The following is a 57671-nucleotide window of genomic DNA, read 5'->3' as shown; positions in this document are numbered from 1 at the left end:
GCCGTCATCGTGGCGTTCTGCTTCGGCGCGCTGCTCGAGGCCCTGGCCGGCTTCGGCACGCCGGTCGCGGTCACCGTGGTCATGCTGATCGCGCTCGGCTTCAGCCCGATCCGAGCGGCGTCGGTGGCGTTGATCGCCAACACGGCGCCGGTCGCGTTCGGGGCGCTGGCGACGCCGATCGTCACGCTCGGCACGGTGGCCGCCGGCGCCGGTGACGATCCGCGGTTGAACAGCGACACGCTCGGTGCCATGGTCGGCCGGCAGACGCCGATACTCGCGGTGATCGTGCCGCTGGTCCTGGTCTTCGTCATCGACGGGAAGCGGGGCTTCCGGCAGACGTGGCCGGTCGCCCTGACCGCCGGGCTGGTGTTCGGGGTCGCGCAGTTCGCCGCGTCGAACTACCTGTCGGTGCCGTTGACCGACATCGTGGCGGCGCTGTTGTCGGCGGCGGCGGTGATCGGCTTCCTGCGCCTCTGGAAGCCCGCGCACGAGCCGTCGATGGTCACCTCCGGCGCGGCCCCACCCGGGGCGGTGTCCACTCTCGCGGCGTCTTCGGCCACTTCCGGCGCCTCGTCCGGCAGCGGCTCCCTCGCCGCCGGCTCCTCGGCCGGCTCCGGCCCGACCGGCTCCGGCTCGTCGGCCGGCTCGGGGTCCGACTCGGCGGCCGAGACCGACGCACCGGACGACGGGGACGCCGACGGGACGGCCCGCGGTGGCGAGGACGCGCCGACTCCCGAGTTCGCCCGGTCCGGCGCGACCGCTCGGGCCGGCGCGACCGCCCGGTCCGCCGAAGCCGGCCCGACCGGCGGAGCGTCGCCGTCTACCTCCACATTGGACAAGCGGGACAGTCCGGCCGAGATCGCGCGGGCCTACGCGCCCTACCTGATCATCATCGCGATCTTCTCGATCATCAGCATCGGGCCGATCAAGGCGGCGCTGGCCAAGTCGCCGTGGACGGTCAGCTTCGCCTGGCCCGGCCTGCACGTGCTGGGCGCCAACGGCAAGCCGCTCTCGTCGGTCACGTTCGCGTTCGGCTGGCTGCCGGCGGCCGGCACGATGATGATCGTCGCGGGCATCCTCACCGCGATCGTCCTGCGGATCGCTCCGGGCAAGGCGCTGCGGGCGTACGGGCTGACCTATGCCACCCTCCGGCACGCCATCGTGACCGTGATGGCGGTGCTGGCCCTGGCGTACGTCATGAACCAGAGCGGGCAGACGAACACCCTGGGTGGGGCGCTGGCCGCGACCGGCGGTGTCTTTGTTGTGCTCTCGCCGATCCTCGGCTGGATCGGCACCGCGGTCACCGGGTCGGATACCTCGGCCAACGCGCTCTTCGGGGCGCTGCAGGTGCAGACCGCCGCCAAGGCCGGACTCGATCCGGTGCTGCTCGCGGCGGCCAACTCGTCCGGTGGCGTACTCGGCAAGATGATCAGCCCGCAGAACCTGGCGATCGCCGCCTCGGCGGTCGGCATGGCCGGCCGGGAGGGCGACATCTTCCGCAAGGTGGTGCTGTGGAGCGTCGTGCTGCTGCTGATCATGTGCCTGATCGTCTGGCTGCAGCGCACGGCCGTGCTGGGCTGGATGATTCCTAATTGACACTGATCAATATGGATGTCAGGGTACGGGCAACCTGTTCGGCGTTAGCGTGCCGCCGACCCGTCACGCGCCGCGCCGCCTCACCGTGCGGCGGGCTGCCCTACCCTGGCGTCCGCCGCGCTTGAAGAAGGGAATCCTTCATGCGCGTTCGACGGGCGCTCGCACTGGCCGCGGCCGGCCTGGCCGCCGCGACCGGTGTCCTCATCGGCGGAGCACCGGCCCAGGCCGCCACGGCGGTCACCCTCGCCAACACCATCTCGCTGAGCAACTGCTCGGCGTCGCTGGTCCGCTTCCCCACCTCGGTCAGCAGCGACCGGGCCATGATGCTCACCAACGGGCACTGCTACGAGGGCGGCTTCATCAACGCCGGCGTGGTCCTGCAGAACCGCACCAGCAGCCGGTCGGGCACGCTGCTCAACAGCAGCGGCCGCGCGCTGGCCACGGTCCGGGCCGACCGCGTCATCTACGCCACGATGACCGGCACCGACGTCACGCTCTACCGGCTGACCAGCACGTTCGCCACGCTTTCGAGCCGCTACGGGGCGACCGCGCTGACCATCTCGAGCGCCCACCCGGCCGCCGGCTCGTCGGTCGCGATCCCGTCCAGCTATTGGAAGGAGATCTGGAACTGCCAGATCTCCAGCTTCGTGCCGACGCTCCGCGAGGACCAGTGGACCTGGCACGACTCGCTGCGCTACGACCCGAACTGCGACACCATCCACGGCACGTCGGGCTCGCCGATCGTCAACGCCTCGAACGGCCAGATCGTCGGCATCAACAACACCGGGAACGACGACGGCGAGATGTGCACCCTGAACAACCCGTGCGAGGTCGACGCCAACGGCACCACGCACGCCTATCAGGGGCAGAGCTACGGCGAGGAGACGTACTGGTTCACCACGTGCGTCAACGCGAGCCACACGATCGACCTGACCGTCGCGGGCTGTCTGCTCACCAAGCCGTAGGCCGGCCACGGCTATGGATTGCGGCCGTGGATTTGTCATACCCGGCGCCTACTCCCGCCCCCACCCAGAACAGGGGTGGGGGCGGGAGTGGGACCAGGGAGTAGGACCGGGGAGTAGGGCACCAAGGCACCCGGGAACAGGGCATTAGGAGCGGGGAACTCGGCTCATTCGGTCGGGTCGGGGGCCGGCGGGGCGGGCGGAGCGGGCGGGGCGGCCGAGTCCTGCGGCTGGGCCGAATCGGAAGGGCTGGGGCTGTCGCTCACGCTGATGCCCGGGGACGGCGATGATCCGTCGGACGGCGCTGAGGGCGTACCGCTGGAAGCCGGCGCCGACGGCGGCGCCGGGGCGTGGGCAGCGACCGTGGTCTGCGGGAAGTCGAAGGTCCACCCCTCGTCGAGCAGCCTCGGGATCAGGATCTTCAGGGCGTCGATGGTCTGCTGGCGGTTGCCGCCGCCGTCGTGGACCAGGACGACCGCCCGCGGTGTCAGCTGCTGCTCGATGCGCTGGGCGATCACGGTGGCGCCCGGCAGCTTCCAGTCGTCGGGGTCGACCAGCCAGCCCAGCGGGGTGTGGCCGAGCTGGGCCGCGACCTTGGCCGTCGGGCCGAAGTCGCCGTAGGGAGCGCGGTAGTAGGTGACCACCGAGCCCGGCGCCGCCTTCTCGATCCGCGCGTCGTCGCCCTGGATGTCGGCCCGGCCGGCGGCCGGCGGGAGCAGGCCCAGGTCGTCGTGGTGCATCGAGTGGTTGCAGAGCCGGTGACCGTCGGCGACGATGCGCTTGACCGTGTCGGGGTACCAGCTGACGTTCTCGCCGACCATGCAGAACGTGGCCTTGATGTGGTATCTCGCGAGCAGGTCGAGCACCTGCGGGGTGTACTCGGAGGGGCCGTCGTCGAAGGTCAGGGCCAGCCGCTTCCCGGAGTGCGCCGTGTGCACGACCGGTTCGTAGCCGCTGTCGGCCGCGTGCAGGGTGGAGACCTCGTCCGGGTTCTTGCCGCCGCTGTTCTCGCCGTCGCCGTCGTGGGTGTGGCCGGCGTCGCCGACGTCGCTGCGGCCGACGTGGGCCGGGGGCGGCAGCGGCAGCGGCGGAAGGCCGCTGAGCGCCTGCCGGGTGAAGGCGCTCCACATTTTCGCCGGCACCCCGTCGCCCTCGATCGGCTGACCCTGCTTGTCGCGCAGCGGGGCCGGCTTGGCGTGCCCGAGCCAGACCGCGGTGGCCAGGTCGGGGGTGTAGCCGGCCATCCAGGCGTCCTGGTCGTCGTCGGTGTTCAGGTACTGCTGGGTGCCGGTCTTGCCGGCCGCCGGACGCCCGGGCACGACCTTGTCGCCCTTCACGACCGCCTGCAGCACGGTCGAGACGTCGGCCGCGATGCTCGGGGCCAGCACCGCCTCGTTCTTCGGTGCCGGGGCTTTCCAGCCGGTCACCGACTGCACGAAGTGGCGCTCCTGGCGGACGCCACCGGCCGCGAACGTGGCATAGACCGTGGCCAGATCGCCCGGGGTCACCGCGTAGCGGCCGATCGCGATGTCGGGGCGGGTCTTGCCCGGACTCGGGTCGCCCTTCACGTCGACCATCGACTTCTGGCCGGCGTACTGGTCGGAGATGCCGAGCCGGACCGCCATCGAACGCACCTTGTCGGCGCCGATCCGCTCGGTGACCGCGTAGAACGGCGTGTTCAGCGAGACGACCATCGACTGCTCGAGCGTGCAGTTCGGGCACTGCAGGTTGTCGTGGTTGCGTAACGGCACGCCGTTACGCCCCGGAAAGACTCTCGGCGAGCTGCCGTCCCAGCGTGACTGGTAGCCGATACCCTCCGTGAGCGCGCCGGCCAGCACGATCGGTTTGAACGTCGACGCCGCCGGATGCAGAGCGGACGCGTAGTCGTAGTAGCCGCTGCCCTTGTCACCGCCGTAGTAGGCGCGCACCCCGCCGTCGGCTGGGTCGATCGCGACGAGCGCCGCCTCCACTCCCTTCGGCTCCTGGCCGAGCTGGGTGCTGACGGTCCGCAGAGCGGACTTCTGGGCCTGCTGGTCGACCGTGGTGACCACGGACAGGCCCCGCGTGTGCAGCTGCTGCGAACTGATGCCGTGCCCGGCCAGTTCCTGCTCGACCTGGTCGACGATCAAACCGTTCGGTCCGGCGACGGCCGACTGCGGCGGCTGCGCTTTCGGGTACGCGACGTCGCCCGCCGGAGCCCAGCCGAGGCCGCGCGCCGACATCACGATCCAGTCCCAGCGGTACCTGGCGTCCTTGGCATCGTTGTCGGGGTCGTACCGCCACGGGTCCTTGATCACCGCGGCGAGCACCGCCCCCTGCGCGAACGTGAGCCGATCCGGGGTGACACCGAAGTAGGCGTGGGCGGCGGCCGCGATCCCGTACGCCTCGCGCCCGAAGTAGATCGTGTTGAGGTATTTCTCGAGGATCTGATCCTTCGAGTACTGCCGCTCCAGGTTCACGGCCAGCGCGAACTCGCGGGTCTTCCGTTCGAAGCTGACGTCCTGGGTGAGGAAGGCGTTCCGGGCGTACTGCTGGGTGATCGTCGACGCGCCCTCGCGGCCGCCCTGGACATCGGCGACGGCGGCCCGCAGGACACCACGCAGCGAAACCCCGGGATGGTTGTAGAAGTCCCGGTCCTCGGCGGTCAGGACCGCTTGGCGTACGGGAACGGGGACGTCGGAGAGCGGGACGTCGCTGTGATCGGTGACGCCGACCCGGGCGAGGATCGTGTGCGCGTCCCGGTAGTACAGGACGGACGCCTGGGGCTGGGGCGGGACGGCCGGGATGGGGACGGATTCGACGTAGGCCTCGGCGGCACCACCGGCCACGGCGGTCCAGAAGACGGCGAGGACCAGGCTCGGGGTCAGGAGGCGGCGCCAGCGACGGCGCGGGCGCCTCGACGGAGGGGACAGGTCCGACGGAGGGGCCAGGTCCGACGGAGGGGCCAGGTCGTCGGGGTCGCTGGCGCCCGACTGGTTCGCGAGCGCGGCGGTCGGCGGGGCGGGAGCGGGCTGGAGCGGGGCCGGGTCGAGCGGGGATGGATCTGAGGGGGCCGCGGCCGGGGAGGGGGTCTCGTCCACATGGAGAGAAGAGGGGCTGGGGGGATAGTTCTGTTGCACCTAACTTTGTGTGCCTGGTGCGTTACCTGTCGATTTGACCCGATTGACCAGGCACTTAAGGTTCGTTGCATCGATCTGCTGTGATTTTTGGCTCTGTTCAGGGGCTCAACAGATGGACCGGCGTCTTCCGGGTCGCCGCGGCACCGCCGACAAGATCGCGAACCGATTTCGAGCCGTCCACCCTGGACCGCGGCGGGTCCGGCCGGGCCGGACGGCGGCCGGGGCGGCGCAGCTCAGGGCCGCATTTCAAATGCGATATGTGAATGTGCGGCCGGACCGAAACAAACAAACTGTTGATCATGCCTGAAACAGTCGGTCTATTCGCTCACTTTGCCGCCGGAAGTCACCTTATCGTGTACGCGTCGCTGCCGGCCCGAATGCCGAACGGATCATATGATCAGCACACACACCCCCGATCTTTGATTTAGAAACGAAGGTGATTCCCATGAATAAGGCAACCCGCCTGCTGGCGATGACTGGAATGGCTGTTGTCGCGGGCCTGACCATGGGCGCCGGGCCGGCGTCGGCCTCGACGACCACCGCCGCCAAGGCTCCGGGCCACGACCGCGTCGAGGGCTACTTCCACAGCCGGATGCAGTGCGAGCGGTCCGGTCGCTTCGGCGAGATGCGCGACCGCTGGGACTCGCACGGCTGTGACCTGGTCCGCTTCGGCCGCCACCACGGCCAATGGCAGCTCTCAGTCAGCTCGCACCGGGGCCCGTTCGGCCACCACCGGCCGACGCACCGCCCGCCGTTCCACCACTGATCGAACAATGAACACTAACGGCCGAGGGGTGCACACCTCGGCCGTTAGTGCCATTTCTGAATTTCCAATCACTGGACGTCAAGAAATGGGACGGCCGTACGTTTCGAGAAGCCGCAGCCACACCTCGCTGACGGTCGGATAAGCGGGCACGGCGTGCCAGAGCCGGTCGAGCGGAATCTCGCCCACGACCACGAAACTGGCCGCCTGCAACATCTCCCCCACATCCGGGCCCGCCATCGTCACCCCGAGCAGCACCTTGTGTTTCTCGTCGACCACCATCCGGGCCGTGCCCTGATAGCCGTCGGCGTGCAGGTGGGCGCCGGAGACGTCGCCGATCTCGTAGTCGACGACCCGGATCTCGTACCCCTGGGCGCGCGCCGCCGCGGCGGTGAGCCCGACCGTCGCCACCTCCGGATCGGTGAAGATCACCTGCGGAATCGCGCGGTGGTCGGCCGTGGCGACGTGGGTGCCCCACGGCGCATCCGAGACCGGCCGGCCGAGCGCCCGCGCCGCGATCACGTCACCACACGCCCGCGCCTGGTATTTACCCTGGTGGGTGAGGAGAGCGCGGCCGTTGACGTCGCCGCACGCGTAGAGCCAGTCGAAGCCCTCGACGCGCATCGTGTCGTCGGTCGCCAGCCACTCGCCCGGGGTCAGCCCGATCGTCTCGACGCCGATGTCGCTGCTGCGCGGGGTGCGGCCGGTCGCGACCAGCACCTCCTCCGCCCGGATCGTCTGGCCGTCGCTCAGCGCCAGGGTGACCCCGCCGGCGTCCCGCGTCACCGACACGGCGTGGGTCTTGAGCAGCACCTTCACGCCGCGGGCGGACAGCGCCCGGGCGACGATCTCGCCGGCGAACGGCTCGGTGCCGGTGAGCAGCCCGGCCCGGGCGATCAGCGTCACCTCGGACCCGAGATCGCAGTATGCGGTCGCCATCTCGGTCGCCACCACGCCGCCCCCGATGATCGCCAGGCTGGCCGGCACCTCCTGGGCGCTGGTCGCCTCGCGACTGGTCCACGGGTCGGCCTCGGCCAGCCCGTCGATGTCGGGCACCAGCGCGTCGGAGCCGGTGGAGACGGCCACCGCGTGCCGGGCGGTCAGGACCGTCTCGGTGCCGTCGGCGTCGGTCACGGTCACCTGCTTCGGTGCGGACAGGCGGGCGTGACCGCGTACGAGAGAAATGCCCGCTCCCTCGACCCATTGCACCTGGCCCTCGTCGTTCCAATTCGACGCGAAAGCGTCGCGGCGCTTCAGGACCGCGCGCACGTCGACGCCGCCCCGCGTCACCTCGGCCGCGCCGGGCACCGCCCGGGCCGCCCGCAGCACCTGGCCCGATCGGAGCAGCGCCTTGGACGGCATGCAGGCCCAGTACGAACATTCGCCGCCGACCAGCTCGTGCTCGACCAGCGCGGCGGTGAGCCCGCCCTTGACCGCGCGGTCGGCGATGTTCTCGCCGACCGGACCGGCACCCAGCACGATCAGGTCGTATTCCGTGGATTCCATGCCCCCATTCTGGCCGCTATCGGTCAGCACCCGGGTGCGATGATCGGTTACCGTGCGCCGGTGGCATGGTTCAAGTCGCATCTGCGACCCTCGCGCCAGCGGTTCGCCGCTCAGGCGCTGCGGATCGTGCGCCGGATGCCCGGCGTGCGCAGCGCGACCTACCACCCGGACAAGTTCGCGATCGCGCTCTATCGCGAAGATGGTGGCACGGCGGCCTGGCTCTACCTGTCGAACATCTATCAGGAAGCGGCCGACGTGCCGGCCGCCCGCCGCAAGGAGCGCCTGGAGCAGCTGGTCCGGATCATGACGGCGCCCCGGTCGGAGGACAACTGGGAGGCCGTCCGCGAGCGGCTGCGGCCGGTGCTGCGCGGGCAGACGTTCGGGCAGGCCGGGCCGCCCGGGATGCAGCCGCCGCTGTCCCGCCCGGCGTTTCCGTTCCTGCACGAACTGGTGGTGGTCGACCACAAGGAGGCCATGGCGTACGTGACCGCGGCCCGCCTGCCGGAGTGGGAGGTGACCGCCGACGAGGTGTTCGCCGCCGCCCGGGAGAACCTGGCCGGGATCGCCGCGCGGTCGCTCGACGGGCCGTGGGAGAACGACGGCGGCTCCGCGATGATCACGATGATCGACGACGGGGACGCGTACTTCACCTCGCTGCTGCTCGCGCCGGGCTGGCTGGCCGGGGTGAGCGAACGGCTCGGCGCGCCGGTCATGGCCTTCGCCCCGGACAATCACACGCTGGTGCTCTGCTCCCCGCCGGACGACCTGGGCCCGCTCTACGAACTGGTCGAGAAGCACTTCACCGAGGCGACCCGCAGCGTCTCCCCGGTCGGCTACGTGGCCGGCCCGGACGGGCGTACGGTGCCCTACTCGCCGCCGCCCGGGCACCCGCACGAGATCGCGGTGCGGCGGGCCCAGGCGATCCTCGCGGCGAGCGAGTACGGCGCCCAGACCGCGTGGCTGACCAGCCAGTACCGGGAGGCCGGCATCGACGTGCACGTCGGTGAGCTGCTCGCGGTGGCCCCGCCCGACGGGCCGGCCGAGACCGTGGCGACCTGGGTCGACGGGATCGCCACGCTGCTGCCGGCCGCACGGTCGATCGTCTTCGCCCGCAACGGCGCGGTCGAGCTGCAGGTGCCCTGGCCGGTGGTCGCGGAGGAGGTCGACCTCCAGCCGGAGCCGCTGCTCGCCCCGCCCCGCTACCGGGTCGAGGGCTGGCCGTCGCCGGACGTGATGGAAAGGCTCCGCAACAGGACCTGAACGGCGCCTCGAACCCCGCGGCCCGCAGCGACGCCGCCAGATCGTCGACCGTCAGGTCGGCCGGGACCAGCCACACGTGCGGGCGCCGCCGCGGATGGACCGCGCCGCGGAGCAGGCGTTGCTTGGCTTGCTGGGTGGCGGGCATGCTCCCCCGCGTCCCGCATAAATACTGCCAATTGCCGCATTAGCCCTCGATCGAGCTACCCCCGTCTTATCCCGGTTGTAGTAATGGCGATTTAAAGCGCACCTTCGCGCGACTCATGATCGTTCAGCCGCTGGACGATTCAGCGAATTCGTCGTCCATTCATCGAGTTGAGAAGAGTCGCAGCATGTCGTCAAAGTTGTTCAAGACCGTCTTCGCCGGCGTCGTGGCCGCCGGTGCGCTTCTCCTGTCGGGATCCGCCGCGCAGGCGGCAACGAACCACCGCCCCTGCGACGGGCCCGGCTTCGGCGACCGCGGGTTCTTCGGCGACCACTTCGGCAACCGTTTCGGTGACCGCTTCGGCGACCGTTTCGGCTTCCGCGATGACAGTTTCGGGTTCTTCGGCGACGACTTCGGCTTCCGCCGGCACGACCGCCAGGACCGCCCGACGGTCATCGTCGTCAACGTCGTCAACAAGAACAAGACCAAGACCAGGACGCACCACAAGCCGGCCGTCACCCCGCCGCCGGCCGTCACCGGCAACTCGGCCGGCGCGGGCTACCCCACGCCGGGCGCCGCCGGCAACGGGAGCGGTTACCACAAGCGCTGACCGGGCGCCCGGCAAATGCGATTTCTGCATTCCGCCGGAATCAATTCGGACGGCCGCCGCCCTTTTCGGGCGACGGCCGTCCCTTTGCTCAGTGGCTCAGCTGTTCCAGACGGCTCAGCTGTTCCAGACCTGGAAGCCCGAGATCTGGCCGGCCGGCCATCCGCTGTTGGCGGTGACGTTGAGCCGGAAGAAGCGCTGCGTCGTAGCCGGGAACGTGATGGTGACGATGTTGTTGGCGGACGGGTTGAAGGCGTAGCTCGCACTCGCCTTCACCGTGCTGAAGTTGCTGCCGTCCGTGCTGCCCTGCAGCGACAGCGTCTCGTTGCGGGCACCCCAGCCGGCGGGCAGGGTCAGCACGACCCGGCTCGCGCTCTGGGCCGAGCCGAGGTCGACCTGGACCCACTGCGGGAAGGCGCTGTTGGCGCTCTCCCAGTAGGTGTTCTGGTCGGCGTCGGTCACGTTCGACGACGGGTAGACGTCGTTGTGGCTGGACTCGCTGGTCGGCTTGCCGGCGGCGAGGTTGGTGTTCGTGGTGCCTCCGGCACCGGTGCCGGTGAGGCTGACGGTCACCGGCGCGCTGCCGGCGATCGAGACACTTCCCGTACGCGTTCCGGAAGCGGCCGGCCGGAAGCTGACGTTGACCGTGCAGGACGCCCCGGCCGCGATCGACGTGCCACAGGTGTTGGTCTGCGAGAAGTCCCCGCTGACCGAGACGCCCACGCCGGTGGCGGCCGCGGTGCCCGAGTTGTGGACGGTGACCGCCTGCGCCGAGCTGGTGGTGTTCAGCGCCTGGCTGGCGAAGGTGAGCGAGGCCGGGCTGGCGCTCAGCGACGCCGTCGGGTCGGTCGTGCCGCCACCACTCGGGTAGACCTCGAACTCGCCGATCTGACCGGCCGCCCAGCCCGAGTTGGCGGTGATGTTGACCCGCACGTAGCGGGCGCTGGTGCCGGGCACCGTGATGTTGACGGTGTTGGCCGACGCCGGGTTGAAGGTGTAGGTGGCCGAGCCGACCGCGTCGCTGAACGAGGAGCCGTTGGTGCTGGCCTGCACGGACAGGGTCTGGGTGCGGGTGGCCCACGCGGTCGACGGCGGCAGCTTCAGGGTGACCTTACCGATCGCGTACGTGGCGCCGAGGTCGACCTGCAGCCACTGCGGGAACGCGCCGTTCGTGCTCTCCCAGTAGGTGTTGGCGTCGCCGTCGGTCGCCGTGGTCGCGGCCTGGGTGGCGTTGACCTGGCTGCTCGCGGTGGCCGGGCGGCCGGCCGCGATGTTGGTGGTGCTGCCGATGCCGCTGCCGGTCAGGGCGATCGCGGTCGGGCTGTTGTTGGCGTTGCTGGCGATCGAGACGGAGCCGGTCCGCGTACCGCCGGTGGTCGGCTTGAAGGAGACGGTGACCGTGCAGGAGGCACCGACCGCGAGGGTGCCGCAGTTGTTGGTCTGCGAGAAGTCACCACTCGCGGTCACGCCCGAGACAGTGGCGCTCGTCGTGCCGGAGTTGGTCACCGTGACCGTCTGGGCGGCCGCCGTGTTGCCGACGATCGTGCCGGCGAAGCTCAGGCTGCTCGGGTTGGGGTTGAGGATCGGGCCCGGGGCGACGCCGGTGCCGGACAGCGGCACGGTGTTGGTGATGCCACTCGCCGTCACCGTGAGGTTGCCGCTGCGCGAGCCGGCCGCGGTCGGGGCGAACTTGACGCTGACCACGCAGGACGAGCCGGCGGCGATGCTGGTGCCGCAGGTGTTGGTCTGCGAGAAGTCACCGGTCGTGCTGACCGCGGTGACCGGCGCCGCGGACGAGCCGCTGTTGGTGATCGTGACCGACTGGGCGGCACTGGTGGCACCGGTCGCGACCGAGCCGAAGCCGACCGCGGTCGGGCTGATCGAGATCAGCGAGCCGTTGTCCGGCAGGTACGGCGGGAACGCCGGGTTGCTGATGTTGGTGCACGCGGTCGGCGAGGTGATGCCGGAGTTGCCGCCGCCGTCGGTGAGCGTGAAGCCGACGCCGCAGTTGTAGACCGCGCCGGGCGCCTGGGTGCCGGTGGCGGTGCTGTTGCTGATCGTCGCCGAGCCGCCGACCTGCTCCTGGATGACCCAGGTGCCGGTGTTCTGGATCGTCGCGTTGTTGATCTTCACGTTGGTGATGCTCGAGCCGGAAACGAACTGGATCGCCTCGAACGGGCTCTGCTGGATCAGGATGTTGTCGACGTTGACCAGGCCGCTCATCGCGGCGTCCCGGGCGTCGAACCACAGCGCGCCGACGCCGAACTGCCAGTTCGGGTCGAGGCTGCCGTCCCGGATCAGCGTGTTGCGCAGCACGTCCGTACGCCCGAGGGTGGTCGAGGCGAAGCGCTGGGCAACGTGAATGCCGCCACCCTGGGTGAGGCCCGAGTCGATCACCCGGTTGTCGGTGACGAAGTTGTCGTGACCGCCGTAGATCGCGATGCCGTTGGCCAGGATCGGGTACTGCACCGTGTTGTGGTCGAACGAGTCGTTCGCGTCGGCCACCGAGTCGGCCCAGGTCGCCAGGCCGTCGTCACCGAGGTTGCGCAGGTCGCTGTTGGTGACCTTGGAGTTGGTCACGCCCTTGTGGAAGTTGATGCCGTCGGCGGTGGTGTTCCGGATCCGCATGCCGGAGAACACCAGGTTGTCCATCGGGCCGTCCATCCAGGCGCCGACCTTGTCGTGCTCGATCCAGAGCCGGTCGACGGTGGAGTTGCTCATCGCGCCGCCGATGCCGTTGACCTGGGCGCCGTCGTTGCGCTCCTGCACGTCGCCGAAGATCGCGAAGTCGGACAGGTGCACGTTGGTGCTCGCGTTGGGCGCGTCGTTGCCGTAGAAGCCGGGGGCCGCACCGGTGACCGTCGAGCGCCACATGCCGGCGCCCTTGATCGTCACGTTGTTGACCGCGATGTGTCCCGGGATCTTGAACGTGCCCTCGGGGATGAAGACCGTGCCGCCGGCGCCCGCGGCCTGAATCGCCGAGTTGAACGCGGCGGTCGAGTCGGCCGCGCCGGTCGGGTCGGCGCCCTTGCTGGTCACGCTGACCGAGCCGCTCGGCTGGGAGAGCGCGCCGGCCACGTTCTCGAAGTCGGCGAAGTCGATCGTGGTGTTCGACGTCGCGGTCAGGCGGAACTTGGTGCCGGCCGGATACGAAGTCGAGAACAGCCGGTGCGTCTCGTCGTAGAAGTGGTGCTGGTTGCTGCCCGGCTGGTTGGTGAACGGGTAGCCGCCGTAGTACCAGCTGTACGCGTTGGTCAGCGTGAACGCCGACGACGCGGCTCCGTTGATCGAGAAGTTGATCGGCGTCGTGTAGACCGAGCCGCCCGAGGTGTCCGGGATGCTGTAGCGGAAGTCGATCGAGTTGGTGGCCACAGGCGTGGTGAACTCGACGTACTGGCCGGAGGAGAGGGTCACCGCCTTGCGGTACGACGCCTCGTCGGCCAGCGTGCCGTAGACGGCGGACGGGCCGATCACCGAGCCCGACGTCGCCGAGTTCTCGGCCTGAACCTCCACGTAGGGCAGGGTGGCGCCCACGCCACCGGTGGCGGCGGCGAGGGCCGGGCTCGCGGCAGCAAGCGCGCCGATCCCGGAGGCGACAAGCGCCGTGCCGAGTACGGCGGCGCCGAGCCTACTTCTGGACATGTGTTGCTCACTTTCGACGGAGCAAACGGGGGATGCCGCGCCGGGTCTGTCTTGGGAGGACGCGGGAGGCGCGGTTGGGGCTAGGGGGACCGTAACCGCTACGACACACGGACGCAATATCGAAACAAGTTATTGCAAGGTTTCGACTGAGGCCCTGTAATAAGGGGACCTATTCGCCGGGCTCGGTCGGGAGCACGATGTGGAACCTCGCCCCGCCGAGCGGGTTGTCATCGACGCTGATGGTTCCCCCGTGCCGGTCCACCACGCGGCGACAGATCGCCAGGCCCAGACCGGTGCCCGCATAGGACTGCCCGCGGTGCGCCCGCGAGAACGACTCGAAGATCGACGTACGCTGATCACTCGGGATGCCGATGCCCCGGTCCGACACCTGGATCTCGGCCCACGCGTCGTCCAGCCGGTCGGCGGTGATCCGCACCTGGGCCGGCTCGCTGTCCCGGGTGTACTTGATCGCGTTGCCGATCAGGTTGTCCATCATCTGGCGGATCATCGCCGGGTCGGCGCGCACGGTCGGCAGCGGACCGGCCTCGATGCGCGGCGCCCGATCCTTCCTGAGGTGCGCGGTACGTTCGTGCACGACCTCGTCGACGACCTCACTCAGGTCGACCGGCTCCAGGCGCAACGGCGCGTCCCGGGCCGTGGCATAGGCGAGAAGGTCGTCGATCAGCCGGCACATCCGGTCGGCGCTGTTGCGTACGCGATCGAGCGTGTAACGGAACTCGTCCAGCTCGTCCATCGCGTCCAGATCCTGCTCGAGCAGCTCGATGTGCCCGGCGATCGCGGCCAGCGGCGCCCGCAGGTCGTGCGCGACGACCCCGGCGAACGCGGTCAGCTCGGCCTCCCGCTCCCGCAGCGCCGTGATGTCGTACCGGGAGGCGACCGCGCCGATGATCTCCCCCCGCTCGTCGCGCAGCGGCCCGGCGTCGACCATCACCTCGATCGGCGGACGCCCCGGCGGCACATAGGTCATCTCGCGCCCCCGAATCGAGTGACCGGCCAGCGCCACCCGCAGCGGATGCCCCTCGGCGGGCTGGGCACCGGTCCGCTCCAGCGCCCGGTCGAACTCGTCGACATGGCTCGGCAGCATCTGCTCGATCCCGTCCCGCGCCGCCCGGTTGATCCACACGATCGAGCCGTCGGCCGCCGCCGCCACGACACCGATCGTCAGCGTGTCGAGCACCTCACCCAGGTAGCGCCGCTGCTCCTCGCGCAGGCGCTGCGTGCGTACGCCCAAGCGCACGGTGACCAGCACCGCGACCAGCGTCAACCCGGCCAGCGCACCCTGCGTCGCCGTGCTCGACACCCGGAAGGACCGCGCCGCCTGGCGGCGACTCGCGGTGAGCGCCGCGCTCGCGGCGGCGTGCCGTTCCCGGTACGCGTCGAAAAGCGCCTTCCCCTGCCCGACATCCGCATAGCGGGCCGAGGTGGCGACGGTCGGGGCTGCGAAGTCGTTCAGCCACTCGTCGGCCGCGGACTCCTCCGCGTCGACCAGGGTCCGCAGCTCGGGATCGCCGACGTCGGTCAGCACCTGGCGGGCGGCGGCCGGAAAATTCTGCACGCCGGCCTGGTAAGGCTCGAGGTAGAGCTGCTCGCCGGTCAGCTGCCAGCCGCGCAGACCGGTCTCGGCGTCGGTCATCGACTGCAGCATGACCATGTGGGCGCTCTCGGCCCGGTCGAACCGCCCCACCTGCCGGTCGAACCGGGCCAGCAGCACGAGGCCCCCGGCCAGCTGGGCCGCGCCGGCGACGATCAGCACGCAGAGCAGCCACACGTAATGGCGGCGCACCACCGCCGACGCCGGCGTTCCCACTCCCGCGACCCCCGTCTCGCTGCGATCCGACGTTACCGCTTTGAGCTGGGCTTTTAGGTACGCTTGCGGTTGCTGAGCACATAGTTTCCGATGCGGGCCGCGGTGTCCGGCCTCACGCACCAGCAAAAAAGCTGAGCGCCCCGCAGGGCGCTCAGCTTCACTTCCAACTTGGGGTGACCGACGGGACTCGAACCCGCGACCCCCGGGACCACAACCCGGTGCTCTACCAACTGAGCTACGACCACCATGTGCACCTTGCGGTGCTGGACCATCATAGCGGGATCTCGCGCCGGGTCGTCGAGCGGGTTACCGGCGCGCCCGGATGACCCTCAGCGGCCTTTACTCCCCCCGCTCCCCTACTCCCCTTACTCCCCGATCAGCTCGGCTTACTCCCCGATCAGCTCGGCGGCGATCGCCTTCGCCGCCTCGACGTCCGGGCCGGGCAGCGGCACGAAGATCGCCCGGCGGTAATATTCCAGCTCACGGATGCTCTCGCGGATGTCGGCGAGCGCCCGGTGGGCGAGCCCCTTGGCCGGCTGACCGAAGTAGACCCGCGGGTACCACCGGCGGCACAACTCCTTGATCGACGACACGTCGATCATGCGGTAGTGCAGGAACGAGTCGAGCGCCGGCATGTCCCGGGCCAGGAAGCCCCGGTCGGTGGCGATCGAGTTGCCGCAGAGCGGGGCCGTGCGCGGGTTGGGCACGAACTCCTTGACATAGGCCAGCACGATCTCCTCGGCCTCGGTCATCGTGACCGTCGACCGCCGGACCTCCTCGGTCAGACCGGACTTGGCGTGCATGTCGCGCACCACCGGCGGCATCGCGTCGAGCGCGGCGTCATCGGCGTGGATGACCAGGTCGACGCCCTCGCCCAGAATGTTCAGGTCGGGATCGGTGACCAGCGCCGCGACCTCGATCAGCTTGTCTTTGCCGAGGTCGAGACCGGTCATCTCACAGTCGATCCACACCAAATGATCAGCCACGCCGACAGCCTACGCCGGAGCAGGCGGGAACGGCGTCACCTCCCTCCGCGGGCAGGATCCGGACGCCGGTGCGATTTGTCGGCTTTGAGGAGGGGACTTCCCTGTTCCGGCGATCATTGGCTAAACTGGAGATAACGGACGAAGCCCCCCTTCGGTTACTCCGTTTCCCCCGGTAAAGGGCCCTCCACGTCGGCAGCGTGGAGGGCCCTTTCATGCTTCCGCTTCCGCAGGTCAGCCTGGCAAAGGGCCCCCGCCGCGGCGACGTAGCTTCTCGGCCGCCGCCTCCGCCTCGGCCGCGGTCCGCCGCCGGCGCCGCGGCGTAGTCCCGGACAGCAACTCGGCCGCCTCATCGCGGTAACTCGCCCGGGTGCCCTTACTCGCGGCCTCGCCACTTGGCTTGCCGGCGGCCGAGGTGCCTTGCGCGGAACGGCCCGGCGTCGCATTCCCGGCCGCGGACCGGGCGGGCGTGGCGGCCCGGACGCTTCCGGCCGCGGGCTTGGCCGGCACCGCCGCGGGCTTGGCCGGCACCGCCGCGGGCTTGGCCGGCGTCGCCGTGGGCTTGGCCGGCGTCGACCGGGTGGTGGCGGGCTTTGCGGCGGGCGTCGGTTTTGTCCCGGCCGCGGGCTTGGCCACGGTCGCCGGCTTGGCCACGGCCCCGGGCTTGGCCACGGCCGCCGGCTTAGCCCCGACCGTGCGGGCACCGTAGGCCTCGCCCGCATCGACGTCCGCTTTCGCGGACGACCGGCGTTTGGTCACGCTCTCGGCGTCCGCTTTCGCTTTGGAGGTACGCGCGGCGTGCTCGACCACCGCCTCAGCGTCCGCCTTCTTCGTGGCGCGAGCAGCGCGAGTCTTGGCAGTCGTCGACTTGCCAGCCTCAGACGTCTCACCCTCCGACGTCCTACTCTCCGACGTCTTGCTCCCGGGCGTCCTACTCTCCGACGTCCTGCTCTCGGGTGTCCTGCTCTCCGGTGTCCTGCTCTCCGGTGTCCTGCTCTCGGGCGTCCTGCTCTCCGGCCTCTTGCTCTCGGAGGTCCTGCTCTCCGGCCTCTTGCTCTCGGGCGTCTTGCTCTCCGGCGCCGCGAGCCCGGCCGCGCGAGCCGCCATCGACTCGGCCGCCTTCCGCCAGGCGGCCGGCGCCGGCCGCCCCAGCCCCACCCCCACCGGCCGCGCCGTCGTGTGGCTAGGCGTGAACGTCCCGTCCACCCGCCCCTGCGCCTGCGCGAACAGCCGGCTCTCCACTCCCACCGACTCAGCCTTCCCCGGCCGCCCGACCTCGACGTGCCCGGCCGGCCCGGTAAGGTCGCCGATACTCTCCAACGGCTCCGCGGCGACCGTCTCCCCCGTGTCGATGAGCCCGTCGGCCTCGCTGCTCTCGGCCCGAGCCCGGGCCGCCGCCGGATGACCCGGAATAACCAGGTGAATCGCCTGCGTAGGCTCGGCCTGCACCCGCATCCAGTCACTGGCCACCGTCGCCGGCGTCCCCTGCCCCAGAACCCGCGCGATCACCGAAGCGGCCGTAGGCCGAGGCCCATCAACCCGAACCTCCCAGGCCGCGCCATCCCCTCGGCCGCCCAGTTCCTCGACGGCCTCTGCCCCATGTCCAGCCCCGGCGCCCCCGCTGATCGCCCCGGCAACATCGCTGGTCGCCCCGGGCTCAGAACGGTTCGCTCCAGCACCACCTTCAGCCACCCCAGCCTCACCGCTGGCCGCCTCAACGCCACGGCTGGGGGTTCCGGCAACGCCAGGCGCTGCCCCCGCCTGCCCGGCCGTGATCGAACCGCCCGAAGCCCCCTGTCCCGATGCCGGATGCCCCGGCCCCGACTGTCCCAGCGCCGGATTCACGCCTGGCCGGCCCGGCGACTGCACCGGTCCCGACTGACCCGACAGCTCGGTCACGCCTGAGCGCCCCGCCAACTGCGGCGCACCTGCCGGACCTGGCGCCGGAGCCGCTCCCGACCGCTCCGACCCTCGCACCGCGCCGGCCTGGCCCATCGACTGACCTGCACCCACCGGTCCCCCGGCCGGAGCGGCTCCCGGCCGACCCGCACCCGCTTGGTTCGAAGCCTGAGCCGCGCCCGCATGACCCGGTGGCAGGACCGCTCCCGGCCGCCCCGCCGACGCGACCGCGCCCGAGTATCCCGACGACTGACTAGCGCCCACACGACCCGGCGTCCGATCCACACCGATATGACCCGCCGACTGACCGGCGTCCACATGACCCGGCAATTGGTCCGCGCCCGGATGGCCCGGCGACTGACCGGCGCCGACGCGGCCCGGCGACTGAGTCGAGGCCGGGCGCCCGGAAATCTGAGCCGCCCCGAACTGGCTCGGCGCCTGGGACGCGCCCGGGTGACCTGACGGCTGAGCCGTTCCGGTCTGCTCTGGTGAGTGGGCCGGGTCGAGGGGACCTGGCGTCCGGGCGGAGGCCTGTTGGCCCGGCGTCTGCGCCGCCCCGGGCTGGGCCGGGCTCGGGTGGCCCGGGGTCCGGGCCGCACCCGGGTAGCTCGACGGCTGGCCGCCGGCCGGACGCCCGAACGGCTGAGCCGCCCCCAACTGGGCGGTGCCGGGGCGACCCGGCGGCAGGGCCGTTGCCCGATGTCCTTCCGCGCCGGGCTGGCCCGACGGCTGGGGTGAACTCGGCTGCTCCGACGGCATCGGCGCCACGCGCGGCGATGACGGCCGGGCGAAGGCCGGCGTCGCGGATTGCGGCCGAGTCGCATCCGGCTGACCCGACGCAGGCGCGGCACCGGACTGACCCGATGCGGGTGCGGCGCCCGGCAGGCCGGGCGACACGGATGTGGCTCGCGGCTGGTCCGATTCGGGTGCGGCACCCGGCTGGCCCTGGGACAGCGAAGTTACGCCAGGGTGCCCCGACGACGGCCGGACAGCCGCTTGCCGGTCGGGCGAGGGCGGGGTCGTATGGGGCTGTCCGTGACCGGAAACTGAATCGCCGGATGTCGGGCGAGGGCTCGGCCTGCTCGGCCGAGAGACAGAGTTCGGCTGACCCGACGCCGGGCGAATCACGCCCACCCGATCCGACGCACTCTCACCCGAGCCGGGCTGACCCGCCGGGGGTACCAGCGGGCCCGAGGACGACCGCGTGAAACCGGGCTGACCCGAAAGCGGCTGGGCTGATGGGGGCTGATTCGCGGTTGGGCGAGCTGCGCCTGGCTGGCCCGGCTGCGGGGTCGGGCCCGGCTGCGGGCGGGTTGGGGTCGGGGCGCCGGTCGCCGACTGGGTTGAGGCGGGGACGTTGGTGGAGCCCGGTTCGGGGCGGGCCGGTTGGTCGGGGCCGGACGGCCTTGCGGGGGACGGGACCGCCGGGCGTTGGGGGCCGACCGGGTGGGTCGGCGCCGGGCGGGGGACGGCCGGAGCCGTGTCGACCGGGCTGGTCGGCTGGTTGGACGGGGCTGCTCCGGGAGTTCCAGCGATCGAGCTGGAGGTGGAGCGGGCCGGGTTGGTGCCGTTCGCGGGATGGGTGGGGGCAACACCGGACGCCTCGGGCTCCGACTTGAACCCGGGGCTGCGGTCGGTGCTGTGGCGACCGGCGGTGGCGGGCTTGGGCTCCTCGTTATCTGGTGAGGACTCCGGGCGTACCGAAGGGCGCACCGGCGTCCAAGCCGGACCGTGGCTGCCCTGCGCGCCTTCCGGCCGGGTGTCGCCGGCACCTGAGCGTGACTTGTCGGTGGCGGGAGCGGAGGGTTCCGGCATGGGCCGGCCGACCCGCGGTGAATCGGCCCGGGTCAGGCCGGTCGCCGACCAGTCGGTGGCGGCCGGGCCCGTCACTACCGAGACCAGCTGGTGCGACGGGTGCACCGCCTGCCGAGCGCCTGGCCCGGGGGAAGGCCGGCGAGCACCGCTGCCGACCCGCTCTTCCTCCGGCGCCCGGGTGAAGTTGCCCCGCGCGGCGCGCGCATCCGCGGCGCCCGCGGCGTAGGCGGCCGCGAGGCTCTCGGTCTGCAGTCCGCCCGCGCCGCCGCCGGGCGGCGTGGGCCGGCTCCGACGGTCCCGCCGCGAACCGCCGGAACGACCCGGTCCGTCCTCGTCGTCCCGCTGCTTACCGGCCTCGTCGTCATCCGCCCGATGAGCCGCCGCCCGTTCGCCTGCCGCCTTCTCGGCTGCCGCCGCCTCGGCGGCCTTGCGTTCGGCGGGCTGCTTTCCGACGGCCGGGACCTCGGCCGCCTTGGGCTCGGCGGCTTCCTTCTCCGCCACCGGAGTCTGGGCGACCTTGCGCTCGGCGGCGTCTTTCTTGGCCGCACCTTCAACTTCCGTACGCCCGTCGGCTTCCTTCTCGGTCACCGCAGTTTCGATGGCCTTGCGCTCAGCGGTCTCCTTCTCGCCTGCCGTTGACTTAGGTTCAGCGGCTTCCCTATCGGCCACCGCGGATTCGGCGGCCTTGCGCTCGGCAGCCGCCCTTTCGGCGGCCGCGGATTCGGTCGCGGCCCGCTCGGCCGCTGCCGGCGAAGGCGCTGCCGACGAAGGCGCTGCCGGCTCGGTCGCCGAGTCCTTAGTTGTTGCCATTTCGGCCGAGCCGTGGTTGGCGGAATCCTTCTCGGCGCGTTCCTTCTCCCCGGCGGGGGCCGGCACGTTCTCACTTGCCTTGCGCCCAGCAGGTTCCTCAGCGGGCTCTTTCACTGCCGCCGAGCCGCCGGCTGCGTTCTTCTGAGCCGCCGTATTCTCACTTGCCTTGCGCTCAGCCGGCCCGGATTCGGTCGATTCGCTCTCGGCCGGCTCCTTGCCGGCCTCGGCGAGATCGGCTGCGGTTTTCCCGCTCTCGGTTGCCGAACGGGCGGCCCGATCCGCGGTTTCGCTGGCGCCATGACGTCCCGTGGCCTTGGCCGGTTCGGCGGCCTCGGCGGACGGGCGGTCCTGCTTCTTCGGGCGGGACGTCCGGCCGCGTTTGGCCACCTTCTCGTCGGCCGGGGCGGGTTCCTCGGCGGCCGGCCCGCCCGCGCCGGCCGAGGACTTTCCGGCCTCGATCAGGTCCGGGGCCGCCCGCCGCAGACCGGCGGTGACCGGCTGCGACTCAGCGACCGAACCGGACTCGGCCGCATCATCGCCGGTCTGCCCGGTCGCCGTGGCGGTGTCCGCCGCCACGCCGCGTTCGTCCTGCTCAGAGGCTTCGCGCATCGCGGCGGCGGCGTCGAGTGCCCCGGCCGTCGTGGCGCCGGCAACATCGCCCGCGGCGGCCGGGACGGGCGACGGACGGCTGCCCTCGGGTCGTGCGGTCTCCGGTGACGGGGCCGCCGCGGCCCGGTTGCGGGCCGCCTCGGCCAGCCGGGCCGCCGCCGTCGCCTCGGCCTCGCGGGCCCGCTGAGGTGCCGTCTCGGCTACCCAGGCTCCCACCGCCGACGCCTGGAACAGGGGCAGGTCGTCGGGTGCCGGCTCCGGCCGGCGGTTCCGGCGGCCGAAGAGCGGGTCGCCCGCCGGGGCGTTGCCGGGTTCCGCGGCCGGGGCAACGACCGGTGTCCCGAAGAAGCTCAGCGGCTCTCCCGGCGACGGCACGCGTTCGCCGGCCGGGATGGCGGTGGCCGCCGCGTATTCGGCGGGGGTCGGCGGCATCGCCGTGGCCGGGACGGCCGGGGGTGGCCACGGCATCGCCGCGGGCAGGGCCGGGAAGTCGGCCTTCTGGGCTTCGGCCAGGGTGCGGGGGCGGTGGGCGCCGGCCGCGCGGAGCCGGTTGACCGGGATTTGCGCGCTGATGGCCTTCATCAGGGCCGGGACCTGGCTGGGTTCGACGATGTAGACGACCTCGCGGCGGGCGGGCGGCCAGGCCAGCAGGATCAGGCCGACCATGAGCAGCAGGGTGCCGAGGGTGAGCAGGCCCCAGGTGCTGGAGTCGATCCAGCTGGGGCGTAGTTCGGCGACGGCCGCGACCTGGAGGCCGGGTTTCGCGCCGGGGCTCATGATGACCAGGCTGTACGCGTGGCCGCGCAACTCGCCCGGTTCCCACGAGAGCCGGCCCATGCCCGTACGCGTCCAGAAGTTCATGTCGCCCGGGACGGTGACCGGTGCGTGGAGCCCGGCCACCACGGTGGTGGCGACCGGCAGGGCGCCGGTTCCGATGTCGACCGTGTCGACCGTGCTGTGCGGGACTCCGGCCATGTAGCGGGAGACCTGGTCGGCCGGGGCGAGGCCGACGAACGCGGGCCCGTCGGGGGTGCCGGCGGCGATGCCGAGCCGGGAGCTGCCGAGGCGGGTGAAGGGGGCGTCGGACCTCAGGAGGTGGTCCACGTCCTCGACGACGTACGCGTAGCCGGGGGTGGTCATGCGTTGCAACGAGGCACTGTAGGCGCCGCCCGCGTCGCGGTGCTGCATGGCCGCCCACAGTCCGGCCCCGGCGAGCAGCGCCGGCAGGCCGGCGGTCAGCAGCAGCATTCCGAGGATGGTGCGGAGCACCCGCATTGTTCGCCCCCTTCTCAGGCCGTACTGCGGGTGACCATACAGATCCAAATACCCCTAAAGTGGTCAAACTGCTGCTAAATCGCTGATAGATATGACAACGGCCCGGCCTTTCTGCAAGGCCGGGCCGCCGTACGAAATAACGAGTTACGAAACCTGCACCGTCATCGAGAGCGTCTGCTCGTCGATATCGCTGGTCCGGGCGGTGAACTTGAACGTCCACTGACCGGCCTGGGGCAGTGCGATGTCACCGATCGCGTGGAAGTCGGTGATGCGCAGCAGCGGAATCGAAATCGGCTCGATGCCCTTCGACGGCAGCGCCGCGGTCGCCGACCACTCGACCACGGTCAGTGGCTTGTTGTCCGGCGTGTAGGCGTAGAGGTGCAGCGAGTTGTTGCCGACCGTCGCCGGGAACAGGTCGACCTGCAGCGCCATCGTGCTGCTGGTCAGCGTCTTGGTGACGGTGGTCGTGGCGGCCGCTCCGCCCGCCACGGCGCTGGTCCGCGGCGGCGAGATCTGCACCAGCGCCGCCGTCACGCCGAGGATCACGGCGGTGATGCCCAGCTCGACGAAGACCGCCTTGCGCAGCCCGCGCGGCTTCTCCTCGGCCGCCCGCGAGCGCACCAGCCGCCGCGACCACCACGCCACGCCGAGCACGCACGCCGCCAGTGCGACCTTGACCAGGATGAGCTGCCCGTACGTGCTGTGCACCAGGCCGTCGACCGACGACACCTCGATCAGCGCGCTCACCACCCCGGCCAGGATCAGCGCGCCGACCGCGGTGGCCGCCCAGCGCGACCAGATCGGCAGGATCGCCGCCAGCTCGCGCTCGTTGGCCTGCCGCAACAGGAAGCCGACCAGCATGACCAGGCCACCGAGCCACACCGACATGGCCGTGATGTGGATGGCGTCGATCACCACCGAGACACCGGCCACCGGGGAGGCGGTCGGGTGCCCGGTCAGCGGCCACGTGGCGAGCGCGGCGACGCCGAGCACCCCCAGCAGGGCGAGGTCGGCCTTGGATTCGCCGCCGCGCCCGCGCAGCAGCGGGCGGATCAGCAGCGCGGCCGCCGCGAGCACGCCCAGGCGCACCAGCATGACCGCGCCGAGCGTGCTGCCGAGCACGTCCTGCAGGTCGCCGACCCGGACGTCGAACAGCCCGGTGCCGATCGAGTAGGGCACCTGGAGCCAGATCGCCATCAGCGTGCTGAACGTGACCAGCCCGAAGCCGGTCCAGATCACCTTGGCCGGCCCCCGGCGGCTGAGCCGGTGCGGCCACAGCAGCGCGAGCACCAGCGCCGGGCCGACGAGAAGCACCAGACCGGCGTACCCCAGGTATTTCCCGGCCGGGATGAGCGCGCGCACCACCGGGTCGACCTTGGTGTCGTCGATCGTCGCCGAAGGCGGCGTCGACGCCGCACCGACCGAGTACGTGATGCTGCCGCCGACCGGGTGCGTGTCGGCCGAGATGATGCGATAGCTGACCAGGTACGTTCCGCGGCCGCCGCCGGCACGCAGCGGGATCGTCACGTTGGCCCCGTCGACGGTCGGGTCACCCTGGTCGGCGCGCTTCCCGTCCGGGCCCAGCACCTGGATCTTGCCCGGGATGAGCTGGATCGACTCGCTGAAGGTCAGCGTGATCTTGTTGGGCGCGTCGGGCACGATCGAGTCGGCCGCCGGGTCGGTGCCGACCAGCGCGGCGTGCGCGAAGGCCGGGGCGACCGGGCCCATCAGCACCCAGAAGAGGCCGATGAGCAGGCCGCCACCGGTAGCGACCAGGCGGCGCCGATCAAACTTCATGCGAGCCATGCTCCCTGATTGCGCGTGGATCACCCACTCGCGGGGGTCGCGAGGAGTCCCACTGGCGGAGTAGTCGCCCCTCGGGCGCGAATGGTTCCGAACTGTCCGTGGACTTTCGGCCCGCGTAGCATGACCGCTCGTGACCGTGGGTGAGAACGGCCTGGATCCGACCACGCAGCTGGCCCTGGCGGCCCGCGCGGGCGACACCGCCGCGCAGGCCTCGTTCGTGCGGGCGACGCAGACCGACGTGTGGCGGTTCACCGCCGCGCTCGTCGACCCGGGTGCGGCCGACGACCTCACCCAGGAGACCTACCTGCGCGCGTTCAAGGCGCTGCCCACGTTCGAGGGCCGCTCGAGCGTGCGCACGTGGCTGCTCGGCATCGCCCGGCGCACCTGCGCCGACCATCTGCGCGCGGTCGTCCGGCGCCGGCGGCTCGACGCCCGGCTGGCCGCCCAGGCGTGGACCGAGACGCCGTCGCCCGACCCGGCCCACCGGCTGAGCACGGCCGCCCTGCTCGACGGGCTGAGCGCGGAGCGGCGGACGGCGTTCGTGCTGACCCAGGTGCTGGGCCTGTCGTACGCCGAGGCGGCCGACGTCGAGGAGGTCCCGGTCGGCACGATCCGTTCCCGGGTGGCCCGGGCCCGCGACGAACTGGTCGCCGCGGTCACCCAGGCGCGGGCCGTGTAAGAGCCTTCACAGGACTTTCGCCCCTGTTTCCCCGACTTTCTTCAGGTAAGCCTCAGCACAATGAAGGGGAACCGAGAAGCGACGGGTGGCGACTAAGTGGGCGTGACGACCATTGAAACAGGGCGCGCGGCTGCCGTCTGGCCGTGGATCTCCACGGTGGCCCGTCTCGGCCTGGCCGCGGTCTTCCTGATCGCCGGTGGCCTGCACGTCGGCGACCTGGCCGCCTCCGGCCGCGCGGTGAACGCCTACCAGCTGATGTCCTACGACGCGGCGAGACTGGTCGGTGCCATCCAGCCGTTCCTCGAGATCGCGGTCGGCCTCCTGCTGCTGATCGGCCTGGCCACGCGGCTGAGCGCGGCGATCGGGGCGCTGCTCCTGGTCGTCTTCATCGCCGGCATCGTCTCGGCCTGGGCCCGCGGCCTGCAGATCGAGTGCGGCTGCTTCAACAAGGGTGGAGGGCTCGCCGCCGGGAAGACCGCGCAATACCTGCCGGAGATCCTGCGCGACGTCGGTTTCCTCGTCCTCGCCGGAATTCTGCTGGTCAAGCCCCGCTCCCGCCTCTCGGTGGACGGGCTTCTGATGGGAGAGCAATGAGCAAGGGTGACCGCGCCCGGGAACGCAACAACGCCCGGCGCATCGTCGAACAGCAGAGGGCGGCCGAGCGCCGCCGCCGGGTGACGGTCTGGACCTCGGTCGCGGTGGTCGTGGTGCTGGTGGCGGCCGGGCTGATCGGCTGGGCCGTGCTGTCTCATCAGGACAAGACCACCGCGAGCAAGCTGACCGTGCCGGCCGGGGTGGTCGACGACGGCACCGCCTGGAAGATCGGCACCGGGCCGGTGAAGGTCGACCTCTACGAGGACTTCATGTGCCCGATCTGCCACAACTTCGAAAATCAGACCGGCGCGACGATCAAGCAGCTGGTGTCCCAAAACAAGATCACCGTGCAATATCACACGGTCGCGATCCTCGATGACAGCTCGAACGGCACGAAATACTCGACCCGGGCCGCCGGCGCGGCCGCCGCGGCGGCGACCGAGGGCAAATTCGTCGAATACCACGACGCGCTCTACGCCAACCAGCCCGAAGAGGGCAGCAACGGCCTGACCAACGCCAAACTGATCGACATCGGCAAGTCGGCCGGGCTGACCGACGACGCGTTCGTCAACGCGGTCAACAAGCAGACGTACGACGCGTGGGTCGCCAACGTGACCAACCAGTTCACCCAGCGCGGCTTCACCGGCACCCCGACGATCGTGGTCAACGGCAAGGTCCTCCAAGGGCCCAACCAGACCGTTCCCACCACCGAACTGTTCACCCAGACCGTGGACGCGGCCGCCGGGTGAGGCGTCTGACCCTGTTCGCCCTCGTGGCCGGTGCGTTCCTCGCGCCGGCCACGCCCGCGTTCGCGCACGCCGGCGACGCACCGATCGCGACCGTCTACCGCACCACCGTGACCGGCATCAGCACACCCGAGAAAGGGCTGTCGGTGCGCACGGTCGAAGCCGGGGCACGGCTCGAACTGACCAACCACACCGGGCACCCGGTCGAGATCCTCGGCTACTCCGGGGAGCCCTACCTCGACGTCCGCCCCGACGGCACCTACCAGAACGTCAACTCCCCGGCGGCCTACCTCAACGAGACGCTCGCGGGCGACAACCCGGCGCCCGCCACGGCCGACCCCACCGCGATCCCGTCCTGGCGGCGCGTCTCCACCACGACCACGGTGCGCTGGCACGACCAGCGCACCCACTGGCTCAGCCCGGGAGTGCCGCCGGCCGCCAAGAACGATCCCTCCCGCACCCATCGCCTGCGCGACTGGTCGGTTCCCCTGCGCGAGCAGGCCCGCACCTTCGCGATCACCGGCACCCTCGACTGGATCCCGTCGCCGCGGGTCGCCCTCTGGTGGCTCGGCGCCGGCCTCCTCGGCCTGGCGGCCGTTCCGCTGGCACGGCGGTGGCCCGGCCTGGTGCGGCCCCTCGCGCTGCTCGCCGGTGCGGCTCCCATCGCGTACGCGCTCAGCCGTGCCGCCGACGGCGGCAGTCCCCCTCCCGTGCTGTTCCCGGTCGGGTTTCTCGCCCTGGCCGCCGTGTGGCGGCACCCGCCGTTCTACCTCGCACTGACCGGTCTGGTGGTCTTCGTCTTCGGCGGCCTCACCATCGGCTTCGACGGCGCCGTGCTCCCGACCGCCGGCCCGGCCTGGGCCGCCCGCCTGCTGGTGCTCCTGTCAGCCGGCCTCGGCATCACCCTGGCAGTGACCGGTGTGCTCCGCCTCCGCCCGCCGGCCGCCCCGCCCGCACTATCGTCGTCGGCATGACTGACAGACTCTCCCCCGGCGACGCGGCGCCCGAATTCACCCTGCCGACCGACAACGGCGACCAGCTCACGCTGAAGGACCTGCGCGGCCGCAAGGTCATCCTGTACGCCTACCCGGCCGCGATGACCCCCGGCTGCACCACCCAGGCGTGCGACTTCCGCGACTCGCTCGGCTCACTCCAGGCCGCCGGCTTCGAGGTCGTCGGCATCTCCCCCGACACCCCGGCCAAACTGGCCAAGTTCCGTGAACGCGACGCGATCACGTTCCCGCTGGTCAGCGACCAGGACAAGAGCGTCCTGACCGCCTACGGCGCATGGGGCGAAAAGACGATGTACGGCAAAACCGTCACCGGCGTCATCCGCTCCACTTTCGTCATCGACGAAAACGGCGCCATCGAACGCGCTATGTACAACGTGAAGGCCACCGGACACGTCGCCAAGCTCCGCCGAGACCTCGGCCTCGACTGACCGGGGACAGACGCTCCCGGTAGCCAGCGTTTACACTCCATGCAACGCTCCGCCGGTCAGAGCCATGAGGCCGGCGGTCGCGTTCGCTCGCGGGAGTGGCGAAACAGGCAGACGCGCGGGATTTAGGTTCCCGTGCCCGAGAGGGCGTGAGGGTTCAAGTCCCTTCTTCCGCACGAGCCGAGGGCGAAGTGTGTTCACGGAAAGCGTGAACCGTGTCGTCTCGCTATTTCGCTCCGGGGGCCGAGCCCCCGGAGGCCCCGCGGTGCGGTGGTTGCGGTTCAACCATGCGGTGGGCGCGGTCGGCGGGGCGGTGACACGGCGGTGGGCGCGGTCGGCGGGGCGGTGACACGGCGGTGGGCGCGGTCGGCGGGGCGGTGACATAGCGGTGGGCCTGCACTGCGGGGGGCGGTTACTTCTGGTTCTGCTGTCCGCGCTCGACGGCTGACCGGGGCATCGATCACTCTGTGATCCTGTCACCGTCACAGCGAGATCAGGGCGAGCCGATGACCGACTACGTCGCGGGCCCGGCGCGGCGCGTCATTTTTGAACCGACGCCTCCCCGGGAGCTCCCAGACGAATCTGGCCGTTCGTCGTGGCCGTCGCGGGGCTGATCTGACCGCACCGGAGCACCGGCAAGCCGTCTAAGCCAAGTGCTCCAGCGACCTCTGCTGCGGCTGTCACCTTCTCGATCAGCGGCGCGGTCGAGCTTGGAGCGGGCCAGTTCGTCACCGTCGAGGACAACGGCTGCCAGGGTGAGGACGGCTACGACGAGCTCGGCATGGGTGCCTTGGGCGTGATCAGTGACGCGAGCGGCACGGTTGTCGCCGCAGGGGCCGAGGCCGAGCTGAAGAGCGGGTCGGTGGCTGAGCCCGGCGCGTGGTGGCTAGCGGTTGAAGGCCCATGCCGCCATCAGGGGGAATTCGTTTCGCCAGAAGGGGCCGCCGTGTGGTCCGGGCCGCTCGGTCAGGATGGTGTCCGCGCCCGCGTCGCGCAGGGCGGTCGCCCACCTTGCCGCGTTCTCCCGGAAGAACGGCTCCTCGGTGCCGGCGACCAGATAGGTGCGCGGAAGCGGACCCGGCATGGGCACCGGAGGCCGATAGCCGGCGCCGGGGGACGCGGCGAAGACTGTGCCGTAGACGTCAGGGTGCCGGAGCCCGAGTGCGAGCGCCAGCTCTGCGCTCGCGGAGACACCGAACACGGCTGTACGGTCCGCCGGCATCGAAATGCCGAACCGTGACTGTGCCCACCGGCGCACGTCCTCGACGAAGAACGTCTCATGTGCGGCGAACCGGTCCGGCTCGAAGCGCGGAGAATATTCGTGCAGCCGCAACGTCTCGTCGGCCAGCCGGTGGACACCGACGATCATCGTGGGCGGCACGTCGGCCGCCTCGAGGACCTCGCCCCAGGGTGCGATCAACTGGCCGTCGCCGGCGAACACCACGGCCTCCGGCGGCGCCGGCGGGACATAGACCGTGACCTGCCGTCCTCCGGCATAGTCGAGCGTCTCGGTGACGAAGTGTCCCGCGACCGCGCCGACGTTTGCCCGGTCGTCCATGGCCGCACCCTACCGCCGCGAGCCGCAACGCCGGCCCGCCCGGCCGTGGACAGCGGAACCCCCAGGTCAGAATTGGCGACATGACTATCGCGTTCGTGCTCGACCCGCCGATCACCGACGAGTTGCGGGAGCGCATCGTCGAGCTGTGGGTCGAGGTGACCAACGCGGGTGGGGCGGTCGGTTTCGTGCCGACCGTAGGGGCCGAGGATGTCCGGCCTTTGGCCGAGGTGTCGCTGGCCGCGGTCGAGGCCGGGCCCGACCGGCTGCTGGTGCAGACCGACTGCGGTGAACTGACCGGTCTGTTGTTCATTGTCGACAACCGGTTCGGGCTCAAGGAGCACTGGCGGGTGCTCAAGCGGGTCATGGTGACGCCGCGCGGGCAGGGGCGGGGGCTCGGCTCGGCGCTGATGCGGGAGGCCGAGCGGGTCGGGCGGGCGATGGGGCTGGCCGCGTTGCACGTCACGGTTCGGGCCGGTGCGGGCACCGAGAAGTTCTACGAGCGGCTGGGCTACACCGAGGTGGGGCGTCTGCCGGGGGCGCTGCGGGTCGGGCCGGGTGACGACCGCGACGAGATTTATATGTGGATGCCGCTGGCCCGCTGATCCGACAGACTCTTCGCCATGCGCGACATCGACCTGCGAGAAGCCGCCGACCTGATCGACCGGGCCGAGCGGATCGTCATCTTCACCGGGGCCGGTGTGTCGGCCGAAAGTGGCATTCCGACCTTTCGCGACGCGCTGACCGGGCTGTGGGAGCGGTTCGATCCGCGGCGGCTGGCCACGCCGGAGGCGTTCGGCGACGACCCCGCCCTGGTCTGGGGCTGGTATGAGGGGCGCCGCGCGGCCGTCGAGCGGGTCGAGCCCAACGCCGGGCACCGGGCGCTGGCCGCGATCGAGCAGCGGGCGCCGGAATGCGTCGTCGTCACGCAGAACATCGACGACCTGCACGAGCGGGCCGGTTCGAAGGAGCCGATCCACCTGCACGGCAGCCTGTTCGCGCCGCGCTGCTCGGCCTGCGGGCGGCCGGCCGAGGTGGAAGGAACGGCGGAAACCGACGACGGCCGGGTCACCCCGCCGCCGTGCGATCACTGTGGTGCGCCGATCCGGCCCGGGGTGGTGTGGTTCGGCGAGGCGCTGCCGGCCGACGCGTTCGAGGCGGCCGTGGCCGCGGCCGCCAACTGCGACGTGCTGATCACCGTGGGCACCTCGGGCGTGGTCTTCCCGGCGGCCGAGATTCCTCAGGTGACGGCCCGGATGGGCGGCACGGTGATCCAGGTCAATCCCGATCCGACCCCGCTCGACTCGGTGGCCCGCATCAATCTGCGCGGCGCCGCCGCGGAGGTACTTCCGGCGCTCGTTTCCATGTAAAGCTTTTCCGATGCGGATCACGGCGCTCTACACCCACCCGGTCAAGGGCGCCCACCGGCTCGACCACGAGAGCGTGGCGGTCGATCCGTGGGGCCTGGCCGGCGACCGCCGCTGGATGCTGGTCGACGACGACGGCGTCGGCATCACCCAGCGCGACGATCCACGGCTCGCCCGCATACGCGTACGCCCGGAAGCCGGCGGCTTGACGCTCAGCGCGCCCGGTCTCCCCGATCTTCACGTGCGGGAACCGGCCGAGGGCCCGGAGGAGTTCGTGCGGGTGTTCAGCAGCCACGAGAAGGCGCCGACCCGCATCGCCGAGTCGCGCTGGGTCAGCGCGTACCTCGGAAGGCCGGCCAGGCTCGCCTGGCAGGCCGATCCCACCGGGCGCAAGGTGCAGGGGCCGTCTGGGCCGGGCGATGTGACCAGCCTGGCCGACGGCTACCCGGTGCTGCTGGCCAACTCGGCGTCGCTCGGCGCGGTCAACGACTGGCTGGCCGAGGTGGGCGCGGAGCCGGTCCCGATGACCCGGTTCCGGCCCAACCTGGTGGTCAGCGGTGCGCCGGCCTGGGCCGAGGACAAGTGGCTGGGCCGGCGGCTCCGGGTCGGCGACGTGTGGTTCCGGGCCGCCTCGGCGTGCGCCCGGTGCCTGGTCACGACGATCGATCAGGAGACCGGCGAACGTACGGGCCAGCCGCTGAAGGTTCTCGGCCGGCACCGACGGTACGACGAGGGCCTGCTGTTCGCGATCAACCTGATCCCGGATGCGCCGTACGGTGTCGTCCGAGTGGGCGATCCCGTTGTCTTAGGGCTCTCTTAGATTTGTTGCGCCGGTCGATGCGGCCGGCGAAGGATGCCTCATCGTGACCGAAATCCGCCCGCGATCGCACCGCCGGATCGGACCGAACCCCCGGTGGCTCGCCGCGGCCGGGGCGGTCGTGCTCGCCGCCATCGTCGGCGTCGCCCTGATCCTGCAGAACGGCGGCTCGGCCTGCGCCTCCCCACCGGCCACGTCGGGCCACTCGGGCAAGGCGACGTTCTACGACCTCGACGGCGGCACCCCGAACTGCTCGTACCCGTCCGCCCCGGACGACGACCTGTTCGTGGCGCTCGGCCCCTCCGAGTATTCGAACGCGGCCGCCTGCGGCACCTACCTCGACGTCACCGGCCCCGAGGGCAAGGTCCGCGTCAAGGTCGTCGACAAGTGCCCGGAGTGCGACGCCGGCCACCTCGACCTGAGCCGCACCGCGTTCAAGAAGATCGGCGCCGAGTCGGCCGGGGTCATCCCGATCACGTACAAGACGGTGGTCAACCCGGCCACGCCGGGCCCGCTGAGCGTGCGCATGCAGGAGGGCACCTCGCAGTACTACTGGTCGGCGCTGATCGACAACCACGGCAATCAGCTGTCTTCGGTCAAGGTCGCCGGCCCGGGTGGCACCTTCCACACCGCCGAGCGCGCCGACTACAACGACTGGATCATCGACGGCGGCGCCGGGTCCGGCCCTTTCAAGATCAAAATCTCTGACGTGTACGGGCGGACGGCGACGCTCTCGGGCATTTCCCTCTCGCCGGAGAAGACGCAGAAGTCGTCGGCGCGGTTGTCCGGTGGCGGGACCGTCGAGACGCCGCACTCGTCGTCTCCGACACCGGCCAAGAAGAAGTCGCCGTCCCCGGCCAAGTCCTCGGCGGCGCCGACGACAGCGTCTGTCGCCTCCTCGGCCGCCCCGTTGCCGGCTGCCGACACGACGGCACCGGCCGATACGTCGCTGGATCTGGCGGGAGCGGCCGCTACTTCCCGCTGCCACTGACGTCGGCTGCGGGGGCTCAGCGATCGTCGGCGAGGTCCGGACCGAGGTCGAGCAGGTGGACGCAGCGCAGAGTGCGCCGAATCAGGCTGTCGACGGCCTCGGGTCTCAGGCTGCCCTCGAGCGCCTCGAAGGTGAACAGGGACCGGTCGATCGCGGTGAACGGGGGAATCTCGCCGTTCTCGAACGCGTCGTTGAGGGCCGGCAGGTCGAGGCGGTGCGAGGTGCCGATGGTGCGGTGAGGGCGGCGGATCCCCATCGGCTCGGTTTCGACCGGGAGGTGGACGACGACGAAGACGCCCCGGCCCACCCAGCCGTCCACGGCGCCGCCGAGGGCGTTGTCGCTCCAGTGGAGCTCGCCGGCCGTGATCAAGAGGTGGTCGTCGACCATGGACTGCCAGGCCCGGTCGACGACGACCGAGTCGGGAGTTTGCAGCAGAGACGTCCACGGCCACGAGCGGCCGACCGGGACGGAGATCCAGTTGCCGGCGGCGACCCAGGTCTCGATCCGGCGAAACGCGTCACGGCTGCGCATCCGGGGGGTGATGATGAGGCCGGCGAGCAGGACGGCGACGCTGAGGATCGTCTGCAGCGGATAGGCGTCGACCAGGCCGGAAAAGATCACTCGCGGCACCGACAGGACGCACACGAGGCCGCCGAAGAGCGCGAGGGCGGCCAAGACGGCGCCGAGCTTTTCCTTCATCCGCCTCATCGACCGTGATGCTAGCGAGCCACCCTCGCCTGGTCGCCGGTCGGGCGAGAGCCGCTGGCGGGCGATAACGCGACCGACGCGAAATCGGCACGTACGAGCTCGAGGCGAAGCCTGGCGTGTTGAAAGTTTTTATGCATAAATTGCTCCTGTGAATGACGGAGCGGTCAGGCCGGCCGAGCGGGTGCTCGACCTCTTTCACGGTGCGCGGCTGACGCCCACCCAGCGGCGCATCGCGCACTGCCTCATGGAGCACGCGCAGCGGGTGGCCTATCTGTCGGCCGCCGAGGTGGCCGATCTGGCCGGCGTCAGCCAGCCGTCGGTGACCCGGTTCGCGATGGCGCTGGGCTATGAGGGTTATCCGGCGCTCCGCCGCGAGATGCGGTGGCTGACCCCCGGCGAGACCCGGCCGGAGCAGCCGGCCGAGCACAATGCGATGCAGCTCGCCGTGCAGGCCGAGGCCGACCATCTGACCAGGCTCCGCGATCAGCTGGGCCGGCTCGACGACGTCGAGCGGGCGGCCCGGTTCCTGGCCGACTCGCCGGTCCTCCCGGTGATCGGGTTGCGGGCGGCCGCGCCCCTGGCCGGCTATTTCGGATATTTCGCCGCCAAGGTGCGGCCCGACGTGCGAATACTCGACACCGGTGGAACCAATCTTCTCGACCGGCTCGACCAGGCCCGGCACGCGGGCGCGTCGGCGGTGCTGGCGGTCGTGCTCCCCCGCTATCCGAGAGAGTCGCTCGACGCGATCCGCGAGGCCAAGGCGACCGGCCTCGCCGTCGTGGTGATCACCGACTCGGCGGTCAGCCCGGCCGCCCAGGCCGCCGACGTGGCGCTGCCCGCCGCGGTCGGCACCCAGCTCGTCTTCGACCTGCACACCGGTCCGATGGCGATGGCGATGGTGCTGCTGCAGGCGATCTGCGACGCCGATCCGGAGCCGGCGCAACGCCGGCTGGAGGAGTTCGAGGCGACCGCCACCCGACGTCACATTTTCGAAGCCTAGGAGGAGAGCAGTGGAGATCCGGGCACCGCGCGGCAGCACGTACACGGCGCAGGGCTGGCCTCAGGAGGCCGCCAAGCGCATGTTGATGAACAACCTCGATCCCGAGGTCGCCGAGCGGCCGGAAGACCTGGTCGTCTACGGCGGCACCGGCCGGGCTGCCCGCGACTGGCCGTCCTACCACGCGATCGTGCGCGAGCTCGACGAGCTCAAGGGCGACGAGACGCTGCTGGTGCAGTCCGGGCGGCCGGTCGGGGTGTTCCGCACCCACGAGTGGGCGCCACGCGTGCTGATCGCCAACTCCAACCTGGTCGGCGACTGGGCGACCTGGCCCGAGTTCCGCCGGCTGGAAAAGCTCGGCCTGACCATGTATGGCCAGATGACCGCCGGCTCCTGGATCTACATCGGCACCCAGGGCATCCTGCAGGGCACCTACGAGACGTTCGCCGCGGTCGCCGCCAAGCGCTTCCACGGCACCCTGGCCGGCACCCTCACGCTGACCGCGGGCTGCGGCGGCATGGGCGGCGCCCAGCCCTTGGCGGTCACCATGAACGGTGGTGTCTGCCTGATCGTCGACATCGACCGGTCGCGGCTCGAGCGACGCGTGCAAAACCGCTACCTCGACGTCATCGCCGACGATCTCGACGACGCGGTGCGCCGGGCCGAGCAGGCCAAGGCCGACCGGACCCCGATCTCGATCGGTGTCGTCGGCAACGCGGCGGTCGTCTTCCCCGAGCTGCTGGTCAAGGGCGTCGGCATCGACATCGTCACCGACCAGACCAGCGCCCACGACCCGCTCAGCTATATCCCGGTCGGGGTGGAGCTCGCCGACGCCGCCGACTTCGCCCGCGACAAGCCGGAGGAATTCACCGACCGGGCCCGGGCGAGCATGGCCCGTCACGTCGCGGCGATGGTCGGCTTCCTCGACGCCGGCGCCGAGGTCTTCGACTACGGCAACTCGATCCGCGGCGAGGCCAAGCTCGGCGGGTTCGAGCGCGCCTTCGACTTCCCGGGCTTCGTTCCGGCCTACATTCGGCCGCTGTTCGCCGAAGGCAAGGGCCCCTTCCGGTGGGCCGCCCTGTCCGGTGACCCCAAGGACATCGCGGCCACCGACCGCGCGATCCTCGACCTGTTCCCCGACAACGAGCAACTCGCCCGCTGGATCAAGATGGCCGGCGAGCGGGTCGCCTTCCAGGGGCTCCCGGCCCGCATCTGCTGGCTCGGCTACGGCGAGCGCGACAAGGCGGGCGTCCGCTTCAACGACATGGTCGCCCGGGGCGAGATCAGCGCGCCCGTCGTGATCGGCCGCGACCACCTCGACTCGGGCTCGGTCGCCTCGCCCTACCGCGAGACCGAGTCGATGCTCGACGGCTCCGACGCGATCGCCGACTGGCCGCTGCTCAACGCCATGCTCAACACGGCCAGCGGGGCCAGCTGGGTCTCGATCCACCACGGCGGCGGCGTCGGCATCGGCCGCTCGATCCACGCCGGGCAGGTCTGCGTGGCCGACGGCACCGAGCTGGCCGGTCAGAAGATCGAGCGGGTGCTGACCAACGACCCGGGCACCGGCGTGATCCGCCACGTCGACGCGGGCTACGAGTCGGCGGCGGCCGCGGGCGTCCACATCCCGATGAAGCGATGAGCACCGAAGCCTTCACGGCCCTGTGGGCCGAGATCGAGAGCATCGGCCGCGCCGACGGCGGCGGCTACCTGAGGTACGCGCTGACCGAGCCGGAACTGGTCCTGCGCGACTGGTTCCGCAACCAGGCCGACCGCCGCGACCTGCCGGTGACCGAGGACGGCAACGGCAACCTGTTCGCGTGGTGGGGCGAGCCGTGGGGGCGCAACGCGCTCCTCACCGGCTCGCACTTCGACTCGGTTCCGCACGGCGGCGGCTACGACGGCCCGCTCGGCATCGTCAGCGCCTTCCTGGCCGTCGACCGGCTCCGCGCCGAAGGGCACCGGCCGAGCCGCCCGATCGCGATCGTGGCCTTCGTCGAGGAGGAGGGCGGCCGGTTCGGCGTGCCCTGCCTCGGTTCCCGCCTGATGGCCGGCGTGATCGAACCGGGCAAGGCGGCCCGGCTCACCGACCGCGACGGCGTCACCTTCGCCGAGGCGCTCGGCACCGAGCCGGCCGGCAAGCTCCCCGAGCTGCACGGTCGCATCGGCGCTCTGGTCGAACTGCACATCGAGCAAGGAAGGGCGCTCGACGTCCCGGTCGGCGTGGCCAGCGCGATCTGGCCGCACGGCCGCTGGCGCTTCGATTTCACCGGTCGCGGCGACCACGCCGGCACGACCCGGATGAGCGATCGCAACGACCCGATGCTGACCTTCGCCTATACGGTGCTGGCCGCCAACAAGGAGGCCCGGCTGGCCGGTGCGCACGCCACCGTGGCCCGGGCCGAGATCACGCCGAACGCCACCAACGCCATCCCGTCGCTGGTCCGCGGCTGGCTGGACGCCCGGGCGGCCGACACCCCGACGCTCGAGACGCTGGTCGAGGCGGTCACCAAGCGGGCCGAGGATCGCGCCGGGCGGGACGGCACCGGGGTCGACGTGACCCCCGAGTCGGTCAGCGCCGAGGTCACCTTCGACCCCTCGTTCGCGCAGGGCATCGCGAAGTGGCTCGGCGACGCCCCGATCCTTCCCACCGGCGCCGGCCACGACGCGGGCGTGCTCTCGGGGCTGCTGCCGACGGCGATGCTGTTCGTCCGCAACCCGACCGGCGTCTCGCATTCGCCGGCCGAGCACGCCGAGGACGCCGACTGCGCGGCCGGGGTCGAGGCACTCGCGACCGTCCTGAAAGAACTGTCATGAGCGTTTTCCACGCGGCGTACGCCTGGGTGGGCGACCGCATCGCCCAGAATGTGCGCATCGAGACGGCCGAAGGCCGGATCACCGCGGTGACCACCGACCAGCCGCAGGCGGGCGAGTCGCTGCCCGGCCTGGTGCTTCCCGGCCTGGCCAACGTGCATTCGCACGCCTTCCACCGGGCGCTGCGCGGGCGCACGCACGACAAGCGCGGCAGCTTCTGGACCTGGCGCGACCTCATGTATCAGGTCGCCGGAAACATCGACCCCGACCGCTATTTCGCGCTCGCCCGAACCGTCTATGCCGAAATGGCCCTGTCGGGCATCACCGCGGTCGGCGAATTCCACTATCTGCATCACGCGCCCGACGGCACGCCCTACGCCGACCCGAACGCCATGGGTGAGGCCCTGATCGCCGCGGCCGCCGACGCCGGCATCCGGATCACGTTGCTGGACACGCTCTATCTCTCGTCCAGTGTGGATGGTGCGCCGTTGACCGCGGCCCAGCGCCGGTTCGGCGACGCCGGCCCCGAGGCCTGGGCCGAGCGGGTGGCCAAGCTCTCCGAGGCCCCGCACGCCCGGATCGGCTCGGCCCTTCATTCCGTACGCGCGGTGCCCGCGCGACATCTCACCGGCCTGATCGTGCGGGGGCCCCTGCACCTCCACCTCTCGGAGCAGCGGGCCGAAAACGAGCAGACGCGCGCGGTCCACGGCTGCAGCCCGACCGAACTGCTCGACCGCCACGGGCTGTTGCGAGCCGGCACGACCGCGGTCCACGCCACACATCTGACCGACGACGACGTCAAGACGCTCGGCCGCACCGGCACGGGAGTCTGCTTCTGCCCGACCACCGAACGCGATCTCGCCGACGGCATCGGACCGGCCCGCGACCTCGTCGAGGCCGGTGTCCCGCTCAGCCTCGGCAGCGACAGCCACGCCGTGCTCGACATGTTCGAGGAGATGCGCGGGCTCGAGATGAACGAGCGGCTGGCCAGCGAGCAGCGCGGCCGGTTCACGAGCGCCGAGTTGACCGGCGCGGCGGCCCGGCACGACGCGCTGGGCTGGGACGACGCCGGGGCGATCGCGCCCGGCCGGCGCGCCGACCTCGTGGCGGTGCGACTCGACGGGGTGCGGACGGCCGGCGCCGAACCGGCCGGCGCGATCTATGCGGCGACCGCGGCCGATGTCAGCCACGTGATCGTCGACGGCCGCACGGTCGTGGCCGGCGGCCGGCACGTGAGCATCGATGTGGCCCGCGAACTGCGAACGACGATCCGGGCGGTGGTCGGGGCATGAGCGTTCTGGTCGATGACATCGGGGAACTCGTGACCAACGACGAGGGTGCGGGCGAGGGGCCGCTCGGCCTGCGACGTGACGCGGCGATCGTGATCGACGGCGACCGGATCGCCTGGATCGGGTCGCGCGGCGACGCCCCGGCCGCCGACGCGCGGATCGACGCCCGGGGCGCCGCGGTGCTGCCCGGCTTCGTCGACAGCCACTCCCACCTGGTCTTCGCCGGTGACCGGGCGGCCGAGTTCGCGGCCCGGATGGCCGGCGAGCCCTACACCGGGGGCGGCATCCGCACCACGGTCGCGGCGACCCGCGAAGCGAGCGACGAGACGCTGCGGCGCGGGGCCGGCCGGCTGGTCGGCGAGGCCCGGCGCCAGGGCACGACCACGATCGAGATCAAGAGCGGATACGGGCTCAACGTCGACGACGAGGCCCGTTCGCTGCGGATAGCCGGGGAACTGACCGGCGAGACCACGTTCCTCGGCGCGCACGTCGTCCCGGCCGAATACGCGGGTCGGGCCGACGACTACGTCGCGCTGGTCGCCGGGCCGATGCTGGACGGCTCCGCGGCGTACGCGAAGTGGGTCGATGTCTTCTGCGACCGGGGCGCGTTCGACGAAGAGCAGGCCCGCACGGTGCTGACGGCCGGCGCGAAGCGCGGCCTCGGCCTTCGCGTGCACGCCAACCAGTTGGCGGCGGGCCCGGGCGTGCGGCTCGCGGTCGAACTCGGCGCGGCGAGCGCCGACCACTGCACGCACCTGACCGACGCCGACGTCGACGCCCTGGCCGGCTCGACGACCGTGGCGACGCTGCTGCCGGGCGCCGAGTTCTCCACCCGCTCGCCCTATCCCGACGCCCGGCGGCTGATCGACGCCGGTGTGCGCGTGGCGCTGGCGACCGACTGCAATCCCGGCTCCTCCTTCACCAGCTCGATGCCGTTCTGCATCGCGCTCGCCGTGCGCGAGATGAGGATGACGCCGGCCGAGGCGGTCCGGGCCGCGACCGCCGGCGGCGCGGATGCCTTGCGGCGCACCGACATCGGGCGCCTCGTGGTCGGCGCCAAGGCCGACCTGACGGTGCTCGGCGCGCCGTCCCACCTGCACCTGGCCTACCGGCCGGGCGTTCCCCTGATCCGGACAGTTCTGCACGACGGAGTGCTCCAATGATCGTGACTGTGAAAACCACCGGGGTCACACCCGCCGACGTCCTGCTCGTCGCCCGCGGCGATGCCCGGGTCGAGATCGACCCGGCCACCGTCGAGGCGATGGCGACCAGCCGCGCCATCGTCGACAACATCGAGGCCTCGGGCCGCCCGGTCTACGGCGTCTCGACCGGCTTCGGCGCGCTGGCCAGCACGTCGATCGCGCCCGAGCGGCGGGCCGAGCTGCAGCACGCGCTGATCCGCTCGCACGCGGCCGGGATCGGCGCCCCGATGCCGCGCGAGGTCGTGCGGGCCATGATGCTGCTGCGGCTGCGCTCGCTCGCGCTGGGCCGTTCCGGTGTCCGCCCGCTGCTCGCCCAAGGCCTGGCCGACCTGCTCAACCACGACATCACGCCGTGGGTGCCCGAGCACGGCTCGCTCGGCGCCTCGGGCGACCTCGCCCCGCTCGCCCACTGCGCGCTGGTGCTGCTCGGCGAGGGCTGGGTGGTCGGCAAGGACGGCGCCCGTCAGGCCGCGGCCGAGGCGCTGCACGCGGCCGGGCTGGAGCCGCTCGAGCTGGCGGCCAAGGAGGGCCTCGCACTGATCAACGGCACCGACGGCATGCTGGGCATGCTGCTGCTGGCGATCGACGACGCCCGGCACCTGTTCAGGATGGCCGACGTGACCGCGGCGCTGGCGATCGAGGCGATGCTCGGCTCGGAGCGGCCGTTCCTGCCCGAGCTGCACGAGATCCGGCCGCATCCGGGGCAGGCGGCGTCGGCGGCCAATATCCGGTCGCTGCTGCAAAACTCGCACATCATGGACTCCCACCGGGACAACCTCGACCACGCGGTGCAGGACGCGTACTCGATGCGCTGCGCCCCGCAGGTCGCCGGGGCGGCCCGCGACACGCTCGACTTCGTGGTCTCGGTGTGCGGCCGCGAGCTGATCTCGGTGGTCGACAACCCGGTGGTGCTACCCGACGGCCGGGTCGAGTCGACCGGCAACTTCCACGGGGCGCCGCTCGGCTTCGCGGCCGACTTCCTGGCCATCGCGGCGGCCGAGGTGGGGGCGATTTCCGAGCGTCGGGTCGACCGGCTCCTCGACGTCACCCGCTCCCGCGACCTGCCGCCGTTCCTGTCTCCCGACGCGGGGGTCAACTCGGGCCTGATGATCGCGCAGTACACGGCCGCCGGGATCGTGGCCGAGAACCGCCGGCTGGCCTCGCCCGCCTCGGTCGACTCGCTGCCGACCAGCGGCATGCAGGAGGATCACGTGTCGATGGGCTGGGCGGCGACGAAGAAGCTGCGGACGGTCCTCGACAACCTGACCAGCCTGCTCGCGGTGGAGCTGCTGGCGGCCGTCCGCGGCCTGCAGTTGCGCGCACCGCTGACCCCGTCGCCGGCCGGGCAGGCGGCGATCGCGGCGGTCGAGCCGTTCGCCGGGGTGCCCGGACCGGACGTGTTCCTGGCGCCGGTGCTCGAACAGGCTCGAGAAGTCGTCCGCCGGCGCGACCTCGCCGAGGGGCTTTTGTAGTTAACTCGCTACCGTGGCGGACCACGCCGTAGTAGTCGGCGCCGGGATGGCCGGGTTGACGGCCGCCCGCCTGCTGATCTCGGTCAGCCGCCCGCACCTGGAGTCGCTCGTGCGGCCGCGGGTCGTGGTGCGTGCCGCCCGAAGTGCTGTTCCGGCCGCGTTTCGTGCTGCGGGTGCTCCGCCGGGCCCGGCGGCGGCGCGGCGCCCTTCCAGGGTGAGAATCGGGCTGCGGGGCGCATGAGGGATCGTTAAGGTCCCGGCATGGCGACCGAGGGGTACGACTTCGAGGCGATGCAGCGGCGGTGGCAACCGGTGTGGCAGTCCCTCGACCTCTTCGCGCCCCGCGGCTCCGGCGAGCGGCGCTATGTCGTCGACATGTTCGCCTACCCGTCCGGCGACCTGCACATGGGCCACGCCGAGGCGTACGCGTTCGGCGACGCCATCGCCCGCTACTGGATCCAGCGCGGCTACGACGTGCTGCACCCGATCGGCTGGGACTCCTTCGGGCTGCCGGCCGAGAACGCGGCGATCAAACGCGACCAGCACCCGGCGACGTGGACGTACGCCAACATCGAGACCCAGGCCGAGTCCTTCCGGCGTTACGCGGTGAGCGTCGACTGGCGCACCCGGCTGCACACCTCCGACCCGTCCTACTACCGCTGGACCCAGTGGCTGTTCCTGCGGTTCTTCGAGCGCGGCCTGGCCTACCGCGCCCGCGCGGCGGTCAACTGGTGCCCGGCCGACCGGACCGTGCTGGCCAACGAGCAGGTCATCGACGGACACTGCGAACGCTGCGGCGCCGAGGTCGAACCCCGCGACCTGACCCAGTGGTTCTTCCGCATCACGTCGTACGCCGACCGCCTGCTGGACGACATGGACGCCCTGACCGGCCACTGGCCGGAACCCGTCCTGACCATGCAGCGCAACTGGATCGGCCGTTCCCCGGACGGCACGAGCTATCGCCTGCGGGACTGGCTGGTGTCGCGCCAGCGCTTCTGGGGTTGTCCGATACCGATCGTGCACTGCCCGGCCTGCGGGGAGGTTCCGGTGCCCGACGATCAGCTGCCGGTGACGGTGCCCGACCCGCGGGGCGCGGCATCGCCGGCCACCCCGTGCCCGCGCTGCGGCCGGCCGGGCACCCGCGACACCGACACGATGGACACGTTCGTCGACTCGTCGTGGTATTTCCTGCGCTACCCGTCGATCGACTACGCCGAGGGCCCGTTCGACCCGGCGGCGACGAAGCGCTGGCTGCCGGTCGACCAGTACGTCGGCGGCGTCGAGCACGCCACCATGCACCTGCTGTACGCCCGCTTCTTCACCAAGGTCCTGCACGACATGGGCCTGGTCGAGTTCACCGAGCCGTTCCGCGCCCTGCTCAACCAGGGCCAGGTCATCCTGGACGGCGCCGCGATGAGCAAATCCAAGGGCAACCTGGTCGACCTGGGCGAGCAGCTGACTACGTACGGGGTGGACGCCGTCCGCCTGACCATGCTCTTCGCGGGCCCGCCGGAGGACGACATCGACTGGGCCGACGTCTCCCCGTCCGGCGCCGTCCGCTTCCTGTCCCGAGCGCTGCGCCTGGCCGATGACGTGCCGGCCGGGCGCGTGGCCGATGACGTGCCGGCCGGGCGCGTGGCCGATGACGTGCCGGCCGGGCGCGTGGCCGATGACGTGCCGGCCGGGCGCCACGAGGGCAGTCCGACTCTGCGCCGCACCACCCACCGTCTGCTGCGCGAGATCACGGCGCTGGTCGAGTCGCGCCGCTTCAATGTGGCGCTCGCTCGCACGATGCAGCTGGTCAACGCCGCCCGCGAGGCGATCGACGAGGGCGGCGCGGCCGCTTCCGCCGTGCGGGAGGCGGTCGAGGCGGTGGCCGTCGTGCTGTCGCTGTTCACGCCCTACACGGCCGAGGAGATGTGGTCACGCCTGGGCCACGAGCCCGGCATCGCGCGCGCCGGCTGGCCCGCGATCGATCCCGCCCTGGCCGCCGAGGCGACGGTCGTCTGTGTCGTCCAGGTCAACGGCAGGATCCGAGACCGCCTGGAGGTGCCGCCTGACATCACCGGGGAAGCCTTGGCGGCTCGCGCCTTCGCCTCGCCGGCCGTTGCCGCCGCGGTCGGCGGCCGCCCGGTCACCCGCACGATCGTCCGTCCACCGAAGCTGGTCAACCTCATCGTCCCGGCCACCTGAAACCGGGACGTCAGCTGGGCAGTTCCTTGGCGATCACCTTGGCCAGCTCGCGGAACGCCTTGCCCCGGTGGCTGATCGCGTCCTTCTCGGCCGGGCTCAACTCGGCGTTGGTGCGATTTTGCCCGTCGCCCAGGAAGATCGGGTCGTAGCCGAAGCCGCCGTCGCCCCGCCGGGCCCGCAGGATCTTGCCCGGCTGCCGGCCCTCGACGAGATGCTCGCGCCCGTTGGGCAGCACCAGCGCCGCCGCGCACACGAACGCCCCGCCCCGATGCTGGTCGGGCACGTCGCCGATCTGGCCGAGCACCAGGTCGAGGTTGGCCTGGTCGTCGCCGTGGCGGCCGGCCCAGCGGGCGCTCAGCACGCCCGGCATCCCGTTGAGGGCGTCGACCGCCAGACCGGAGTCGTCGGCCACCGTAGGGAGTCCGGTGCGGGACACCCCGGCCCGCGCCTTGATCAGCGCGTTTTCGCCGAAGGTCAGCCCGGTCTCGGGAACGTCCGGATAGTCCTCGAAGTCGGCCAACCCGACCAGCGCGACCCGGTTGCTGCCGAGCGCCGCGTCGAGGATGCGCTGGAGCTCGACCAGCTTCTTCTTGTTGGCCGTGGCCAGCAGCAGCTTGGCGGTCACTGGGACAGCGCCTTCTGCTGCGCGGCGGCCAGCTCGGAGCAGCCGAGGACGCCCAGGTCGAGCAGCGCGTCCATCTGGTCGCGGCGGAAGACGCCGTTTTCGCCCGTGCCCTGCACCTCGACGAAGTCGCCGTCACCGGTGCACACCACGTTCATGTCGACCTCGGCCGCCACATCTTCCAGATACATCAGGTCGAGCCGCGGCTCGCCGTCGATGATGCCGACGCTGACCGCCTGGATCGACCGGTGCATGACCTTCTCCACCTTGCCGGCCAGCGACTTGCGCCCGGCCAGCCAGCTCACCGCGTCGTGGAGCGCCACATAGGCCCCGGTGATCGCGGCCGTGCGGGTGCCGCCGTCGGCCTGGAGCACGTCGCAGTCGAGGACGACCGAGTTTTCGCCCAGCGCCTTGAGGTCGATGCAGGCCCGCAGGCTGCGCCCGATCAGGCGGGAGATCTCGTGGGTGCGGCCGCCGACCTTGCCTTTGATGCTCTCGCGGTCACCGCGCGTGTTGGTGGCGCGGGGCAACATCGCGTATTCCGCGGTCACCCAGCCGAGGCCCGATCCCTTGCGCCAGCGCGGCACCCCCTCGGTCACGCTGGCCGTGCAGAGCACCCGGGTGTTGCCGAACTCGACGAGAACCGAGCCCTCGGGATGGATGCTCCAGCTCCGGGTGAGGGACACGGGACGCAGCTGGTCGGCCGATCGGCCGTCGGGACGTGCCATGTCCTCAACCCTATGCTCTGCGTCACCGGGCCGCTCTGCCCGCCCCGGCCCTGTGGATAACCGGCTATGCGGCCGGGGCACCGGGACCGGGCACGGCCGGCCGCAGCACCGCCCCCGGGCGCTGCCGGCCGATGGCCACGGGGCTCGGGGCCGCCGCCGACATCGCACCATGGGCCTGCAGGAATCCCTCGACGGCCTGCGGCCATCCGAAATTCTCGGCGCGTTCCCGGGCCACCGCCCGTCGCTCGCGCTCCGGGCGGCCCATCAGTTCGCGTACGCCGTCCGCGAAGGCCTCGGCCGTTCCCGCCACCGCGACCCCCGCCTCGCCGACCACCTCAGGAAGCGCGCTCGCGGCGTTGACCACCACCGGCGTGCCGCAGGCCAGCGCCTCGAGCGCGGCCAGCCCGAACGTCTCCACCGGACCGGGCGCCACCACCACGTCGGCGCTGGCCAGGAGGGCGGCCACATCGGCCCGTTCGGCGATGTGACCGGCGAAGCGCACCGGCAGCCGGGCCGAGCGGTAGGCCAGCGCCGGCCGCCGGGTGCCGTCGCCGGCCACCACCAGCACGGCCGGCACCTTCGCGTTGCGCAGCGCGGCCAGCGCGTCGACCGCCAGTTCGGGCCGCTTGGCCGCCGACAGCCGGCTGCAGAAGACCACCAGCAGCTCGCCTTCCCGCGCATAGCGGGCTCGGACGGTCTCATCGGCCCGCGAAGGGTGGAACACGTCGAGGTCGACCCCGAGCGGGATCTCGACCAGGTTGGGCACGCCCAGGCGGCGGAACTCGGTCGCCGCGAACGCCGTGGTGCACACGATCTGGTCGAAGGTCTCGGCCGTCCGCAGGTTGAGCCGGTCGGCGAGCGAGTCGCGCATCGGCATGCCCCAGACGCCGAGCAGCCCGGCCAGGCTCTCGTGGGAGACCATCATCGACCCGACGCCGCGCTGCCGGGCCCAGCCGCCGGTCCAGCGCAGGGTGGCCCGGTCGGAGACCTCGATGCGGTCGGGTTCGAGCTCGTCGAGGAGGCGGGTCAGCTCGCGCCGGCCGGCCATCACGCGGTAGCCACCGGTGCGCGGCAGAGGGGCGCTGGGCAGGGTGATAACGCGGCCCTGCGAGGTCATGTCGTCGGAGCGCTGCCGACCGGGAACGATCAGCACCGCCTCGTGCCCGGCGCGCTGATAACCCTCGCCGAGGCTGCGGAGGGTCGTTCGCAGGCCACCGGTATGGGTCGTCACGAAGTTGGCCAGGCGAACGATGCGCATGCAGCAAACTCCAAGATCCCGTTCAAGTGGTGCAGGCCGGTGTTGCAGAGCGTCCTCAGCCGTTCCGCCCCCCAGCACGGCTCAGAGATCGTACCGGGCGCCTGGGCGGACGACCTCAACCGGCCCCGCGTAAGCAGCCGAGGCGGCATCCACAATAGATGCCTCCGAGACCCACGCGGGAACGAGATGGGTCAGCAGCAGCCGCCCGACGTCGGCCTTCGTCGCCGCCTCGCCGGCTTCGCCGCCGGTCAGGTGCAGGCCGGGCGGATTGTCGGCGCCGTCGAGGTAACTGGCCTCACACAGAAAGAGGTCGGCCCCGGTGGCGAGGCGCAGAAGCGCTTCGCACGGCGCGGTGTCGGCGGAGTAGGCGAGGATTTTCCCGCCCTGCTCCACGCGTACGCCATAGGTCTCGACCGGATGATTGACCCGGTCGACCGTGACCGTGAACGGCCCGATCGGAAAAGTCCCGGGCTGAAGACCGTAGAACGTATAGACGTCGTCGATCGGCTCGTTGTCGCCGCTGTAGGCGGTGGAGATTCGTTCGGCCGCACCGAGAGGCGCATAGACCGGGATCGGCGGCTTGGGCCCGGCCGGGTCATAGCGCCGCACCACCACGTAAAGGCACGCGTCGAACATGTGATCGCAGTGCAGGTGGGTCAAGAGGATCGCGTCGACGCCGTTCACGTCCGAATACCGCTGGAGCGCGGAGAGCGAGCCCGATCCGAAGTCGATCAGCAGACGGAAGCCCTCGGCCTCGACAAGATAGGCGGAACAAGCCGACTCGGGGCCCGGAAAACTGCCGGCGCAGCCGAGAACGGTCAGTCGCATACGGGTCCCTTTGGTTCACGCTGGGTCGACCACGCCCCGCCCGACCGGTCCGTGGTGCAGTCGGCAGACCAGTCATTCACGAGGCGAAGCGTACGCCGCGAGCAGCATGCCAGGTAAACGTCTGATCGATTTGTCGCTAAATCGACAACGTACATCACACCGCCCGTGACCTCGGCCATTAACGCAATTCCCGTTACGTCCGGTGAGTCGTTTCCGTTGCACAAAGTGAGGACTTGTGGACGGGAGGCGGGGGCAGCGTGACCACGGTCGAACAGAGCCGTACGACGCACACCGAAGCGGCGACGATCATGCCGTTCGGTGCGTGGGAGACTACACCGATCATCGACGGATTCGGTGGCGACGAGGTACTTTTCCGCTTTCCGGCGGCCGACGATCCGGCCCCGGCACCAGCACGACTACTCGGCATGTCGGTCTATGCCGCCGGCCTCGGGTTGACCGGCGTCGGCGTGGGCGCACGCGGATTGCTGACGGCATTGGGCGGCACGCCGTTCTGGTTCATGCCCGCCCTTGCGCTGCTCAGCCTGGTCAGCGTCGGCTCGGCGGTCGGCGCGTTCCTGTCGATCCATCGACCGACGTTGCCGTGGATGTTGCTGCTCGGCGCTTCGGTTCCGATGGCCGGCGCGGTGATGCTCGCCGCACTCTATTAGCGAATTGCGCCCGGCCGCGGAACGAACACTAATTCCCGCGGCCGGGCCTACGGAACACAACAAAAGGGCGCGTCACGCCCAGAGTTGTCCTTCCAGGGCCTCTTCGGCGTCATTGAGGGTGCCCCCATAGGCGCCGGTCGACAGATACTTCCAGCCGCCGTCCGCAATCACGAACGCGACATCGGCCTTGCGCCCCGCCTTGACCGCCTCGTGCGCGACGGCGAGCGCGGCGTGCAGGATCGCGCCGCTGGAGAACCCGGCGAAGATGCCCTCGACCTCGACCAGCTGGCGGGTGCGCAGCACGGCGTCACGGGTGCCGACCGAGAAGCGACGGTCGAGCACGGCCGCGTCGTACAGCTCGGGGACGTAGCCCTCGTCGATGTTGCGCAGGCCGTAGACCAGCTCGCCGTACCGCGGCTCGGCGGCGATGATCTGGATGCCCTCGACCTTTTCCCTCAGGTAGCGGCCGGTGCCCATCAGGGTGCCGGTGGTGCCGAGGCCGGCCACGAAGTGCGTGATGGTCGGCAGGTCGTGCAGCAGTTCGGGGCCGGTGGTCTCGTAGTGCGCGCGGGCGTTGGCCGGGTTGCCGTACTGGAACAGCATCTTCCAGTCCGGATGCTCGGCCGCGATCTGCTTCGCCGTCGCCACGGCCTGATTGGAGCCTCCCGCGGCCGGCGAGAAGATGATCTCCGCCCCGTACATCCGGAGGAGCTGGACCCGTTCGGCCGAGACGTTCTCCGGCATGACGCAGACGAGGCGATAGCCTCGCAGCTTGGCCACCATGGCCAGCGAGATGCCGGTGTTTCCGCTGGTCGGCTCCAGGATGGTGTCACCCGGCCGGAGACGGCCCGACTCCTCGGCCTCGCGCACCATGAACATCGCCGGCCGGTCCTTGACGCTGCCGGTCGGGTTGCGATCTTCCAGCTTGGCCCAGAGACGCACCGGCGGTGCCCCGTCGGGCACCGTCGGCGAGAGTCGGGGCAGGCCGACCAGCGGCGTGCCCCCCAGAGCGTCGAGCAGGCTCTCGAAACGAGCCACGGGCTCAGCCTTCAGTCTGCTCAGGGGCGGCGGTCGGGATGGTTGGACGGGGTCCCAGGAGCGCGGCCGCGGCGGCGAAGCCGAGCGCCCCACCGGCCACCGCCGGCAGGATGGTGATCGAGTCGCCGTCGTTGAGCTTGGCGTCGAGCGCACCGAGGAACCGGACGTCCTCGTCGTTGACGTAGATGTTGACGAACCGGTGCAGGCCACCCTCGGGGGTGATCAGCCGGCCCTTGAAGCCGTTGTGCCGGGTGTCGAGGTCGTCGATCAGGCCGGCGAGCGTGTCGCCCGCACCTTCGACGATCTTGGCGCCGCCGGTGTAGCTGCGCAGGATGGTGGGAACGCGAACTTCGATGGCCATGGCAGTGAATGCTCCTGATTAGGGTCGAACAGAGGACGGGTCTGCTGAGGTGTCGTCAGCGACACTCGTAGACCACTGTCACCGGGCTCTGCCCGAACATGTACGACTGCACAGCACCAACGTTCACGCGTCAACCGTCGCATCCACGATGTTGACCTCTTCCTCGGTTACCACACCGTCCACGATGCGGAACGAGCGGATCTCCTCCGAGTCCGGCTCGCGAGTCGAGACCAAAACGTAGTGCGCGCCCGGCTCGCCCGCGAACGAGACGTCGGTGCGGGACGGGTAGGCCTCGGTCGCCGTGTGCGAGTGGTAGATGACCACCGGCTCCTCGTCGTTGTCGTCCATCTCGCGCCACACCCGCAGCTGCTCGAGGGAGTCGAACTCGTAGAAGGTCATCGACCGGGCGGCGTTGTCCATCGGGATGAGCCGGGTCGGCAGGTCGCTGCCGGCCGGCCCGGCGATCACGCCGCAGGCCTCGTCCGGATGGTCCCGGCGGGCGTGGGCGACGATCGCGTCCACGATCGCACTGTCGATGGTCAGCACGTGGTTCACATTACCGTGGTATTTCGCCCGGCCGGGGGTGGCCGTGACCACACCGACCGGCGCTCAGTCGATCTCCGGAATCGAGTTGAGCAGGGACTCCTGCAGATAGCCGAGGTACGCGTAGACGCTGAGCTGGAAGACCCGGCTCGAACTGGGGTCGACCAGGATCGCCTCGTCCAGTTCCTCGCTCAGATCCGTCTCGGCCGTGATGTCGAGCCGGGTGCCCATCGCGAGGCGGGCGTCGTTGATCGCGCGTAGCCACGCGTCGGCCGCCTCGTCGTCGAGGCGTACCTCTCCCTCGCCCTCGTCGGGCAGGGCCGCGAGAATCGCGCCGGCCTGATCGATCTTGCCGGTCTTGAGGTCGCCCTCGGTGTATTGCCGGAACTCCCGGGAGTCCTCCGGGCGATCCGGATAGATGTCGGGGAAGAGCCGGGTGACCACCGGATCACCGTGGTCCATCCCGTCGGTCAGAAGTGCCACCACCTCGCCGGCGACCTTGCGCAGCACGCGCACCTCATCGACGGCGAAGGTGGCCACGCAATGGCGCCCCTTGCGTCGGAACATCAGCTCTCCCCGAGAGTTTTCAGGACCGGTCGACCGTCGCCCACAGACCGTATCCGTGCAGTCGGTTGGCGTCCATTTCCATGCGCTCGCGGGCACCGCTGGAAACCACGGCCTTGCCCTTGGTGTGCACGTCCATCATGAGCTCCTCGGCCTTGTCCTTGCTGTAGCCGAAGAGCTTTTGAAAAACCCAGGTCACGTACGACATCAGGTTTACCGGATCGTCCCAGACGATCGTCACCCACGGCCGGTCGCCGGCCGGTGAATCCTCGATCTCCGGCGTCTCGACGGGAGCGACCTGTGGCAACGCCATGCCCCCCATGGTGCCACCGGTTGCGGCCGATCGGGGAATCGGAGCACCGAACCGCAGGTCACGCTGACCTTCGTAAGGAGCCCTCCCCTGCAATAGGGTGGTCGGGTGGACTCCTTCGCCCCCGCGTTGCTCACCGATCAGTACGAGCTGACCATGGTCAGCGCCGCGCTCCGGGACGGCACCGCCGACCGGCGCTGCGTCTTCGAGGTGTTCGCACGCCGCCTGCCGATCGGCCGCCGCTACGGCGTCGTCGCCGGCACCGGCCGCCTGATCGAGCTCATCCGCGACTTCCGATTCACCTCCGCCGACGTCGAATTCCTGCGGAATTCGCAGATCGTCGACGACAACACCGCCGCCTGGCTGGCGGCTTACCGCTTCTCCGGCGACATCGAGGGGTACGCGGAGGGCGAGCTGTTCTTCCCCGGCTCCCCGATCCTGACCGTGTCCGGCACCTTCGCCGAGTGTGTGGTGCTGGAGACGTTGATCCTGTCCGTGCTCAACCACGACAGCGCGATCGCCGCCGGGGCCGCCCGCATGGTCACCGCGGCCCGCGGCCGTCCGATCATCGAGATGGGCTCGCGCCGCACCCACGAGGACGCCGCGGTCGCCGCCGCCCGCGCCGCCTACCTGGCCGGCTTCGCCTCGACCTCCAACCTGGCGGCCGGCGCGCGCTACGGCATCCCGACCACCGGCACGTCGGCGCACGCGTTCACGCTGCTGCACGACGACGAGCCGACCGCGTTCGCGTCCCAGGTCGCGGCCCTGGGGAAAAACACGACACTGCTGGTCGACACGTACGACATCGCGCAAGGCATTCGCAATGCCATCGCCACCGCCGGCCCGGGCCTGCGGGCGGTCCGCATCGACTCGGGCGACCTGTCGGTGCTCGCCCAGCACTCCCGCGAGCTGCTCGACTCGCTCGGTGCCCCCGACACGAAGATCATCGTTTCGGGTGACATGGACGAATACTCGATCGCCGCTCTGGCCGCCGAGCCGGTCGACATGTACGGCGCCGGCACCGCGGTGGTCACCGGCTCGGGCGCGCCGACCGCCGGCCTGGTCTACAAACTCGTCGAGGTCGACGGAAAACCGGTGGTCAAACGCTCGGAAAACAAGGCCACCGTCGGCGGCCGCAAGACCGCCGTACGCCGTCACAAGCCCACCGGCACCGCCACCGAAGAGATCATCTTCTCCCAGGGGACACCGAGGCACGAGGCCAACGACCGCCTGCTCCAGCGGCCGTTCATCACCGCCGGTCAACCGGCCGAGGCGACCACGCTGGCCGATTCCCGTGAACACCTCCGCCAGTGCCTGATCTCGATACCGTGGGAGGGTCTCAAGCTCTCCGCCGGAGACCCGGCCGTCCCCGTCACGATCGTCCCGACCACCTGAGGGGTCCCGATGTCCCGTGCCCTGATCATCGTCGACGTACAGAACGACTTCTGCGAAGGCGGCTCGCTCGCGGTGCCGGGCGGTGCCGCGGTCGCCAAGGGCATCTCGCTGGTGCTTAGCCGGGCCCGGCAGCGGTGGGACCACGTGGTCGCCACCAAGGACTGGCACATCGACCCGGGCGCCCACTTCAGCGAGCACCCCAACTACCTCGACAGCTGGCCTCAGCACTGCGTGGTCGGCTCGGCGGGCGCCGAGTTCCACCCCGAGCTGCAGACCGGCCAGATCGAGGCGGTCTTCCACAAGGGCGAGCACAAGGCGGCCTACTCGGGCTTCGAAGGCAGAACCGAGGCCGGCGAGACCCTGGCCGACTGGTTGCGGTCCCGGTCGGTGACCGAGGTCGAGGTGGTCGGCATCGCCACCGACCATTGCGTACGCGCGACCGCGCTCGACGCGAAAGCGGAGGGTTTCGCCACCACGGTCGTCCTCGAGCTGACCGCCGGCGTCTCGGCCGGCACCACCGAGGCGGCGCTCGACGAGTTCCGCACCGCATCGGTCGCCACCACTGGCGCCCCGATCGTCGATCCGGTGTGACCTGGGCTCTTTCGCCCGGTTTCCGACCGTGAGCTCCCTTAAAGCGGTTGGAAAAATGTCGTACCGGCAAGGCAGGATGGCAGTCGGAGGTCAGGACTGTCATGCTGCTCAAGCCTTACCGGGAGACGCTCGCCCTGCCCGGGCTCAAATCGCTGCTGGCGGTGGCGACCCTCGCCCGGATGCCGATCGCCGCCGGGGCGGTCGTCCTGACCCTGCACGTGGTCACCGACCTCGGCCGTGGTTACGGCGCGGCCGGCCTGGTCGGCGCCGCGTGGACCATCGGGGGCTCGGCCGGCGCGCCGGTGCTCGGCCGCCTGGTCGACCGCCGCGGGCTGCGCATCGTGCTGCTCCTGACCACGATCGCCGAAGTGCTGTTCTGGGCTCTCACCCCGACCGTGCCCTACTGGGCCCTCCTGGTCTCGGCCCTGATCGGCGGCCTCCTGGCCCTGCCCGCGTTCGCGGTGGCCCGCCAGTCGGTGGCCGCGCTCACCCCGGAGTCGCACCGGCTGCCCGCCTTCGCCCTCGACTCGATCACCACCGAGCTGTCGTTCATGGCCGGCCCGGCGCTCGGCGTCCTGCTCGCCACCGGCCCCGGCCCCCACGTCGCGATGTATGCGCTGGCCGGCGGCATCCTCGTCTCCGGCCTGGGCCTGTGGCTGCTCAACCCGCCGGTCCGCGCCGCCCACGAGGCCCCGATCGCGGCCGGTGAGCGCATCCCGCGCCGCTCCTGGCTGCGCCCCCGCTTCGTGGCCGTCCTCGCGGTGACGATGGCCGCCACCCTGGTCCTCTCCGGCACCGACGTCAGCGTGGTCGCCGTCCTGAGGTCCAACGGCGAACTGTCGTGGACCGGCCTGGTGATGTCGCTGTGGGCGTTCTATTCGCTGCTCGGCGGCTTCGCGTACGGCACGCTCAGCCGCCGCTTCCCGGCCGTCTTCATGCTCGCCCCGATGGCCGTGCTGACCATCGTGGTCGGCATCGGCGGCGGCCACTGGTGGCTGATCGCGATCCTGCTGATCCCGGCCGGCGCCCTCTGCGCCCCCACCATCACCGCCAGCGCCGACGCGGTCAGCCGCATGACCCCGGCCGGCGCCCGCGGCGAGGCGATGGGCCTGCACAACTCGTCACTCACGGTGGGGGTGGCCCTGGGCGGCCCGCTGGCCGGCCTGGCCGCCGACCACCTCTCCCCACCGTGGGGTTTCGTGGCAGTCGGCGGCGCCGGCGCCCTGATCGCCCTGCTGGTCCTCCCCACCGAACTACGCCGCCACTCCGCCGCAACCGCCGAGGCCGCCGCAACCGCCGAGGCCGCCGGGCTCTCCCGGCCAGTCCCTACTCAGCCAACCCCGGCCGAAACGCTCGCCGCCGTCACCCCGGCCGAGGCCGTCGGCGCCCAGGCCGGTCCGGCCGGCGCGGTTCCGCCGCCCGTCCCGCGCTGAGCCAGTCCGTGTGCTCGGCACCAACCCGGCCGACAGCCCGGCCCGGTCACCGGACGGCTGGTCGCCACACGTGCGCTAAGCAGACCCGCGCGATCAGCGCCAATCCGGCGCGGCACGAGGCCGTGCAGTAGCCCGGCGCGGCACGGCAGCCCAGCCCGGCACGGCAGCCCAGCCCGGCGCGGCAGCCCAGCCCGGCACGGCAGCCCAGCCCGGTCACTGGACAGGGTGGTCGCCACACGCGCGCAAGTGACCCGCCCGATCAGCACCCACCCGGCCCGGCCGCGGACGGCGGCCAACCACCGACGGCGGACCCAGCCCGGTCACCGGACGGGGCAGTCACAGCCACCACACGCGCGCTAAGCCGACCCGCGATCGGCGCCCCGAGCCGGACCGGTCGCGGGCGGCGGCCCAACCCGCTCATCGGACGGGCTGGCGCCGCACGCGCGCTAAGTCGATCGGCCCTGACCGGGCCCGGTCGCAGGGGCACCAACCCAACCCGGTCACTGGGGCCGCTTCGCTCGCCACGCACGGGGAGGTCGCCCGATCCCGTCACCGGGCCGGTTGGCTATGACCCGGAGCGGGCCACGCGGAAGCCGACGTCGTCGACGCGGAAGGTCGGGTGGCTGCGGCGGCGGACGCCCGCCCGGCAGCTCCACTGCTCGTCGAACCAACCGCCGCCGCGCAGGACCCGATAGCCGCCGTAGACCTCGGGGTCGTAGAGGTCCCAGCACCAGTTCCAGACGTTCCCGAGCATGTCGTGGAAGCCCCACGCGTTGGCGCGCAGCTCACCGACGTCGTGGCTGTGCCCGCCGGAGTTGGCGCGGTGCCAGGCGATCTCGTCGAGCGGTCCGTACCGCGGCCCGCTCGTGCCGGCCCGGCAGGCGAACTCCCACTCGGCCTCGGTCGGCAGGCGGTAGCCGTCGGCCTCCTCGACCCACGTGACGTCGTCGCCGCCCCGGTAAGCCGGAGTCAGCCCCTCCACCAGCGACCGCGCGTTGCAGTAGCGGATCGCGTCGGTCCACGACACGCCGTCGACGGGGCGCCGCTCGCCGGGGCTCGCGCTCGGCCGCTCCCCCAGCACCTCGGCGTAGCCGGCCTGGGTCACCGGCTCCGACGCCAGGCGGAACGGTTCCAGGTCGACCGACCAAGAGCTTTGCGTACGCCGGTCGGACAGGGTCACGCGACCACCGGGCACCGAGATCATCGACATCTGTACGATCGTACTAGTACGTTCGTACAGAAGGAGCGCAGCCATGGTGGCGTACCTTTACCTCCTCGCGGCGATAGCCGCCGAGGTCTTCGCGACGAGCACGATCAAGAGCACCGACGGCTTCACCCGGCTCTGGCCGACGCTGGCCTGCGGGGCGGGCTACATCATCTCGTTCGTGGCGCTGTCCCAGGCGGTGAAGGGCGTGCAGGTCGGCATCGCGTACGCGATCTGGTCCGGCCTCGGCACCGCCGCGATCGTGGCGATCGGCGCCGCCTTCCTGGGCGAACCGATCACCGTGATCAAGGTGACCGGCATGGCCCTGATCATCGCCGGCGTCGTCACCCTCAACCTGGGCGGCTCCCATTGACGCCCACCGAGGCCGCGACCACCACGCCGGCCGCACCTTCCCGGCCGCCGGAGCGCCGGCCTCGTGATCCCCAGGCGCGCCGGGCCGCCCTCGCGGCCGCGGTGATCGAGGTGATCGCCGAGGTCGGCATCGGCCGCACGACGCACCGCGCGGTCGCCGCGCGGGCCGGCCTTCCCCTGGGCGCGACCACCTACTATTTCCCCACCCTCGACGACCTGATCGCCGCCGGCCTCCGCCAGGCCACCGACGATCTGAAGGCCGACCTGCGGCAGCGGGCCCCCGCCCTCCGCGGCGCGCGCGACCTGCCGGCCGCACTGACCGACCTGGCGCTCGGCTATCTGGAAGACCGGGGTCAAACCCAGATCGAGTACGAGCTTTTCGTCGCCGCCGCCCGCGATCCGGCCCTCCGCCCCCTGGCCGAGACGTGGCTGACCGGCATGACCGATCTCCTGGAGCCTCGCGTGGGCCGGTCCAAGGCCCGCATGCTGGTGGCGCTCCTGGACGGCGCCATGCTCCACGCCCTGGTCACCGCCGCACCGCTCGACCCGGTTCCGCTGACCGCCGCCCTGCGCGCCGTGATCCGGCCTGTGGACAACCGCTGAGAATTGTCGGACCCGGCCGGTCTACTCGACCCCACCCAGAAGCGGGTGGGGCCGGTAGGGCCGACGGGACCGACGGGACCGACGGGACCGACGGGGCCTGAGCCAGCCCGGGGCTAAGACACGGGCACAGGCGGGCGGGTCAGGGCGAGCAGCACCGCCCCCGCTGACGCGAACACCCCGGCGGCCAGGAACGGCAGACCGGGGAAGCCGAGCGGCAGCGACCAGGCGAACAGGGCGCTCGCCAGCGCCGGGATCACCGCCTCGGCCAGCGCCGCCCCCGAGGTCAGAGCACCCTGGACGGTCCCCTGCTCGGACGAGCCCGTCACGCGGGAGATCCAGGACTGCGCCGACGCGCTGCCGATGCCCGAGAGGACGCCGATCGCCTGCATCAGATAGATCTGGCTTCCCGAGGTGGCGAAGGCGGTGCCGGTGAAGGCCACGGTGCTCAGGCCCGCGCCGAGAACCGCCGCGCGCTTGTCTCCGAGCACCCGTACCACGGGGCCGATCGCCCGAGCCGAGAACAGCGCCCCGGCCAAGGCGCCGACGGCCATGACCAAGCCGGTTCGAGCGGTGCCCCAGCCCAGCTGGAAGGTGACGAGGAAGGTCCAGAGCGCCTGCTGGACGTTCCGGGCGATGTCGGAGCAGAAGCGGGCCGCGGCCAGCCGGCCGAGGACCGGGCGGCGCAACACGGCGGACAGCGCCCCGAATGGGCTGTGAAAGCCGATCGGCGTGATCCGGTCGCCGGGGCGGGATTCGGGGAGGACCAGCCGGCCGTAGGCGACGTTGGTGAAGGCCAGCAGCGCCGCGACGACGAAGGGCAGCCGCAGGTCGGCGGCACCGAGAAGCCCACCCAGGGCGGGCCCGGCCACGAAACCGAGGCTGAAAACGGCACCGATCAGGCCGTACGCCCGGGCCCGGCCGGCCGGCGGGGTGACGTCGGCGACGTACGCGTTGACCACCGTCCCGGTGCCCGCGAACGCGCCGGCCAGCCCGTGGAAGAGCATCAGCGACGCGATCGTCGGGTTGACGGCGTGGGCGAGATAGTCGACGCCGAGAAAGCCGAGGGACCTGAGCAGGACGGGCCGGCGGCCGTACCGGTCGGCGAGCCGGCCGAGCAGGGGCGCGGTGAGGAACTGCAGGATGCCGTAGCTGGCGTCGATCGGTCCGGACCAGAGGGCGGCGTGGGCCGGATCGTGGGTGACCGACCCCATCAGGGCGGGGACCATCGGCACGATCAGGCCGAGGCCGAGCATGTCGATGAAGACGGTGGCGAGCAGGAACGAGAGGGCCGGTGCGCGGCGCATCGTGGAACTCCTGTGGGTCGAGAGGGCAAGAAGCCCCCCTCGAGCCCCAACAGGCACGGAGGATCAGATTATCGGTGCCGTCAAATCATTTTTGCGACGAAAAAGAAGGCCCACTCCCGGGTGGGAGCGGGCCTTCCGAAAGAACAGACCTCAGTGGTCGCGTTCGCTGCCGATGTCTTCCGCATAGGTCGCACCGCCGCGAGACTCGCTGGTCAGCGGTCTGGCGCCACCCTCGGGCGGCCCTGCGAGCGACTGCTCGCCGGCCGCCAGCTCGGGGAACTTCGCGTCGAACGCCGGGCGCTCCGAACGGATGCGCGGCATACGGTCGAAGTTGCGCAGCGGCGGCGGCGACGAGGTCGCCCAC

The 57671-nt window shown here is 71.2% G+C and carries 46 protein-coding genes, 2 tRNA genes and 2 pseudogenes (1 of these 50 running past the window's edge); 28 read left to right on the top strand and 22 right to left on the bottom strand.

Annotated elements, in window-relative coordinates; all coding sequences use genetic code 11:
• Both AB0M88_RS21245 and AB0M88_RS21240 read left to right on the top strand, forming a co-directional pair.
• Window positions 1–1596 carry the 3' portion of an L-lactate permease gene (locus AB0M88_RS21245; RefSeq protein WP_364104598.1) on the top strand. The gene continues 357 nt to the left of window position 1, outside the view, so only the last 1596 of its 1953 coding nucleotides appear in the window; its start codon lies off the left edge, out of view; its stop codon occupies window positions 1594–1596.
• Between the two features lie 140 nt (window positions 1597–1736).
• Complete coding sequence (locus AB0M88_RS21240) at window positions 1737–2561, top strand: serine protease (RefSeq protein ID WP_364104595.1); 825 nt, start codon at window positions 1737–1739, stop codon at window positions 2559–2561.
• 164 nt (window positions 2562–2725) lie between these two features.
• On the opposite strand, the gene AB0M88_RS21235 is transcribed toward AB0M88_RS21240, so the two are convergent.
• Window positions 2726–5638: a transglycosylase domain-containing protein gene (locus tag AB0M88_RS21235; protein WP_364104592.1), complete on the bottom strand. Its 2913-nt coding sequence runs from the start codon at window positions 5636–5638 to the stop codon at window positions 2726–2728.
• Between the two features lie 484 nt (window positions 5639–6122).
• Here AB0M88_RS21235 and AB0M88_RS21230 point away from each other — a divergent pair, with 484 nt between their 5' ends.
• On the top strand, window positions 6123–6443 hold the full coding sequence (locus tag AB0M88_RS21230; protein WP_364104590.1) for a hypothetical protein: 321 nt from the start codon (window positions 6123–6125) through the stop codon (window positions 6441–6443).
• A 78-nt stretch (window positions 6444–6521) separates the two neighbouring features.
• Here AB0M88_RS21230 and AB0M88_RS21225 read toward each other — a convergent pair whose 3' ends face one another.
• Complete coding sequence (locus tag AB0M88_RS21225) at window positions 6522–7946, bottom strand: NAD(P)/FAD-dependent oxidoreductase (RefSeq protein ID WP_364104587.1); 1425 nt, start codon at window positions 7944–7946, stop codon at window positions 6522–6524.
• Window positions 7947–8006: 60 nt separating this feature from the next.
• Between AB0M88_RS21225 and AB0M88_RS21220 the strand changes: the two genes are divergently transcribed.
• Both AB0M88_RS21220 and AB0M88_RS21215 read left to right on the top strand, forming a co-directional pair.
• Window positions 8007–9206 (top strand): hypothetical protein, encoded by a 1200-nt coding sequence (locus AB0M88_RS21220; RefSeq protein ID WP_364104584.1) that lies wholly within the window; start codon window positions 8007–8009, stop codon window positions 9204–9206.
• 329 nt (window positions 9207–9535) lie between these two features.
• Complete coding sequence (locus AB0M88_RS21215; RefSeq protein ID WP_364104581.1) at window positions 9536–9958, top strand: hypothetical protein; 423 nt, start codon at window positions 9536–9538, stop codon at window positions 9956–9958.
• Window positions 9959–10072: 114 nt separating this feature from the next.
• Here AB0M88_RS21215 and AB0M88_RS21210 read toward each other — a convergent pair whose 3' ends face one another.
• From AB0M88_RS21210 to AB0M88_RS21185, 6 genes are all read right to left on the bottom strand, one after another.
• Window positions 10073–13597 (bottom strand): choice-of-anchor D domain-containing protein, encoded by a 3525-nt coding sequence (locus AB0M88_RS21210; protein WP_364104578.1) that lies wholly within the window; start codon window positions 13595–13597, stop codon window positions 10073–10075.
• Between the two features lie 169 nt (window positions 13598–13766).
• Complete coding sequence (locus AB0M88_RS21205) at window positions 13767–15425, bottom strand: ATP-binding protein (protein ID WP_364104575.1); 1659 nt, start codon at window positions 15423–15425, stop codon at window positions 13767–13769.
• 169 nt (window positions 15426–15594) lie between these two features.
• Window positions 15595–15670 (bottom strand) — tRNA-His (locus AB0M88_RS21200).
• Between the two features lie 141 nt (window positions 15671–15811).
• Window positions 15812–16411 (bottom strand): oligoribonuclease, encoded by a 600-nt coding sequence (gene orn, locus AB0M88_RS21195; protein ID WP_364104572.1) that lies wholly within the window; start codon window positions 16409–16411, stop codon window positions 15812–15814.
• A gap of 231 nt (window positions 16412–16642) precedes the next feature.
• The gene (locus AB0M88_RS21190) at window positions 16643–22816 is read right to left on the bottom strand and encodes a hypothetical protein (RefSeq protein WP_364104569.1); all 6174 of its coding nucleotides are present in this window, start codon (window positions 22814–22816) and stop codon (window positions 16643–16645) included.
• Window positions 22817–22960: 144 nt separating this feature from the next.
• Entirely contained in the window at window positions 22961–24613 is a 1653-nt protein-coding gene (locus AB0M88_RS21185) for a copper resistance protein CopC (RefSeq protein ID WP_364104566.1), read from the bottom strand.
• A gap of 139 nt (window positions 24614–24752) precedes the next feature.
• On the opposite strand from AB0M88_RS21185, the gene AB0M88_RS21180 reads away from it, so the two are divergent.
• The 6 genes from AB0M88_RS21180 to AB0M88_RS21155 all read left to right on the top strand — a co-directional run bounded on the left by AB0M88_RS21180 (window position 24753) and on the right by AB0M88_RS21155 (window position 28255).
• Window positions 24753–25301 carry a sigma-70 family RNA polymerase sigma factor gene (locus AB0M88_RS21180; RefSeq protein ID WP_364104563.1) on the top strand — a complete coding sequence of 183 codons (549 nt, stop codon included), beginning with the start codon at window positions 24753–24755 and terminating at the stop codon, window positions 25299–25301.
• Between the two features lie 102 nt (window positions 25302–25403).
• The gene (locus tag AB0M88_RS21175; RefSeq protein WP_364104560.1) at window positions 25404–25895 is read left to right on the top strand and encodes a DoxX family protein; all 492 of its coding nucleotides are present in this window, start codon (window positions 25404–25406) and stop codon (window positions 25893–25895) included.
• Entirely contained in the window at window positions 25892–26644 is a 753-nt protein-coding gene (locus tag AB0M88_RS21170) for a thioredoxin domain-containing protein (RefSeq protein ID WP_364104557.1), read from the top strand. Before AB0M88_RS21175 ends, AB0M88_RS21170 begins: the two co-directional genes overlap by 4 nt.
• Window positions 26641–27615 (top strand): hypothetical protein, encoded by a 975-nt coding sequence (locus tag AB0M88_RS21165; RefSeq protein ID WP_364104554.1) that lies wholly within the window; start codon window positions 26641–26643, stop codon window positions 27613–27615. The genes AB0M88_RS21170 and AB0M88_RS21165 overlap by 4 nt, the downstream gene beginning before the upstream one ends.
• Window positions 27612–28082 carry a thioredoxin-dependent thiol peroxidase gene (bcp, locus tag AB0M88_RS21160; RefSeq protein ID WP_364104551.1) on the top strand — a complete coding sequence of 157 codons (471 nt, stop codon included), beginning with the start codon at window positions 27612–27614 and terminating at the stop codon, window positions 28080–28082. The genes AB0M88_RS21165 and bcp overlap by 4 nt, the downstream gene beginning before the upstream one ends.
• Before the next feature lie 89 nt (window positions 28083–28171).
• Window positions 28172–28255, top strand: a tRNA-Leu gene (locus tag AB0M88_RS21155).
• Between the two features lie 710 nt (window positions 28256–28965).
• Here AB0M88_RS21155 and AB0M88_RS21150 read toward each other — a convergent pair.
• Window positions 28966–29637, bottom strand: coding sequence for an alpha/beta hydrolase-fold protein (locus tag AB0M88_RS21150; RefSeq protein ID WP_364104548.1), 672 nt, complete (start codon window positions 29635–29637; stop codon window positions 28966–28968).
• An 80-nt stretch (window positions 29638–29717) separates the two neighbouring features.
• On the opposite strand from AB0M88_RS21150, the gene AB0M88_RS21145 reads away from it, so the two are divergent.
• Genes AB0M88_RS21145 through AB0M88_RS21130 form a run of 4 tightly spaced genes read left to right on the top strand, consistent with a single transcriptional unit; the run spans window position 29718 to window position 32809 of the window.
• The gene (locus AB0M88_RS21145) at window positions 29718–30239 is read left to right on the top strand and encodes a GNAT family N-acetyltransferase (RefSeq protein ID WP_364104545.1); all 522 of its coding nucleotides are present in this window, start codon (window positions 29718–29720) and stop codon (window positions 30237–30239) included.
• Between the two features lie 18 nt (window positions 30240–30257).
• Window positions 30258–31004 (top strand): NAD-dependent deacylase, encoded by a 747-nt coding sequence (locus AB0M88_RS21140; protein WP_364104542.1) that lies wholly within the window; start codon window positions 30258–30260, stop codon window positions 31002–31004.
• A 10-nt stretch (window positions 31005–31014) separates the two neighbouring features.
• On the top strand, window positions 31015–31821 hold the full coding sequence (locus tag AB0M88_RS21135; RefSeq protein WP_364104539.1) for an MOSC N-terminal beta barrel domain-containing protein: 807 nt from the start codon (window positions 31015–31017) through the stop codon (window positions 31819–31821).
• A gap of 43 nt (window positions 31822–31864) precedes the next feature.
• Entirely contained in the window at window positions 31865–32809 is a 945-nt protein-coding gene (locus AB0M88_RS21130) for an expansin EXLX1 family cellulose-binding protein (protein WP_364104536.1), read from the top strand.
• A gap of 16 nt (window positions 32810–32825) precedes the next feature.
• Here the strand turns inward: AB0M88_RS21130 and AB0M88_RS21125 are convergent, their stop codons facing one another.
• Window positions 32826–33518 (bottom strand): hypothetical protein, encoded by a 693-nt coding sequence (locus AB0M88_RS21125; protein ID WP_364104533.1) that lies wholly within the window; start codon window positions 33516–33518, stop codon window positions 32826–32828.
• Between the two features lie 148 nt (window positions 33519–33666).
• On the opposite strand from AB0M88_RS21125, the gene AB0M88_RS21120 reads away from it, so the two are divergent.
• The 7 genes from AB0M88_RS21120 (at window position 33667) to AB0M88_RS21090 (ending at window position 43485) form a co-directional block, all read left to right on the top strand.
• Window positions 33667–34518 (top strand): MurR/RpiR family transcriptional regulator, encoded by an 852-nt coding sequence (locus AB0M88_RS21120; RefSeq protein WP_364104530.1) that lies wholly within the window; start codon window positions 33667–33669, stop codon window positions 34516–34518.
• Window positions 34519–34528: 10 nt separating this feature from the next.
• Window positions 34529–36157 carry a urocanate hydratase gene (gene hutU / locus AB0M88_RS21115; RefSeq protein ID WP_364104527.1) on the top strand — a complete coding sequence of 543 codons (1629 nt, stop codon included), beginning with the start codon at window positions 34529–34531 and terminating at the stop codon, window positions 36155–36157.
• Window positions 36154–37332: an allantoate amidohydrolase gene (locus tag AB0M88_RS21110; protein WP_364104524.1), complete on the top strand. Its 1179-nt coding sequence runs from the start codon at window positions 36154–36156 to the stop codon at window positions 37330–37332. The genes hutU and AB0M88_RS21110 overlap by 4 nt, the downstream gene beginning before the upstream one ends.
• Window positions 37329–38621 carry a formimidoylglutamate deiminase gene (locus AB0M88_RS21105; RefSeq protein WP_364104521.1) on the top strand — a complete coding sequence of 431 codons (1293 nt, stop codon included), beginning with the start codon at window positions 37329–37331 and terminating at the stop codon, window positions 38619–38621. The genes AB0M88_RS21110 and AB0M88_RS21105 overlap by 4 nt, the downstream gene beginning before the upstream one ends.
• Complete coding sequence (hutI, locus tag AB0M88_RS21100) at window positions 38618–39781, top strand: imidazolonepropionase (protein WP_364104518.1); 1164 nt, start codon at window positions 38618–38620, stop codon at window positions 39779–39781. The genes AB0M88_RS21105 and hutI overlap by 4 nt, the downstream gene beginning before the upstream one ends.
• Window positions 39778–41292 (top strand): histidine ammonia-lyase, encoded by a 1515-nt coding sequence (gene hutH / locus AB0M88_RS21095; RefSeq protein ID WP_364104515.1) that lies wholly within the window; start codon window positions 39778–39780, stop codon window positions 41290–41292. The genes hutI and hutH overlap by 4 nt, the downstream gene beginning before the upstream one ends.
• A gap of 261 nt (window positions 41293–41553) precedes the next feature.
• Window positions 41554–43485 carry a leucine--tRNA ligase gene (locus AB0M88_RS21090; RefSeq protein WP_364104512.1) on the top strand — a complete coding sequence of 644 codons (1932 nt, stop codon included), beginning with the start codon at window positions 41554–41556 and terminating at the stop codon, window positions 43483–43485.
• Window positions 43486–43495: 10 nt separating this feature from the next.
• Here AB0M88_RS21090 and rdgB read toward each other — a convergent pair whose 3' ends face one another.
• From rdgB to AB0M88_RS21070, 4 genes are all read right to left on the bottom strand, one after another.
• On the bottom strand, window positions 43496–44110 hold the full coding sequence (rdgB, locus tag AB0M88_RS21085; protein ID WP_364104509.1) for an RdgB/HAM1 family non-canonical purine NTP pyrophosphatase: 615 nt from the start codon (window positions 44108–44110) through the stop codon (window positions 43496–43498).
• Complete coding sequence (rph, locus tag AB0M88_RS21080) at window positions 44107–44835, bottom strand: ribonuclease PH (RefSeq protein WP_364104506.1); 729 nt, start codon at window positions 44833–44835, stop codon at window positions 44107–44109. The genes rdgB and rph overlap by 4 nt, the downstream gene beginning before the upstream one ends.
• Window positions 44836–44899: 64 nt before the next feature.
• Window positions 44900–46093 carry a glycosyltransferase gene (locus tag AB0M88_RS21075; protein WP_364104503.1) on the bottom strand — a complete coding sequence of 398 codons (1194 nt, stop codon included), beginning with the start codon at window positions 46091–46093 and terminating at the stop codon, window positions 44900–44902.
• Between the two features lie 81 nt (window positions 46094–46174).
• On the bottom strand, window positions 46175–46921 hold the full coding sequence (locus AB0M88_RS21070; protein WP_364104500.1) for an MBL fold metallo-hydrolase: 747 nt from the start codon (window positions 46919–46921) through the stop codon (window positions 46175–46177).
• 257 nt (window positions 46922–47178) lie between these two features.
• Between AB0M88_RS21070 and AB0M88_RS21065 the strand changes: the two genes are divergently transcribed.
• Entirely contained in the window at window positions 47179–47589 is a 411-nt protein-coding gene (locus tag AB0M88_RS21065) for a hypothetical protein (protein ID WP_364104497.1), read from the top strand.
• A 72-nt stretch (window positions 47590–47661) separates the two neighbouring features.
• Here AB0M88_RS21065 and AB0M88_RS21060 read toward each other — a convergent pair whose 3' ends face one another.
• The 5 genes and pseudogenes from AB0M88_RS21060 to clpS form a co-directional block, all read right to left on the bottom strand.
• Complete coding sequence (locus AB0M88_RS21060) at window positions 47662–48627, bottom strand: cysteine synthase (RefSeq protein ID WP_364104494.1); 966 nt, start codon at window positions 48625–48627, stop codon at window positions 47662–47664.
• A 4-nt stretch (window positions 48628–48631) separates the two neighbouring features.
• Complete coding sequence (locus AB0M88_RS21055; protein WP_364104491.1) at window positions 48632–48988, bottom strand: MoaD/ThiS family protein; 357 nt, start codon at window positions 48986–48988, stop codon at window positions 48632–48634.
• A 55-nt stretch (window positions 48989–49043) separates the two neighbouring features.
• Window positions 49044–49534: pseudogene (locus AB0M88_RS21050) on the bottom strand (M67 family metallopeptidase).
• A 63-nt stretch (window positions 49535–49597) separates the two neighbouring features.
• Window positions 49598–50098: a DUF2017 domain-containing protein gene (locus tag AB0M88_RS21045; RefSeq protein WP_364104488.1), complete on the bottom strand. Its 501-nt coding sequence runs from the start codon at window positions 50096–50098 to the stop codon at window positions 49598–49600.
• A 19-nt stretch (window positions 50099–50117) separates the two neighbouring features.
• Complete coding sequence (gene clpS / locus AB0M88_RS21040) at window positions 50118–50408, bottom strand: ATP-dependent Clp protease adapter ClpS (protein ID WP_364104485.1); 291 nt, start codon at window positions 50406–50408, stop codon at window positions 50118–50120.
• Between the two features lie 105 nt (window positions 50409–50513).
• On the opposite strand from clpS, the gene AB0M88_RS21035 reads away from it, so the two are divergent.
• From AB0M88_RS21035 to AB0M88_RS21025, 3 genes are all read left to right on the top strand, one after another.
• Window positions 50514–51800 carry a nicotinate phosphoribosyltransferase gene (locus AB0M88_RS21035; protein ID WP_364104482.1) on the top strand — a complete coding sequence of 429 codons (1287 nt, stop codon included), beginning with the start codon at window positions 50514–50516 and terminating at the stop codon, window positions 51798–51800.
• A 9-nt stretch (window positions 51801–51809) separates the two neighbouring features.
• On the top strand, window positions 51810–52391 hold the full coding sequence (locus AB0M88_RS21030; protein WP_364104479.1) for a nicotinamidase: 582 nt from the start codon (window positions 51810–51812) through the stop codon (window positions 52389–52391).
• 101 nt (window positions 52392–52492) lie between these two features.
• Window positions 52493–53824 carry an MFS transporter gene (locus AB0M88_RS21025; protein WP_364104476.1) on the top strand — a complete coding sequence of 444 codons (1332 nt, stop codon included), beginning with the start codon at window positions 52493–52495 and terminating at the stop codon, window positions 53822–53824.
• A 565-nt stretch (window positions 53825–54389) separates the two neighbouring features.
• Here the strand turns inward: AB0M88_RS21025 and AB0M88_RS21020 are convergent.
• Window positions 54390–55028: an SUMF1/EgtB/PvdO family nonheme iron enzyme gene (locus AB0M88_RS21020; RefSeq protein ID WP_364104666.1), complete on the bottom strand. Its 639-nt coding sequence runs from the start codon at window positions 55026–55028 to the stop codon at window positions 54390–54392.
• 52 nt (window positions 55029–55080) lie between these two features.
• On the opposite strand from AB0M88_RS21020, the gene AB0M88_RS21015 reads away from it, so the two are divergent.
• Both AB0M88_RS21015 and AB0M88_RS21010 read left to right on the top strand, forming a co-directional pair.
• Window positions 55081–55401 carry a multidrug efflux SMR transporter gene (locus tag AB0M88_RS21015; protein WP_364104663.1) on the top strand — a complete coding sequence of 107 codons (321 nt, stop codon included), beginning with the start codon at window positions 55081–55083 and terminating at the stop codon, window positions 55399–55401.
• Window positions 55398–56003, top strand: coding sequence for a TetR family transcriptional regulator (locus AB0M88_RS21010; protein ID WP_364104474.1), 606 nt, complete (start codon window positions 55398–55400; stop codon window positions 56001–56003). Before AB0M88_RS21015 ends, AB0M88_RS21010 begins: the two co-directional genes overlap by 4 nt.
• A 113-nt stretch (window positions 56004–56116) precedes the next feature.
• On the opposite strand, the gene AB0M88_RS21005 is transcribed toward AB0M88_RS21010, so the two are convergent.
• Together AB0M88_RS21005 and AB0M88_RS21000 are read right to left on the bottom strand one after the other, a co-directional pair.
• The gene (locus AB0M88_RS21005; protein ID WP_364104471.1) at window positions 56117–57307 is read right to left on the bottom strand and encodes an MFS transporter; all 1191 of its coding nucleotides are present in this window, start codon (window positions 57305–57307) and stop codon (window positions 56117–56119) included.
• Window positions 57308–57457: 150 nt separating this feature from the next.
• Window positions 57458–57671 (bottom strand): annotated as a pseudogene (locus tag AB0M88_RS21000) (cytochrome ubiquinol oxidase subunit I); the annotation flags it as partial.

This window comes from Actinoplanes sp. NPDC051411, from assembly GCF_040682075.1.
Classification (GTDB): domain Bacteria; phylum Actinomycetota; class Actinomycetes; order Mycobacteriales; family Micromonosporaceae; genus Actinoplanes.
This window is presented reverse-complemented; position numbering and strand designations above follow the sequence as displayed.

What these genes read in the sequence shown, in the direction of transcription:
- hutI (WP_364104518.1), top strand. Translation starts at nt 38,618, where the DNA reads ATGAGCGTTCTGGTCGATGACATCGGGGAACTCGTGACCAACGACGAG.
- AB0M88_RS21145 (WP_364104545.1), top strand. Translation starts at nt 29,718, where the DNA reads ATGACTATCGCGTTCGTGCTCGACCCGCCGATCACCGACGAGTTGCGG.
- AB0M88_RS21190 (WP_364104569.1), bottom strand. Translation starts at nt 22,816, where the DNA reads ATGCGGGTGCTCCGCACCATCCTCGGAATGCTGCTGCTGACCGCCGGC.
- AB0M88_RS21055 (WP_364104491.1), bottom strand. Translation starts at nt 48,988, where the DNA reads ATGGCCATCGAAGTTCGCGTTCCCACCATCCTGCGCAGCTACACCGGC.
- AB0M88_RS21020 (WP_364104666.1), bottom strand. Translation starts at nt 55,028, where the DNA reads ATGATCTCGGTGCCCGGTGGTCGCGTGACCCTGTCCGACCGGCGTACG.
- AB0M88_RS21005 (WP_364104471.1), bottom strand. Translation starts at nt 57,307, where the DNA reads ATGCGCCGCGCACCGGCCCTCTCGTTCCTGCTCGCCACCGTCTTCATC.
- AB0M88_RS21135 (WP_364104539.1), top strand. Translation starts at nt 31,015, where the DNA reads ATGCGGATCACGGCGCTCTACACCCACCCGGTCAAGGGCGCCCACCGG.
- AB0M88_RS21070 (WP_364104500.1), bottom strand. Translation starts at nt 46,921, where the DNA reads ATGCGACTGACCGTTCTCGGCTGCGCCGGCAGTTTTCCGGGCCCCGAG.
- AB0M88_RS21170 (WP_364104557.1), top strand. Translation starts at nt 25,892, where the DNA reads ATGAGCAAGGGTGACCGCGCCCGGGAACGCAACAACGCCCGGCGCATC.
- clpS (WP_364104485.1), bottom strand. Translation starts at nt 50,408, where the DNA reads ATGGCGTTGCCACAGGTCGCTCCCGTCGAGACGCCGGAGATCGAGGAT.
- AB0M88_RS21125 (WP_364104533.1), bottom strand. Translation starts at nt 33,518, where the DNA reads ATGAGGCGGATGAAGGAAAAGCTCGGCGCCGTCTTGGCCGCCCTCGCG.
- AB0M88_RS21150 (WP_364104548.1), bottom strand. Translation starts at nt 29,637, where the DNA reads ATGGACGACCGGGCAAACGTCGGCGCGGTCGCGGGACACTTCGTCACC.
- AB0M88_RS21110 (WP_364104524.1), top strand. Translation starts at nt 36,154, where the DNA reads ATGAGCACCGAAGCCTTCACGGCCCTGTGGGCCGAGATCGAGAGCATC.
- AB0M88_RS21090 (WP_364104512.1), top strand. Translation starts at nt 41,554, where the DNA reads ATGGCGACCGAGGGGTACGACTTCGAGGCGATGCAGCGGCGGTGGCAA.
- AB0M88_RS21045 (WP_364104488.1), bottom strand. Translation starts at nt 50,098, where the DNA reads ATGTTCCGACGCAAGGGGCGCCATTGCGTGGCCACCTTCGCCGTCGAT.
- AB0M88_RS21030 (WP_364104479.1), top strand. Translation starts at nt 51,810, where the DNA reads ATGTCCCGTGCCCTGATCATCGTCGACGTACAGAACGACTTCTGCGAA.
- AB0M88_RS21225 (WP_364104587.1), bottom strand. Translation starts at nt 7,946, where the DNA reads ATGGAATCCACGGAATACGACCTGATCGTGCTGGGTGCCGGTCCGGTC.
- AB0M88_RS21075 (WP_364104503.1), bottom strand. Translation starts at nt 46,093, where the DNA reads ATGCGCATCGTTCGCCTGGCCAACTTCGTGACGACCCATACCGGTGGC.
- AB0M88_RS21025 (WP_364104476.1), top strand. Translation starts at nt 52,493, where the DNA reads ATGCTGCTCAAGCCTTACCGGGAGACGCTCGCCCTGCCCGGGCTCAAA.
- bcp (WP_364104551.1), top strand. Translation starts at nt 27,612, where the DNA reads ATGACTGACAGACTCTCCCCCGGCGACGCGGCGCCCGAATTCACCCTG.
- AB0M88_RS21140 (WP_364104542.1), top strand. Translation starts at nt 30,258, where the DNA reads ATGCGCGACATCGACCTGCGAGAAGCCGCCGACCTGATCGACCGGGCC.
- rph (WP_364104506.1), bottom strand. Translation starts at nt 44,835, where the DNA reads ATGGCACGTCCCGACGGCCGATCGGCCGACCAGCTGCGTCCCGTGTCC.
- AB0M88_RS21215 (WP_364104581.1), top strand. Translation starts at nt 9,536, where the DNA reads ATGTCGTCAAAGTTGTTCAAGACCGTCTTCGCCGGCGTCGTGGCCGCC.
- AB0M88_RS21240 (WP_364104595.1), top strand. Translation starts at nt 1,737, where the DNA reads ATGCGCGTTCGACGGGCGCTCGCACTGGCCGCGGCCGGCCTGGCCGCC.
- hutH (WP_364104515.1), top strand. Translation starts at nt 39,778, where the DNA reads ATGATCGTGACTGTGAAAACCACCGGGGTCACACCCGCCGACGTCCTG.
- AB0M88_RS21105 (WP_364104521.1), top strand. Translation starts at nt 37,329, where the DNA reads ATGAGCGTTTTCCACGCGGCGTACGCCTGGGTGGGCGACCGCATCGCC.
- AB0M88_RS21230 (WP_364104590.1), top strand. Translation starts at nt 6,123, where the DNA reads ATGAATAAGGCAACCCGCCTGCTGGCGATGACTGGAATGGCTGTTGTC.
- AB0M88_RS21210 (WP_364104578.1), bottom strand. Translation starts at nt 13,597, where the DNA reads ATGTCCAGAAGTAGGCTCGGCGCCGCCGTACTCGGCACGGCGCTTGTC.
- AB0M88_RS21185 (WP_364104566.1), bottom strand. Translation starts at nt 24,613, where the DNA reads ATGAAGTTTGATCGGCGCCGCCTGGTCGCTACCGGTGGCGGCCTGCTC.